Here is a 45,994-nt window from a genome sequence, read left to right on the forward strand (position 1 = left end):
GTTCCTCAAACTCGGTTGCTGCCTGATCTGCTGGAATACCCTCCGGCGCACTGAGCTGTCTTTATGAAACCGTCTCTAAGTGGCAAGATCCGCGGGTAATCCCCCCGTTTTCCACGGGGTTCAGAAGTAGAAACTAAGCGGCCATGGCCAACCGCTGCTTTGGCGTAAATCCGCCCAGGGCCATGTTCGGGCGGTCATGATTGTAAGTCCACATCCAATCGGTGTAAGCGCGAGACCTGTACCGTCTATGAACGCTCGGTGACGAATGCCATGATGGAAATCGAAGGGCACGAATGACCGGTCGTGTCCACGATAGGAGTTGTGGACAGAGTGACTCAGACAGTCGAGATTCCGCCGAAACGCCAAACTCGCCGACATCCAACGGAGTGGAAGCGGACCATCGTCGCACAGACTTTCGAGCCTGGCGCGTCGGTGGCCCGTGTGGCTCGCGAGAACAATATCAATGCCAATCAGGTGTGGGCGTGGCGCCGCCTCTATGCGCAAGGCTTGTTAACGGACGACGCGAACCCGGAGGCGATGCTGCCGGTGGTCGTCGACGAAGCTACCGCACCGCTCGCTCCATCGCCGATGGCAATTGATACCCCCGTTGCGACTGGCGTGCCGCTTGGCTCGATCCAAATCCAGCACGGCAAGACGTCGATTCGTATCGAAGGCACGCCGGATTCGGCCGTGCTGCGCTCCGTTCTCGATCGCATTCTACGATGATCGGCTTGCCTCAGAACACCCGGATCTGGATCGCGGCCGGTACGACGGACATGCGCTGCGGCTTTAATTCGCTCGCCGCGAAGGTGCAAACCGTGCTGGAGAAGGATCCGTTCTCCGGTCATGTGTTCGTGTTCCGCGGCAAGCGTGGTGACTTGCTGAAGTGTTTGTACTGGAGCGACGGCGGGCTATGCTTGCTGGCGAAACGGCTCGAGAAGGGACGTTTCGCCTGGCCGCGCGCCGATGCCGGCGTGGTCGCGCTGACGACCGCCCAACTCTCGCTCCTGCTCGAGGGATTCGATTGGCGGCAGCCGATCGACGCGGCGCGCCCGCGCAGCGCGTTGTAAACGTTCATTACGCGCGGGGGGCTCGACGGCGACGCCGTGTAAACTCCCCGCATGTCTGCCCCTTCCACCGACCTCCCCGACGATATCGACGCGCTCAAGGCAATGGTCGCCAATTTGCGCGAGCAGCTCTCGTCGCGCGCGATCGAGATCGAGCATCTGAAGCTGACGATCGCCAAGCTGCGACGGATGCAGTTCGGTCGCAAGTCGGAGAAGATCGAACGAGAGATCGAACAGCTCGAGCTTCGGCTCGAGGATCTGCAGGCCGATGAAGGCGCCGCCGGGGTGGCTCAGTCGAAGCCCGAGCGCAAACGCGCCGAAGCGACGGGGCGCAAGCCGCTGCCCGAACATCTGGAGCGCGAAGAGCGCGAGTATCGACCGGAGCACGTGGCCTGTCCCGATTGCGGCGGCGCCCTGAAGGCGCTTGGCGAAGACGTGTCCGAGCAGCTTGAATTCGTGCGCAGCCACTTCCGGGTGATCCGCCATCGTCGTCCGAAGCTGGCCTGCGCGTGCTGCGATTGCATCGTGCAAGCGGCGGCGCCGAGTCGGCCGATCGATCGTGGCCTGCCGGGCCCGGCCCTGCTGGCCCACATCGCGATCTCGAAGTTCGCCGACCACGTACCGCTGTATCGCCAGTCCGTGATCTACGCCCGCGAGGGCGTCGAGCTCGATCACGGCACGATGGCCTACTGGATGGGCTCGATCAGCGCATTGCTCAGCCCGCTGGTCGACGTGCTACGCCAATACGTGCTCGGCGGCGTCAAGGTCCATGGCGACGACACGCCACTGCCCGTGCTTGCGCCGGGTAACGGCCAGACCAAGACCGGGCGTCTCTGGGTCTACGTGCGTGACGATCGGCCCGCAGGCTCGACCGAGTCGCCTGCGGTCTGGTTTGCCTATACGCCGGATCGCCGCGGTGAACATCCGCAGCGGCACCTAGCCGACTTCCAGGGCGTGTTGCAGGCGGATGCCTTCGCCGGCTACGCCGAGCTCTACAAGAGTGGGCGGATCCAGGAAGCGGCCTGCATGGCGCACGCGCGACGTAAGCTGCACGACCTGCATGTTGTGAGGAAGTCGCCGATTACGACTGAAGCGCTCGAGCGCATCGGCGCGCTGTACCAGATCGAGGCGCAGATCCGCGGCAAACCACCTGACGAGCGTCGGCGAATCCGACAGACCCATGCGGTTCCGCTGCTCGACAGCCTGAAGCAGTGGTTCGAAGCGACGCTCCTGACGCTGTCGGGGAAATCCGATACCAGCAAAGCGATTCAATACGCCCTGAACCGCTGGCCCGCGCTCGTCTACTACTGCAGCGACGGCCGAGTGGAGATCGATAACCTGCCGGCCGAACGCGCCCTGCGCGGGGTAGCCATCGGCCGCCGGAACTATCTGTTCGCCGGCGCCGATTCCGGCGGCGAACGCGCGGCCGCGATGTACAGCCTCATCGGCTCCGCACGCCTGAACGGGATCGATCCCGAGGCCTACCTGCATCATGTCATCGACCGCATCGCCGATCACTCGATCAACCGCATCGACGAACTGCTGCCGTGGAACGTCGTGTCGCTGCTGCCGGCCACCGCCCGCACCGCGCCGGTTCACTGAACCGCACATCTCCGTCCGCCAACTCCTGCCGCTACGATACGAGTCGCACGCTTACCAATCGGTCGCGAAGCGCTGCACGTGGTCCAAGTCTTCCCAGTGGTACTGCGACAGCCATTCATACCGCACGGTCCGGTTGAATCGTTCGACATACGCATTCTGCTGCGGCTTGCCCGGCTGGATGTAGTCGAGCCTGATGCCGTACTGTCGGGCCCATTCGATGATCGCTGCGCTCAGGTACTCGGGCCCGTTATCGCACCGAATCGCTTCTGGCCTGCCGCGCCAACCGATGATCTGCCGCAGCGCCCGGATCACGCGTTCGGACGGCAATGAGAAGTCGATCTCGATGCCGAGTGCCTCGCGGTTGAAGTCATCGATCACGTTGAACAGCCGGATGCTGCGTCCGTCGGCCAGTTGGTCGTGCATGAAGTCCATCGACCAGACCTGGTTGACGGCGCACGGCACCGCCAGCGGCTCCGGTACCTGCCTGACCAGCCGCTTGCGCGGCTTGATCCGCAGGTTCAGCTCCAGTTCGCGATAGATCCGGTACACGCGCTTGTGATTCCACCCGAAGCCCTTCACGTTGCGCAGGTACAGGAAGCACAGCCCGAAGCCCCAGTTCCGATGGTTGTCGGTCAGCCGCAGCAGCCAGTTCGCAATCTCGTCGTTCTCGGCGCTGCGCCGACCGACGTACCGATAACAGGCCTGGCTGATCCCAAATGCCTCACATGCCAGCCGGATCGATATGCCCCGGCTGGACACCGCATGCATGGCCATCTCACGCCGGCAAGATGGCCTCACTCTTTTTTTGCGAGCGCCTCCGCCACGATCTCGGCCTTGATCTTTTCCTCGACGTACATCTTGCGCAGCCGGGCATTCTCCGCCTCCAACTCCTTCATCCGTGCGATCAGCGAGACGTCCATGCCGCCGTACTTCGAGCGCCATTTGTAAAACGTCGCCGTGCTGATGCCCAGCTCCCGGCACAGGTCCGGCACCGACAGCCCCGATTCCACGCGCTTGAGCGCGTCCATGATCTGGCTGTCCGTGAATCTCGACTTCTTCATGCTGTAGAACTCCCTCAACGAGAAAATTCTACTTCCGATTACACCGGTTTTTCGGGGGGATTACCCGCGAGGCTGCTTGTTGGGACCATGCGCGGAGAAAATACTACGAGATCCACGCGAGCACACCGACGGCCGAGACCCAGAAACTGCTCGAGATGATCGGCGAGTTCTACGGCATTGAAGTCGACATCCGCGGCAAGCCGCCCGATGAACGGCAGCGCGTGCGGCATGAGAAAAGCAAACCGCTGCTGGACGCCTTCGAAGCGAGAATCCGGGCCTAGCTCGCGACGCTGTCGCGCAAGTCGGAGCTGGCCGGCGCGATCCAGTACTCGCTGAATCACTGGACTGCGCTGACGCTGTTCTGCGAGGATGGGCAAGCCGAGATCAGCAACACGCTGGCAGAAAACGCCCTGCGTTGCGTGAGCCTCGGGAGAAAGAACTTCCTGTTCGCTGGTTCCGACAGCGGGGGTGAGCGGGCCGCCGCGATGTACAGCTTGATTGGGACGTGCAAACTCAATGGCATCAACCCGCGCGCCTATCTGGAATACGTCCTGACCCACATCGCTGATCACGTCATCACCCGCGTCGACGAACTGCTGCCTTGGAATGTGGTCGACAAGCTGACGTTGGTCAGCTCGCATGGCACTGCCTGACTGCTTCATAGATCCAGATAGATCGTGCCCATGATCCACGATCGTGGGCACGATCTCACGTGATCCTCACGGAACTCCCCAAGCTCTCACATCATGCCCCACGCGCGCGCGAATATGGAACTGGTCGCGCCGAGCCGCTTACCGTTCTTCTCCATATAGTCAAAAAGTTATCAAACTTCTTGCTGTACGTGGATTCGAGGCAGGGTCAACCGGCCGCTGCGCGATTTGCTGGCGCAGCGGCCGCCCCAAGCGACAAAATACAAGCCAGTGAGACTGTTATGACTGAACCGGAAACCTCCGATACCACACCGGCTCGGCCAGCACGTACACACCGTCGACTACCGGGCCGTTCGCGTTTCGAAGCGTATCCGTGGGCAAGGGCCTGTCTAATCCGTCGAATACATGTCCTGCGTCGGGCAGCGAGTCGAAGTCCTTGTATTTGATCAGCGTGCGGGGGCTGGCAGTTTGAAATCGCTGCGCCCAGGCAGCCTCCGGCAAGATCAGGGGCGCGTCGAGGGATGGCATGCCTCGATCTGCAAACTGATTCGCAGTCAGATCAAACACATAGGTTTCCCCATTCTTGGTGCCCGTGACGACATAGTGATTTCTGGGAAAGTTGTCACCGGCATTGGACCACATGTACATCCCCCGGTACTGGATATTCTGCATGCCCTTGTCCCGCATGAACTGCGCCACCTTCGGCGCGATCTCTCTGCAGCGCTCTCTCGGATTCGCCATCAAAGGTGCGATCTCGGGATTGGCTCGCAACTCAGTCAGGTAAGAGCTCATCTCTGCCGGCAACGCGGTGGACGGTTGGCCGACAATCACGCGCTGTTGCTCGGAGGCCGGCCGGGTCAGCACCGGCGGCGCCCCCGCACCGATGGAACGGCCGGCGGGAAAGCAGGCCGCAAATAGATCCTCGACGCCTCGTCTAACAATACGACGCGATCCCGGCGCCGCGGCACACGCATCTACCCTTTCGTAGGGAGCATCCTTGCCCGCTCGCCTGACTACAGGTTGCTTGCGGCCAAGTGGTTGAAATAGCGCGCGACTCTCCTCGATCACCTCGCCCGGCGCAAACTGGCTGCCTCGTAACGTGATGGCTTTATTGGGCATCACCGAGACCCGTGTGGCCCCGCCAAGCGCCTCCAACTCGCCTCTCGCGAACTGTCGAGCCGCTGCCTGTCCCCGACGATACTGTCTGATGTATTGGCTGCCACGCATCACGGGCGAAACAAACACCCCTGGGGAGATCGGCGAAGCGGCGTCCACGCCGGCATAGGCCGCATAGGCAAGGCCCTTTAATCCAAGCGAGGCCAACTCGCCGGCATGTTGGCTCAGCGTGGCGAACACGCCCCGCGCGAGCGCCTTGCCGGTCAGTCCCCTATCCAGGTTGGTAAAAATCGCGTTCCTGACGATCGCACTCCCACTCGAGCCGAGTCTGGTGATGCCGCCAATTGCCGGCACGATCGACGCAAGGATGCCGACCACATCCCAGGTAATGCTATTGAGGTTGAGCCGGTGCTCCGGATCTGAAATATGTTGTTCCATCTCACTATAAAGCGGGACCAATTCCAGGACCGTGCTCCAGAAATTTCTGTCCCGATAGCTGGTTTTGAGAAGGTCGACCCATTGATTCAGATTTTCCCTCATCACCTCGTCCACGACCGGAAGCAATTTGCTGCCTCCACGGGGGTGCGAGGTTACTGTTCTAATTTGGCCGTTTCGACCTGACCGCTGAACCGGCGGATTCAATATCGGGAACCCACGCTGGCTTTGAGGTCCGGTGATCAACGCGTTAGCGTCACTTCCAAATAGTGGCCGCAGCACGGTATCCAACAGCACTTTCCCTTCCAGTTGCGGAAAATTGTTTCTAGGGTAAGTATCGTAAGGCAAATGCTCCGAATCCCTGACTTCTCGCAAGGTCCGACTCGACGCAACTGCCGCCTGGTCAAATATTTTGGCAACGATTTTCAAATTCAGACCGGCGATCGCCAAGATTCTGCCATCTTCCAGTGGAATAAATCCTATTGTTCCGGGCATCGACGTGCCATCGCGAAGATTACCGTGAAATATACCGTCGCCGGGGCCGTTTGGCCGTCTGTCGCCCCCAGAATTTAGAAGAGCTTTTATCAAAGGATCCGCATCAAAATAAGTGGTCAGATTGCCGTAGACAATTTTCCTTGGCTTCATTTGACTAATGTCGTAATCGGTCAAGCCGAGCCCAAGCAATGTGCTGTAGGCCATCCTGCGCGCATCGAAATCCCGCGAATTATTTCTATAGTCAACAAATTGGTTATAATATTCCGCCCAGGTTTCGGTTGCATCGCTCTTTCTGAAGGTATCAAGGCCTCGATAGCCGGGCGGCTCGCTTTCATAAAGGCGTTTATAGTATCCAGCATTATTTGACGCGGAATTAAAATTCGCAAACATCACGCTATCCCATCGCCGATACGCGCCAGCATCGCCACCGGTCGTCATCATGAAGAATGCCAGCGACGCGGCCCTCGTCAAATAAAATTTAACCTCATCAGAAACACCTGGATTATTCAATATCTGATAATAGGCAATGATTTTTTCATCGGTTGACAACACCGAAGCGCTGGCATTATTTCCAAATTTTTGTGAAACCAGTTCGGCGGCCACCTTTTTTGCCTCGAAGACCGCTCGGTCTCCGGAATACCTCCCGTGCAATGGGCCATACGCTTTCAGTCTCCTGCAGATGTCGTAATTCTCCATATCATCGACCAGCAGATTGACGAGATGAAATTTTTTCATTCGACGAAATTCGAGGCGCACCTCCCTGCTTGGCGAGGAATCTACCGGGATTGGCTGATTTAACAGCGTCACCATTTCATGCGCCAACGCCTCAACTTCCATTTTAAAGGCATGTACAAATAGATCTGGATAACCATCAAATGCTTGATTTTGGGTTAATTGACCAACCAGATTGAGGAAATCTTCTTCTTCGTCAACGATTGCCTGACGCCACATTTTTTCGGTGTTCGTTAGATCGATCTGATTCAGAAATTGGCTGCGTCTGTCACTTGATGCTGGGAAGTCAAGCCATGCTTGCCGCTGCTGGAAATAGATGTCATCCGAGACATCTCCAATCTCGGACGATCGTTTCAAATTCAAAATGTATTCGGGCGCCGTCAAGGAATCCAGATAGACGCTGGCATCGCTTGTGTGAGATATTTTCTCTTTCACTTGATCTGCCAAAGCAACTGCGGCCATCATCCATCGCTCGTTCGCGCGGTATCTGGCATAATCGCGCTCATCTTGTTGAGCATTGACGCGAGGGCCAAGCAATCGGCTCATTATGTCAGGATTTTCTAAATTTATAGAGTCAATTTCAGAAAACAAAAGCACATGAAATCGAATCAGGTAATAGTCCTTCTTTCCCGCGGCGGAAAGCCCGTCAGGAAGCGGCCGACGAGCGGCGTCATCCCATAGCTGGTTGAACGTCGTAGCCAGTCTGTCGTCGTATGCCGAAAAATCGAGCTCGCGTCTGGCGTCAGCCGCTGCCGGATCCAAAGGTGCAACTGTGGAAGTGGCGCCGGTTTGGGCCGGCGTGGCGGGTCCGTTGCCGGAAGCCACCTCACGCTTCGTTCTGGAGGGTTTGACGGAATCCGCCGCCGAATGGCTGGCACCAAGGAGGGACGATGCCGGACCCAAACGCGACGCGACCGGCCCGATCGTCGATCCCGTCCCGCTCTCCTCGTGTGCGCCGAAGATTCGGCTCTCCCGCTCCAGCAGGCTCTGAACGTCGATAGGCTTAAGCTCAAAACCCGCCCACCAATCCTGTTCGAGCATCGCCTGGCTGGCGGCGCTCGGTTGTGTCGCGTGAGGGGCCGCACGCAACTGCTGTTCTTCCTTCAGGATTTCGTCGATGTACCGCGTGTAGATCGGATTATCGAAATCCAGATCGCGCTCCACCTCGCCTGCCTGTTGCGTCGCGCTGGTCGGTGTCTGCGCAGACGCTGGGGCCGTGCCGTTGCTGGCCCAGCGGTACAGGAACGCCCCGCCGGCCGCCATCGCGCCCACGCCCGCCACGCCCAGCAGCAGCGGCAGCGGCAGCGTCCGATTCAGCGACGACGGCTGGGCAGCGGGTGCGGCTGTGACCGGGTTCGCCGCTGCGGGTGCCAGGAACGCGGCGGTGTCGGTTTGCGGCTGCTCCGTCGTGGGCGGACGCACCAAGATTTCCTGCATTTCGATGTCGTGAGCCGAGGGGGCCGCCTGGCCGCCCTGGCGCCATTGCCACACAGCATAGCCGATCGCGGCCAGACCCAGGGCTTCCAGGCCGATACCGGCACCCAGCTGCCAGTTCGCGACGAGGCCGGACGCCGCCGTGGATCGGGCGGTTGTTCCGCCAGCTGCGATGGTGTCGGGCGGCACGGAGGCCGCCGACGCCCCCGGCAACAGCCCCCACGGTTGCTGAACGGCCGTATCGCACGCCTGCATCACTGCGTCGGCCAGCCAGGTCTCCACCTTGCGGGACAAGTCGTCACGCAGTGCCAGCAGGCTCGGACTCTTGCTCGCGGCCAGCGCCTCCAGCCACTGATCGCCCCAGCCCAGCCACGAATCGGCGGGCGGCTGGGCGCCGATCGTCTTATACGCTTCCCGCAACGCCGGCAGCAGCGGAATCAGGTCGATCAGCTTCTCCAGCTGCGGATAGCTTTTCACCGCCTGGTAGTCTTTCAGCTGTCGCGCCAGTTGTCGCAGCTTGTCTTCGGTCTGGTTCGAGTCGCGGCTGTTCAACGCCTGATACACCTGCCACACCAGCATGGCGTTCAGATACTGGCTGTAGGCGTATTGCAGCGTCTTGTCCTGGCTCGTATCGTGGGCCACGAACCAGCACAGCGTCTCTTCCCAGCTGGTGTGCTTTTGAATCGCCTCGGCGTATTCCACGGTGGCGGCGGCCAACGGGTCGCTCATCAGTGTGCCGATCACATAGGGTTTGGCAACGGTCAAGAGGCTGCGGGCCATGCGTCCGGCCATGCCAGCCCAGCTCTCGGTGGCACTGCTTTCCTGATAGAACTTCTCCAGCTCCCGCGCCATCGCCGTCGGCAGGGAGTGGTTGGCAGCCTGGCTAAGCGCCAGTTCTCCGAGCGAAGGCGCGACGGCCCTGGAAAGGTCCCGCATCAAGGACAGCCGGGACTCCTGGCTCCGATTCAGCGTCAGCAGCCGATTCACCAGCGAGAGCGTGACCGGGTCAGCGCCTAATGCCGATTGGAATGATTGGATCCATGCCAACGCCGGGGTGTCGCCGATATTCGGGTTCAGCATGGACAACAGCCAGAGCGCCTGCCCGCCGAGCGAGCTGTCCACGGGGAAGTGCCGCAACTGGTCGACCAACTGGAAGATCGCAAACAGTTGATCTGCCTGCGGCTTGCCACCTAGCAGCATTTCCAGGTGCGGCTGCAGGCGTTCGCGCAACGCCGGGCTGGATAGCGTGCCGGCCAGCCAGGCGAGTTTCGCGGAGAGCGGCCCGTCGCTCGGATACGGTGAAGCCCTTTGCACTTGCGCCAATGCCTGCCCGAGTTTCAGCGCGGATTCATCCAGGACCTTCTTGACCAACGGGTTCTCGGCCACAATGCCCAGGTAGTCATCCAGGCGGGCATCGCCGGGCAGCGCCTGCCAGAGTTGAACCTGCGCCAGGGTTTGCCGGATCGCGCTTACCCCCTCGACGAGACCCGACAACGTGTCGGGGGCCACCGCCTTTGCCAGTTGCTGGCTGGACAACATGGTCCCAGTGAGTTGCAGCACGCCTTGCACCTGGCCCAGCATCGACTCGGTATTGCGCACCGCCTCGATGCCCAATTCCACCGTCATCCATTGGGCGCTAAGCTCTTTCAGCCAGGGCGTGACGACGTCCAGATAGCCCTTCAGGGCATGAAACCCTTGCCAGCTCTGGCGGCCGCGCGCAGTCAGCTTGCGCCCGAGGCGTTCCAGCGCCCCGCTCAATTCCTCCAGTTTTCTCTGCGGGGTAAAGTTGCCCGTGTAGATGCTGCGCAGTTCCTCGGAGACGTCCTTGAATGCCTTGAGTTCGGCAATGGGAAGTGCTTCAAGAATGAGCTTTTCCGTCACCTTGCTGATCACGTTCCACGCCATGTTCGACAGCACGCGGGTCGTGGCTCCCTGAGGGTCTCGCGCCTTGGCAGGCGCACTCTCCGCACGGGACGCGACGCCGGACAGCAAGGCTTGATAGTCGTTCGGCTGGCGCTCCAGTTCGGCGGCGACTGTCCGGGCAAATTGCCGCAAGTCCGCCGGCGCGTCGCGGAGCGCGTGTTGCCAATCGAACGCGCTCAGTTGCTCGAGAAGGCGGTCGTTATCGCTCTCGGCAGAAAGCGCGACGCCTTCGGAGTGCCATTTCCCGGCCACCATCTTGAGCAGCACGCTGGTCGTGTTGTCCCAGTCCTGCAGATATCGCAAGTTTTCCACTTGCCGTCGAAGCGCTGGACAGTCGACCGGCAGTGTCTTGTCAAGAGAGGTTGCAGCACCGGATTTTGCAAAGGCATTGTTCCGGGAATCTTCTTCGAAGCACGCGTCCCATGGAGCCGGTGCGTCCTGTCCGCGCTCGAAAAACGCCTGCGTCTCATGGCCGTTGTCATTCTGGGCGCGCTCGCCGAACCGCTTCGACGGTTTGTCGCGATCCATCGCGCGATCGGCTTCCGCTGGCCCGTTCTGCCCGTTCTGCCCGTTGCGCGATTCGCTTCGCGCCCCGCCTCGAAGACGCGTGCTAATCAGTTCTCTTTCCAGACCCATGTGCGTGCCGTCGAAACCCGGCATCGTCCCCATCCAACGGGATGCGGCCATCATGGCACTCGCATCGGGCGTGGCCGGGTTCCTGCCGACCTCGCTATGCGCCTGCCGGGCCGTACTTGACTTCGTAGAAAACTGGATTTGATCAGCCGGAGACCACATGTCCGTCGCACCGGGCCGACTGCCGAGATGATCCGCGATCGTCGCGGTGCGATGAGCCGATGCACCTGGTTGGTTCGACGCGTGCTCGCCCGCCTGGCGTGGCGGCCCTCCCGGCACCGCGTCTCCGCTTTGCCTGATTCCCGATATCGCTTCGTGCATCGCCATGCGCGGCGAGGCTGAAGGGCCGACATTGCTGATCAGAAACGGGTGTTGCGCCGTGGTGGTGTGCGTCGAAGAGCGGATAGGCATGAGTTTGAGAAGTACGAGTTTGGGTTCTGTCGCAGTAAGGCGGCCTGGTAAGCTTGCGAGATCGGAATGGAGGCGAAGTGAGCGATGCGGCAACGCATGATGCGATCCTGAAGCGCGGGTGTTCCAGCGACTGCACTACCCGTTCGATGTGATCCTGCTGTGCGTGCGCTGGTATGTTGCGTACCTCCTGAGCCTGCGCCACCTCGAGGAAATGATAGCTGCACGGGGCGTGTCGGTGGACCATTCGACGGTGCATCGATGGGCCATCAAGTTGCTGCCAGTGCTGGAAAAGGCGTTCCGCCAGCGCAAGCGGTCGGTCGGAAAAAGCTGGCGGATGGACGAGACGTATATCAAGGTCAACGGCGCCTGGAAATACCTCTATCGGGCCGTCGACAAGGCGGGCAACACCATCGATTTTCTGCTGCGGGCCCGCCGGGACAAGGCTGCCGCCCGTCGGTATTTCGAAAAATCGATCGCGCAGAACGGTGCACCCGAGACCGTGACGATCGACAAAAGCGGGGCAAACCTGGCGGCGCTCAAGGACCTCAACGCGACCCGCGAACAGCCGATCAAGATTCGTCGGCCAAAATATCTGAACAACATCGTCGAGCAGGATCACCGCGCCATCAAGCGCCGAATCCGACCGATGATGGGCTTCAAGGATTTTCACTGCGCCCGCATCCTGCTCGGCGGCATCGAAGTCACGCACATGATCGCCAAAGCGCAAACGAAGGCAGTTCGCAAGAGCCAGACGGCCGCCGAGCAGTTCTACTCGCTGGCTGCGGAAGGATTCCTATACATTCCAGAGCTCATGCGCCTGGACGCCATTATTGCGACAAAACCAAGGCATGGGGCATGCGTGCCCAGAAACCGGTCCGGCGTGCGTACGAGCGAAACGATGCGGCGATCGCGCGCTGGCTGAACGAAGACTATCCGCGGATCGCGAAAGAGGCAAAGCGGGAGCAGGCAACGATCTACTGGGGCGACGCAATGGGATTGCGCAGTGATCACATCAGCAGTACGAGCTTTGCCCTCAAAGGGCAAACGCCGATCGAGCGAGCCACCGGGAAACGCTTCAGTTGCAACATGATTTCGGCCATCACCAACCGTGGAAAGTTGAGCTTCATGGTATTCGAGGGTACGTTCAGGAACGCGACCTTCATCGAGTTCCTGAAGCGCCTGCCCAAGCAGGCTGCCCGGAAGATCTACCTGATCGTCGATGGGCATCCGGTCCACCGCTCCGTAGCGATCGAGCAGTTCGTCGCCGCGCACGCCGATCGCCTGCGCCTGATCCGGCTGCCAGTCTACTGTCCCGAGCTGAACCCGGACGAGTTGCTGAATCGGGGCGTGAAAACCAATGCGCTCGGCAAGAGCCGCCCGACCACCAAAGCGGAAATGATCCGGAATGTCCGCAGCCATCTGCATCGCCGGCAGAAGGAACCTCACGTGATTCGCAACTTGTTTAACGAGAAACATGTCCGTTACGCCGCTCGAAAAATTACGCACTATTTAATGAACTCGTCAGTAACAGCCGACGAGCAGATCCTTGCCTCGATCGCGCAGCAATCCGGCGGCGAGATTCATCGCCGCGCACCAGTCGACGTGCCCGCTCGCGCTCGGCGATGCGAACTTCGTAAGTTCCACGTGCAACGCCTCGAGCCGCGCGTTGGCGTGCACGTCGGTCCCCGCGGGCGCGGCGGGATCGATGTCCGTGCGCCCCAGGGCGGCAAGTGCGTCGAAATCCACGGGCGTACGCACCCGGCGGCGCTCCGTCCGGCTGACGCCGTTCGCTCATTCCCATACCGTCTCCACGTCTGTCGCCGCGAAGTAGTATCCGACGCCCCGCTCGGTTCGAATCAGTTCGGGATGCTTTGGATTCTTCTCGATCTTCTTGCGCAGCCGCCAGATCTGCACGTCGATCGCGCGGTCGAACACGTCGTCGAACGCGCGCGTGCACTCGAGCAATTGCATGCGCGTGACGACGCGCGACGGCGAGCCGAGGAAGAACGTCAGCAGATTGAATTCGCCGACCGTCAGCGGAATGTCCCGCGCGTCGGGCGTCGACAGCCGGCGCGTGTTCATGCTCAGCGTGTAGCCGTCGAAACGGTATGCGCGCGGATGCTTGCCGCGCCGCACGGGCATCGTCGACGGCTCGGTGCGCCGCCACAGAGCGCGCATCCGCGCGAGCACCTCACGCAGCGAGTACGGCTTCACGACGTAGTCGTCCGCGCCGAATTCGAGGCCCATGATACGATCGGCCTCCTCGCAACGGCCCGTCACGCAGATGAGCGGGAAGCGCTGCGAATCGCGCCAGCGCAGCAGCACGTCGATGCCGTCTCCATCCGGCAGGCCGAGATCGAGCAGCACCATTTCGTATTCGCGCCGCTCGACCGATTCGGCGGCCGCGGCTGCCGTCCCAACGCCGTCCACGGCCATGCCGTGGCCCGACAGGTAATTGCACAGCACGCGCCGCAACGGTTCGTCGTCCTCGACGACGAGCACCACCGGCGACCTTATCGCGTTCATCGTTTCCTCTCCTGTACTGCGCGGCGCGCGTCGCCGACCGCTTCTCCCGACGCGCCCGTCCCATGCGCCGCCGGCAACGTGAGCCTAAAGCGGGAGCCATAGGCCCGATCTGTCGCGACGGCGATCTGTCCGCGATGCGCGATCGCCGCGCCCGCGACAATCGCCAGGCCGAGCCCCGTGCTCTGCACATCGGGCCGGTTCGAATAGAACGGCTCGAAGATGCGGTCGAGCGGCTCGACTTCGATGCCGTCGCCGTCGTCGCTCACCTCCATCCACACGCCGCCCGGCATCGACGGCTCGCCGATCGTGACGTCGAACGCGTCGGCGGCGGGCGCGCCGTCGCCGTTCGCTCCATCGGTCGCGCCGACGCGCACGACGACCGCCTCGCGCGCTGCACGCACCGCGTTGCCGACGAGATTCATCACCGCGCGCGCGAGCTGGCTGCGATCGGCGAATACGACGTGACGCGCGTCGCCGCGCACGCCATCGCCGCACCGGACGATCTCGATGCCGCGCAAGGCGGCCGCTCGCGTCGCGGCGATCGCTTCGTCGACGACCTCGTCGACGCTCACCCTCGTCAACACGGGCTCGCCGCGGCGCGCGGCGAGCAGGATCTGCGTCGTCAGATCGCGCCCCCGCTCGACCGCGCGATGAATTTCGTCGATCGACTCGTCCGTGCGCGCGCCCCCCGCGAGCCGCTCGGATGCGTATTCGGCATGACAACCGATTACCGTCAGCACGTTGTTGAAATCGTGAACGATCCCGCCCGCGAAGAAGCCGAGCGACTCAAAGCGCCTCGATCGCTCGATCTGCCGCTCTAGCCGCCGTCGCTCGCCGGTCGCGATCGCAATGCACATCGGCAGGAGCGCGACGCCGATCAGATCGACCTGCAGCGCCCAAACGCCGTGACCGCCGAATTGCACCGCATACGGACCTCGCCCGCCAAGCGTCAGCGCGATCAGGGCGATCGCCACGAGCGCGTTGAGATGGGACGCGAGCACGAGGCCGCCCTCGAGCGCCGCCCAGCTCAGCGACAGCGCGAGCAACGCGCGCGCGACCTCGGCCTGGTCGCTCCATATCGACGCGAAGCACAGCGAGCCGAACGTCGCGAGCGCCGCCAGCAGATTGCGACTGCGCGACCACGCAGCGCGGCAGGCGCGTGCGTTCCACGTGAGGAGCGCCGGAAGCAACGCGACCAGCGCGAGCGCGTTCGCCGCATACGCGCGCGACCATTCGCTCACCCATACGCGATCGTTCATCCACACCGACAGAATCGCCGCCGCGAGCGTCGCGTGCATCGCCGCCATGCCGAGCGGCAACAGCAGCACGAACGTCGCGAAGCCGCGCAGCGTGTCCACTCCGCCGCCCGATGTCAGATAGCGTCGCGCGAGCCATGCGCCCGCGATCGCCGCGACAACGTTGACGGCCGCGAACAGCGCGTCGATGTGCCACGGCACCCAGTCGAGCGAGCCCGCGGCGAGCAACGTGCCGAACAGCGAAGCCGCGCCAATCCACCACGCGAGCGGCCGCCGGCAGTGCAGCAGCAACGCAATGCCGAGCACCGGCGCCGGCCACACGACGGCCGACAGCGTTTGATTGAGCGATGTGCACGTGCCTGGCCGCGACAGCAGATGATTCGCGTAGAACAGCAGCAGCAACAGCGCCGCGGCGTTCAGCGCGCCGCCCGGCGAGAATGCGCGATCGTCGCGGCGCGGCGCGCGGTGCGCCGCCTGTGTGATGCGTGCGGGCCGGGCGCGCGCAGGTGGTCCGGCATCGATGGAATTTCCGTGCATAAGTCTCAGTGGTCGGCAAATACTAACGGCCAGCGAATACTAAACGGTCGTTGTTTCGGATATCAAGCGATCTTATCGACGCGTCACCCGGTTCTTTTCATCTGCAACGAAGGCGGCACCCAGCGACCAAGAAATGGAACCCAGCGGCTAACGCCGCTTCCGACTTTCCTTCGATACTGCCCCGCCGATATAGCTTTCGAGCGGTTCATGAAAGACCTCGTGCGCATCCGCGCACGACCGTCGCCGGCAAGCGAAACGAAGAGGAGAATCGAACACATGACAACGAACGGATCCGTCGCGCCCAAAGAGCGGGTCAACATCGTCTATCGCCCGGCGACGGGCGACGCACAGGCGGAGGTCGAGCTACCGCTCAAGGTGCTCGTGCTCGGCGAGTTCTCGACGGCCGCCGACAAGCCGCCGCTCGAGGAGCTCACGCCCGTGAACGTCGACAAGGACGACTTCAACGACGTGATGAGGGCGCAGAACCTCCAGCTCGCGCTCAGCGTGCCGAATCTGCTGGATGATCAGGCCGGCGAGGACAACCGGCTGTCCGTCACGCTCGGCTTCGATTCGATTCGCGATTTCTCGCCCGACGCGATCGTCGAGAAAGTTCCCGAGCTGAAGCAGTTGATCGCGCTGCGAGATGCGTTGAAAGCGCTGAAGAGCCCGCTCGGAAATATTCCGGTCTTTCGCAGGCGCATCCAGGAAATCGTCGCCGACAAGGGCACGCGCAAGCAGTTACTCGACGAACTCGGCCTCGACGACCAATGAACCGCGACACGGAACAGACGACCATGGAAGGCGAACACATGCAATCCCCGAAGCACGACGACGCGCCGGACGCGACGCCGCCCGAATCCCCCGCATCGCTGCTCGACGAGCTGATCGAGGCCGCACGCGTGAAGCGCGACGAAGACGCGTACCTGATCACGCGCCACGGCATCCAGGCATTCGTCGCTCATCTGGCTAAACCGAAGCGCCCTATCGAGACCGTCAGCCAGGCGACGATCGACGACATGATCGCCGAGATAGACCGCAAGCTGTGCCGGCAGGTCGACGCGATCCTCCACGACCCGGACTTTCAGCAACTCGAATCGACCTGGCGATCGCTCAAGTTTCTCGTCGATCGGACCGACTTTCGCGAGAACGTGAAGATCCAGATTCTCGCTGTCGGCAAAACGGCGCTGCTCGACGACTTCGAGGATTCGCCCGACATCACGAAATCCGCGCTGTACCAGAAAGTCTATACGGCCGAGTACGGCCAGTTCGGCGGCCAGCCGATCGGCGCGGTCATCGCGAACTACACGTTCGGGCCCGGCGCGCAGGACGTCAAGCTGCTGCAATACGTCGCGAGCACGTCGGCGATGGCGCATACGCCGTTCATCGCGGCGGCCGGCCCCGCGTTCTTCGGCATCGATTCGTTCGGCACGCTGCCGAACGTGAAGGATCTGTCCTCGCTGTTCGAGGGGCCGCAGTACGCGAAATGGAATGCGTTTCGCGAAAGCGAAGACGCGCGCTACATCGGCCTCGCGCTGCCGCGCTTCCTGCTGCGGCTGCCTTACGGCGCAAACACGACACCCGTCAAGCGCTTCAACTATGCAGAGCGCGTCGAAGGCAGCGACGCGAATTTTCTGTGGGGCAATGCGGCGTTCGCGTTCGCGACGCGGCTCACCGCAAGCTTCGCCGACTATCGCTGGTGCGCGAACGTGATCGGGCCGCAAGGTGGCGGAACAGTGACCGATCTGCCGCTCTATGCGTACGAATCGATGGGCGAGATCCAGAACAAGATCCCGACCGACGTGCTGATTTCCGAGCGCCGAGAGTTCGAGCTCGCCGAACAGGGCTTCATTGCGCTGACTATGCGCAAAAACAGCGACAACGCCGCCTTTTTCTCCGCCAACTCCACGCAAAAGCCGAAGTTCTTCGGCATCAGCAAGGAGGGCAAGGAGGCCGAGCTCAACTATCGGCTCAGCACGCAACTGCCGTACATCTTCGTCGTCAACCGGCTCGCCCATTACATCAAGGTGATCCAGCGGGAGAACATCGGCTCGTGGAAGGAGCGCGGCGATCTCGAGCAGGAGCTCAACCAATGGATCCGCCAGTACGTCGTCGACATGGACAACCCCTCGCAGAGCATACGCAGCCGCCGCCCGCTGCGGCAGGCGAAAATCGCAGTGTCGGACGTCGAGGGCGAACCCGGCTGGTATCGCGTGGATATGAAGGTTCGGCCGCACTTCAAGTACATGGGCGCCTTCTTCACGCTGTCGCTCGTCGGTAAGCTCGAAAAGCGCTAGGCAGGCGGGCTGCGCGGATTTTATCGGAAACATTCGCCCGGCCCGGCGAAACGGAAATCAAACGTGCCCACTCGATAATCGATTCACGCCGACGGCTTCGGATGCGTGACGAACTGTCGCCGGCATCGCATGCTCGACGCCGGCGACGTCGGGTCGAGCCCGAAGGCGTCTACGTCAATTCGGCGCACTGCGCCGACAAGCAAAAAAGGAAACCGCCATGCTGGCCGGAATGTACCTCAAGGTCAAAGGAAAGACTCAGGGAGAAATCAAAGGCTCCGTCGTTCAGGAGAATCACGACGGAAAAATTCACGTCTACGCCTTCAAGCACGACTACGACATGCCAGCCAAGATGCAGGATGGCTTGACGCCCGGTGCGTCCGCTCGCGGCGTGCTGACGTTGACGAAGGAAATGGACAGGTCGTCGCCGCAATTCCTGCAGGCGCTCGGTAAGCGCGAGAAGCTGACCGACTTCGAGCTTGAGATCTACCGTCCGAAGCTGGACGGCTCGGGAACGACCGAACTCGAGTTCACGCTCAAGCTCAAGGACGTTCTGGTCGTCCACATCGACGAATACTCGCGCAAGCCGCACGAAGGCGGCGGCGACGGCATCAAGGATGGCGTGCTCGGCCATATGGAAGACATCTCGTTCACGTATCAGGGATTCTCGATGGAGCACAAGGAATCGGGCGTCTCGGGCGAAGCAAGCTGGCTGAATGGCTGATCGCGAATCGGCGTTGGCCGGCGTGCCACGCACGCTCGAGTGCCGGCTGCTCGAGCGGATGGCGAACCGCGAAGCGGGCGAGCACGACCGCTTGCCGCCCGCCGACGTGCTCGCGCGCTCGATCATCGATCATCTGCGCCGCATCCTGAACACGCGGCAGGGCCACGTGCCGATCGATCCGGCCTTCGGCGTGCCGGACTTCACGAATCTCGCGGGCGGCTTCTCACAGGGGTCCGCTCGCGAGATCGAAGCGCAGATCGAGCGCGTGATCACCTGCTACGAGCCGCGGCTGAAAACGCCGCGCGTCTCGCTCGCCGAGCGCGGGCCCGATACGGCGACGCTGCGCTTCAGCCTCGACGCACGGCTCATGATCGGCGCGTTCGACGTGCCGGCGCGCTTCCTGACGACCGTGAGCGGCAACGGAAAGATCGATATCCAAACGATTTCCTGAAGCGCAGCGATTTCGCCGCGCGTTCATCATGGCCACAACCACACTCAATCGCTATTACGAGGACGAACTCGTCCGCCTGCGCGAGCTCTCTGCCGAATTCGGCAGAGAGTACCCGCTGCTTGCACCAATGCTCGGCGCGCCGTCGGGCGACCCGGACGTCGAGCGGCTGCTCGAAGGCGTCGCGTTCCTGACGGGGCTCGCGCGGCAGAAGCTCGATGACGGCCTGCCGGAGCTCGTGCAGGCGCTCGCGGACCTGCTGTTTCCACACTCACTGCGCCCGGTGCCGGCTGCCACGCTGATCGCGTTCGAACCGCGCGGCGCGCTGCGCGAGCGCGCGGTGATCGCGGCCGGCACCGAGATCGAATCGGGTCCCGTCGACGGCACGGCCTGCCGGTTCCGCACGTGCGGCGAGCTCGACATCGAACCGATCTCGCTCGCCGGCTGCCGGTTCGTGCCGCCCGCGCACGGGGGGCCCGCGCTCCGGCTCGACTTCGAGATGCTCGGCATCGACGCGAGCGAATGGGACGCGACGCGCATTCGCCTGTTCATCGGCGGCGAGCGGCTGCACGCGAGCCGTCTGTTCGCACTGCTGATGCAGCACGTCGTATCGGTCGAGATCGCGTGTGGCCCGCCGGACCTGCCGGGCCCGCGTTGCGCACTCGGCGCCCGCGCGCTGCGGCCGGCGGGCTTCGATGATGCTCTACTGCCCTGCCCCGAACGCGCGTTCCCGGGCTTCCGGCTGCTGCACGAATATTTCGCGTTCGCCGAGAAATTCCTGTTCGTCGAGCTGAGCTGCCTCGAGCGCTGGAGCGCCGCGCGCGCGGGGGCGCAGTTCAGCGTATGGCTCACGCTCGACAGTGCGCCCGACTGGCTTCCCGGCATCGATCGCGACAGCTTCCGGTTGAACGTCGCCAGCGCGCTGAACCTGTTCGCGCACGAGGCGGTGCCGATCCAGCACGAGCATCGCGCGACCGATTACAGGCTGCAGCCCGAAGGCGACGCACAGGGCCACTGCCAGGTCTATTCGGTCGACCGCGTGATCGGCTATCGCCCCGGCCATTCGGTCGACCGGCATTACGTGCCGTTCGGCGTCGCGGGCGGCGACGCGAACGCCGCGAGCTACCGGCTGATTCGCCGCGCCGCGCTCGACGGTCGCGGGCATGATCTCCATCTGGCGCTCGCTTATCCGCCCGGCGAGGCGCTCGCCACGGAAACGCTGTCGATCGGCCTGTCGTGCACGAACGGCGCGCTGCCCGCGCGCTTGAAGGTCGGCGACGTGTGCCGCGCGACCGACAGCTCGCCCGAGCGCTTCACTTTCGCCAACATCGCGCCCGTGAGCCCAGCGCTCGATCCGCCGCTCGGCGAGCCACTGCTGTGGCGCACCATCGGACATCTCGCGCTGAATTTCCTGTCGATCGGAAACGTCGACCATCTCAAGCAGATGCTCGCGCTCCACGCGTTCGGCGAACGCGGCGCCGACTCGCGCGCGCAAGCCGACCGCCGCCGCATCGACGGCATCGAATCGGTCGACGTGCGTGCCGAGACGCGGATCGTCGGCGAGCGGATGCTCAGCGGCCAGCACGTAGCGCTGCGCTGCGACGCACACGCGTTCGGCGGCAAGGGCGAGCTGTATCTGTTCGGCTGCGTGCTCGAGCGCTTTCTGGCCGAATACGCCGCGATCAATACCTACACTTGCGTCGAGATCGACGCATCGCCCGACGGCGAGCGCTTCGCGTGGCCGCCTCGGATGGGAGCGCAATGCCTGCTCTAGAACCCGTGCTGCTCGGCGAGGCGAAGCACTTCGCGTATTTCCAGGCGATCCGACTGCTGCGGCGCATCGTGCGCGAACGGCGCGACGATACGGCGGGCGCGCCCGTCGCGCCGATGCCGATCCATACGCGGCCGAATCTCGCGCTGTCGTTTCCTGACACCGACGTCGAGCGCATCGACAAGGCAGACGACGGCAGCTATCGCGTCGTCGCGAACTTTTTCGGGTTGTACGGCGTGGCGTCGCCGCTGCCAACGTTCTACACCGAAGACCTGATCGACGAAGCGCTCAGGGGCCGCCACGCAGCGCGCGGCTTTCTCGATGTGCTGCACCGCGCGCTCTATCCGCTGCTGTTCGACGCATGGTTAAAGCATCAACTGGCGCTGCGGATCGTCGAGGAACGCGACGAGCACGCGCTGCGCCCGCTCTACGCGCTCGCGGGCGTCGACGCGCGCACCGCGCGCGACGAGGGCCTGCACGAGCACGCGCTGCTGCGCTACGTCGGGCTGCTGAGCCAGCGGCCGCGCTCCGCGGCCGGGCTGCGCGCGCTGCTCGCCGACGCGTTCGCTCCCGCGACGGTGGACATCGAGCCGTGCGTGACGCAATGGCTGCCGATTCCGGACGACCAGCGCACCCGCGTCGGCGCGCGCGCGCATCGGCTCGGCGCCGACGCGCGGGTCGGCGCGCGCATGCGCGACGACGGCACCCGGCTGCGGATCGTGCTCGGCGACGTGCCCGGCCCGCTGTTCCGCGCGCTGATGCCGGGCGGCGACGCGTTTCGCCGGCTGCGCTTCCTCGTGCGCCTCTATCTGACTCAGCCGTTTGCCGTCGACGTTGTGCTCCGCGTGCGCACGCGCGACGCGGGCCCCGCACGCTGCGGCGGCCAGGCATGGTCGCGCGTCGGTCTCGATGCGTGGCTAGGCAGCCCTAGCGCCGAACGCACGGCGTCGCCCGAATTCCGTCTTCCGACTTCCCTCTTTGATCAAGCGAGACCTCACCATGCTGCTGGTTGACCTGAAACCGTTGATCGAACAGCTCAACCCCTATTGCCGGAGCGCGCTCGAAAACGCCGTCGGCACCTGCGTCGCGCGCCAGCACGACGACGTCGCCGTCGAGCACCTGCTCGCGCGGCTGTGCGATGAACCGTCGGCCGACGCCGCACTGCTGCTGCGCGCGTGCGGCGCGGACGCGGCGCGCCTGCGCCGACAAGCCGACGCCGCGCTCGACGCGCGCCCGGCGGGCGACGGTGGCCGCCCCGTGTTCGCACCGTCGCTGCTCGCGCTGTTGCAGGACGCGTGGCTGATCACGTCGCTCGAACTCGGCGACACGCACATCCGCTCAGCGGCCGTGCTCGCCGCCGCGGTCGCCCGCGCTGCGCGGCAGCCGTCGCCTGGCGGCGACGACGTGCTGCAGTCGTTGCGCAAGGATGCGCTCGTCGCGCGCTTTTCGAGCGGCGCGTGCGCACGATCGATCGAATCGCGCCCGTCGGACGCGCTCGACGCCGCGCCGGGGGATGCGAACGACACGCGCGACGCATCGAGCGCGATCGCACGCTATTGCGAGGACTTCACCGCGAAAGCGCGCGCCGGCCGGATCGATCCGGTCTTCGGTCGCGACGCGGAAATCCGCCAGATCGTCGACATCCTGGCGCGGCGGCGCAAAAACAATCCAGTGTGCGTCGGCGAGCCGGGCGTCGGCAAGACGGCCGTCGTCGAAGGGCTTGCGCTGCGGATCACCGAAGGCGACGTGCCAGCGACGCTGCGCAACGCGACGCTGCTCGGCCTCGACCTCGGCATGCTGCAAGCGGGCGCGAGCGTCAAGGGCGAATTCGAGCAGCGGCTCAAGCGCGTGATCGCCGAGATCCGCGCGTCGCAGACGCCCGTCGTGCTGTTCGTCGACGAGGCGCACACGCTGATCGGCGCGGGCGGCGCGGCGGGCGCGTCCGACGCGGCGAACCTGCTGAAGCCCGCGCTCGCGCGCGGCGAGCTGCGCACGATCGCGGCCACCACATGGAGCGAATACAAGAAGTACTTCGAGAAGGACGCGGCGCTCGCGCGGCGCTTCCAGCCGGTGAAGCTCGACAGCCCGGACGTCGCGACGTCGGTGATGATCCTGCGCGGGCTGAAGGACCGCTATCAGGACGCGCACGGCGTGACGATCCGCGACGACGCGCTCGTCGCGGCGGCCGAGCTGTCGGCGCGCTACATCACCGGCCGGCAGATGCCGGACAAGGCGATCGACCTGCTCGACACCGCGTGCGCACGCGTGAAGGTGCGCCAGCAGACGAAGCCCGCCGCGCTCGAGGACACCGAGCGCGCGATCCAGGCGCTCGAGCGCGAGCGGCGCGCGCTGCGGCAGGATCTGGCCGAGCGATGCGCGCCGGACACGCCGCGCATCGCGGAAATCGATCGCGAGCTGGCCGCGCTGTCCGCGCGCGCCGACGCACTGCGCGACGCATGGGCGGCGCAGCGCGACGCTGCACAAGCGCTCGCCGCCGCGCGCTGCGCGTGCCGGGCGATCGCGGACTCCGCCGAGGCCGTCGGCGCGGGCGAGATCGACGGCAGTAGCGCCGATGCCGCCGACGCGCGCGAGCGCGCCGCGCTCGCGCTCGCCGAGGCGACCCGCCGTTTCGAGCACGCGCAGCGCGAAGCGCCGCTCATACGAATCAATGTCGATCCGGACGCGATCGCCGATGTGGTAGCCGACTGGACCGGTATCGCGGCCGGCAAGCTGCGCCGGGACCGCGCGAACGTGATGCTGCGGCTCGCCGATACGCTCAAGCGCCGCATTCGCGGCCAGGATGACGCGATCGAGCAGATCGCGCAGGCCGTGAAGTCGGGCGCGGCCGGCGTGCACGATCCGCGCAGGCCGCTCGGCGTGTTCCTGCTCGCGGGGCCGTCGGGCACCGGCAAGACGGAAACCGCGCTCGCCGTCGCCGACGCGCTGTTCGGCGATGAGCGCTCGATAGTCGTCGTCAACATGAGCGAGTTCCAGGAGCGGCACGACGTCAGCCGCCTGATCGGCTCGCCGCCCGGCTACGTCGGCTACGGCGAAGGCGGCATGCTGACCGAGGCTGTGCGCCAGCGGCCCTACTCGGTCGTGCTGCTTGACGAAGTCGAGAAGGCCCACCCGGACGCGCTGAACCTGTTCTATCAGGTGTTCGACAAAGGCTGGCTGTCTGACGGCGAGGGCAAGGAAGTCGACTTCGCGAACACGGTGATCTTCCTGACGTCGAACCTCGGCGCCGATGCCGTCGCCGATCTCGGGGCGCGCGGCGCGCGCCCCGATCCGGACGCGATGCGCGCGGCGATCCGGCCGGCGCTGTTGCGCCATTTCAAGCAGGCGCTGCTCGCGCGGATGACCGAAATTCCGTATACGACGCTCGCGCCCAACACGCTCGCCGACATCGCGCGGCTGAAGCTCGAGCGCATCGCGACGCGCGTCGCCGCGCAGCATGCGACGCGCGTCGTCTACGACGACGCCGTCGTCGCGCACGTCGTCGCACGCTGCACCGAAGTCGAATCGGGCGCGCGCAACGTCGACTTCGTCCTGCAGCGGCACGTACTTCCCGTACTCGCCGAGCACGTGCTCGTGTGCGCGGGCGACGCGGCGCAGGCGGCCGCGATCCGCGTCGCGGTCGACGCCGACGGGCGCTTCGTCGTGTCGACCGACGCACCTGCCGGGGGCGATGCGCGGGGTGCATCCGATGTGCTCGATGCGTCTGATGAGCCCAACTCGCCCTGATCCCCCCGCTGCCCAGGAGTTCCCGATGTTGCCATCCCACCAACACAATGCCGACGCGCCGCGCGCGAATGCGCGGCGCTTCACGTTCGCGAGCAAAGCGTGCGACGACGCCACGTTCGAAGTCGTCGACCTGAGCGGACGGGACGCGATCTCGCAGCCGTACCGGTTCGAGCTCACGCTCGTGAGCAAACAGCCGCGGATCGATTTCGCGAAGATGCTGAGCCGCGCGGCGACGCTCACGATCCTGCCTCCGTATGGCGAAGGCGGCACAACCCGCTATACCGGCGTGCTCGCCGAGTTCGAGCAACGGAACGACTTTCGCGGCCTCACCGTCTATCGCGCAACGCTCGTGCCGCGCCTCTGGCGGCTGTCGCTGTACAAGGCGTCCGACGTCTATCTGAACGAGCAAACGATTCCCGACATCGTGAAGCAGGTGCTGCGCGCCGGGTCGTTCGCCAGCCGCGACTACCGCCTGCGACACGGCAGCGGCTACCGCAAGCGCAGCTTCGTCTGCCAGTACGACGAGAGCCACCTGGATTTCGTATCGCGCTGGATGGAGAAGGAAGGCCTTTACTACTACTTCGAGCACGACGGCAAGCACGAGACGCTCGCGATCATCGACGATCGCCGCCATCAGCGGGGCCTCGCCGACGATCTCGCGCTGCGCTACCTGCCCTCGACCGACTTCGACACGGGCGTCGAATCGAACCGCGTGCAGGCGTTCGCGTGCCGCGCAACGCCGCTTCCGCGCGAAGTCGTGCTGCGCGACTTCAATCACCGGAAGGCGGAGCTGTCGCTCGAAGTACGCGAATGCGTGTCGCGCGACGGCATCGGCGAGCGGGTGTCGAGCGACGAGCATTTCCATACGAAGGACGAAGGTCGGCGCTACGCGAAGCTGCGCGCCGAGGCGCTCATCTGCGAAGGCCGCCGGTTCGCCGGTGAGGCGACTGCGGCCGGCCTGCGCGCCGGCCGCTTCATCATGCTCGAGGGCCACTACCGCGCGGATTTCGACGGCCGCTACCTGGTGACGGCGGTCACGCATCGCGGCTCGCAGGCGAGCCAGCTGTTTCCCGATCTCGACACGCCGTTCGGCGCGACGCCGGGCCAGCCCGTCTATCGTGCCGAATTCGACGCGCTCCCCGCCGACGTCCAGTACCGGCCGCCGCGCACGACGCCCAAGCCGCGCGCGGTGGGCGTCGTCAGCGCGATCGTCGACGGCGAGGGCGGCGGCAAGCTCGCCGAGCTCGACGAATACGGACAGTACAAGGTGCGCTTTCCGTTCGCGCACACCACGCATCCGACGAACAAGGGCTCCGCGCGGATCCGGATGGCCACGCCCTACGCGGGCGCGGACCGCGGCATGCACCTGCCTCTGCTCAAGCGCACCGAAGTGAAGATCGCATTCGATGGCGGCGACCCGGACCGCCCCGTGATCGTCGGCGCGGTGCCCAACTCGTCGCACCACAGCGTCGTCACGCGCCGCAACCCTGCCGCCCACCGGATCCTGACCGAGCACAACCAGCTCTACATGAAAGACGGCAGCGGCGCCGCGACGTGGCTGCACGCGCCAAACAACCACATCGGCCTCGGCTCGGTCGGGCCGGGCGAAGGCCTCGCGCTTCTCACGTCCGGCAACAAGTTCGATTTCTCGCTCGGCAATGCGTACAGCTTCTCGGGCGGGCTCAAGTGCTCGGTGTCGATGGGCGGCAACACCGACGTCTACGTCGGCGTGCGCAACAGCCTAGACGTCAGCGCGAACTTCCTGACGACGCTGCAGGGCAACCTGCGCTGGATGCTGCCCGGCAGCCGGACCTTTGAGATCAACGACAGCGCGTCGACGCTGCTGCAGACCCTGCACAAGCAGTCCGCGACCGGCGCGATCCGGCTGTCCGCCGGGCAGGACGCATCCGCATTGCTGCAAAAGCAGATCGACAAGCTCAAGGGCACGGTGCGCAATTTCATGATCGTGTCGGGCTTGGCGAACGCCGGGTCCGCTGCCGCCGCCGCCGGGCTCATCAAGGGCGGCGGCGCAGTCGCCGATCTGCCGTGGACGGGCTTCGGCATATCCGCTGCGCAGTTCGCCGTCGCGACCGGCGTCAGCGCGGCGCTGATGGCGACGTCGCGCACGCTGCTCGCGAACGTCGCGAAGCTACAGGAGTCGTTGCCGCTCGTCGCCGATCTGTCGCTCGGCAAGCACGGCATCGCGCTCGCCGCGAAGAACCTCACGCACGCGACGCGGATGTCGCTCACGGTCGATGGGCTCACATGGTCGACGCACGCGAAGGGGCCGGGCGCGGCGGGCGTCGCGATGAGCGCCGGCAACGGCCACTGGAGCGTGGAATCGGCGAAGCACGCGTATGTGCACGCGAACGACATGCTGCTGTTCGCGGTGCCGGCCGATCCGGCCGCCAAGCTCGACCTCAAGGACCTGATCGGGCTGCGCCGCGATCTCGACGCCTGCATGAAGGACATTGCCGATCTCGAAGCCGACATTTCGGAAAACGAAGTGCTATCGAATCGTCAGAACGCCTTTGGCGTCAGCGCGCTCGTGCCCACACCGCCTTCGCCCGCCGATGCGGTAGAGGCGGTCGCGATCAAGGCGAAGGAAGCGAAGCTCGTCGGACTGAACGCGAAGCGCAAGGTCGTCACCTTGAAGATCGACAACCTCCAGCAAAAACTCGCGAAGCAGGTGAAGAACCTGAGCGCCGCGCGGATAAGCGCCTCCGACGCGGAACTCGGCTTCAAGGGCAACCGGCTCGTCGCGACGGCCCAAGGCGTCACGCTCGCGCATGCGCAGGGCAAGGCGAAGCTCGACGTGCGCGAGGCGAAGATCGGCGTCGAGGCGGGCAAATCGAGCCTCCAACTCGACGAAGGCAAGATCTCGGCCGGCTGCGGCTCCGCATCGCTCAAGCTCGGCAGCGACGGCGCAATCGAAGTGCGCGCGACCAATGTCAAGCTGAACGGCAGCGCGTCGCTGAAGTTCGACGGTCAGTTGATCCAGCTCGGTTAACCCGGGCATTCGTTCGAATTCCATCATGAAAATCGTCAAACCCGAGTCGCTCGCGCTGTTGTGCCGAACGCTGCGCTTCGACGGAATCGACCGGCTATCGATCGGCGCGCTCGCCTGCTTTGCGCTGCGTGCGAACGCGCCCGTTGGCCCCGGCGAGCTCGCGACCGAGGCCGAGCTCTGGCAAGTCGCGCAGCAGTGGCTCGACCCGCAGGCCCCGCTCGACGAGGGCTTGCCGAAGCCCGCGGGCGAATTCCTCGTCTATGGCGATGCGTATGCGCCGTCGGTACGCGACCGCGCGGGCGCGCCGGTCGCGGTGCGCGCGCGCATCGGCGCGGCGTGCAAGGAGCGGCTTGTCGACGCGCGAGCCGTCGCGCAGCTCGCCGAGTTTCGCGCGCTGCCACCGTCGGCGCCCGAGCGAGCGCGCGATCTTGGGCCGTTCGACGAACGCTGGCTGGCTTCGCGCTGGCCCCACCTGCCCGTCGGCACGCGCGCCGAATATTTCCACACCGCGCCACGCGACCAGCGGATCGCCGGATTCTGGCGCTGCGACGAGGATATCGAGCTCGTCAACCTGCATGCGGACCGGCCGGTCATCACCGGCGCGCTACCGCGCGTGCGGGCGCGCTGCTTCGTCGAGCGCTCGGTCGCTGGCGTCACGCGCATCGACGCGTGCCCGATGCGCGCGGAAACTGTCTGGCTGTTCCCGGGCGCGGCGTGCGGCATCGTCCTGTATCGCGCGCTCGTCGCGATCGACGATGAAGACGGCGACGACGTCGTGCGCGTGATCGTCGGCTGGGAAGACGCCGAGGCGCCGCCATTGCCCGACGCCGCGTATATCGGCCAGCCAGCGTCCGAAGACGTCCGATCCTGCGCGGCGCTCGCTTCCGCCGCCGACGACGAGGCGCGCGCCGATGCCGGCCTCGCCGCAGATGGCTCGCCGTCGGCTTCACATGTGCAACTGCCAGCGGCCCCGGACTCGCCCGCGGAGCCTCCCACGCCGGATCTGTCCGCGCTCGAACGGGACGCGGCGGCGCTCGCCGCGCAAACCGACGCGCTGCTCGCCGAATTCGGCGTTACCGAAGCAGACATCGCGCGCCTGCTGCCGGCGCGCGATGCGCCCGCAGACATGAACCTGGACGAGCTCGCCGCGCTCGCGGCCAAACTCGACGCGCAGACCGCGCAATGGCAAGCGCAGTACGCGCCAGCCGCGGCTGGCGAGCAACGCGATGCTTCGCCGTCCGCTTCGCCGAGTTCACCGGCATCGGACGACGCGTCGCCACTCGCTGACCTGCTTCGGCAAGCCGACACGCAGATCCGCGCGCTCGTCGAGCAATACGGCCTGTCGCGCGCGCAGATGGAGGCGGGCGCGCGGAACCGGCCGGAGTTCGCCGCTCTTGCGGACGCGCTCGACGCGCTCGACGCGCCGCTCGACGTCGTCGCACTGACAGCAGGGCTCGGCGCGCCCGCCCCCTGGGCGTCGACCGACGAATCGGCGACGTCCGCCGAGCCCGACCCGCTCCCGCCCACCGAACGGCTCGCCGACGACGCCCCCGTGCTCGCGGCGACGCGCCGCACCGCGCCGCCGGCAAGCGATGCGCCGCTCACGGAACCACTCACGCGCGAGCAGGTGATCGAGCGCCACGCGCGCGGCCTCGGCTTCGCCGGCCTCGACTTGAGCGGTCTGGACCTGTCGTTGGCCGTGCTCGAGCACGCGGACTTCCGCGACGCGCGCATCGAACGCACCTGCTTCGCCGGCTGCCGGCTGGCTGGCGCGTCGTTCGAGCGCGCGCTGCTGTCGCTCGCCGATTTTTCGAACGCGGACCTGCGCGACGCGAGCTTCGCCGACGCGTCCGCCCCCGGCGCATCGTTTCGCGGCGCCGAGCTTGATCGCGCTCACCTTGATCACGCCGATTTCACCGGCGGTGACTTCTCGCGCGCGTCGCTCTCCGACAGCCGTTGCCCGCGCGCGCAATTCGACGCGAGCGCGATGACCGGGCTCGCCGCCGCGCGGCTCGACGGCGCACACGCGAGCTTCGCTGGCTGCGCGCTCGACGCCGCCGACTTCACGTCGGCGCACGTGCCGCGCGCGAACTTCCAGCACGCGACGCTGGCGGATGCCACTTTCGCGGCCGCGCAGTGCGAGGGCGCCGAATGGTACGGCGCGCAGGCGCCGCGCGCGCAGCTTCGCTCGGCGTCGCTGCGCGGCTCGCGCGCCGACGCGTCGACGTCGTTCCGCCAAGCCGTCCTGAGCGGCGCGGCGCTCGACGACGCGAGCTGGGACGGCGTCGATTTGCGCTATGCGAATCTGCACAAGGCAACGCTCGATCGCGCGAGCCTCGTACGCGCGATCGCGAGCGGCGCGCAACTGACGCTTTCCCGCGCGCGGCACGCGGATCTGACGAAAGCCGATCTGACGCAGACGGACGCGCGCTTTTCTGACTTGCTCGGCGCGTCGCTGCGCCGCGCGCGGCTCGACGGCGCGCAACTGCAATCGAGCAACCTGTACGGCGCCGACTGCTACGGCGCCGCGCTTGGCCAATCGCAAATCGATGGCGCGAACGTCGAGCGAACGCCCTTCGCTGTGCCGGGCCGTCCCGAACTCGCACCCTGCCGCTGATACATTCGATGCCCACCCTGTCCGCTCCCGTTCACGCGGCGCTCGCCGCTCTTGCCGACACCCGGACGCTATCCGGCGTCGATCTTTCGGATGCCGACCTTTCCGGCCGCGACCTGTCCGGCTGCATGTTTGACCGCGTGATCCTGCGCGGCGCGAACCTGTCTGCCGCGCAGCTCGACGCAACGCGCTGGCAGCAGTGCGATCTGACGGCCGCGCGCATCGAGGGCGCGACGCTCGCCGATTCGAGCTGGCACGCTGTCGCGCTACGCGACGCAAGCCTGCGCGCGACGACGGGCGACGCCTTCGAGATGACGGACACCGATCTCGCCGGCGCGACGCTAACCGACGCGCTGTGGGCGCGTGCGACATTCGAGCGCAGCGATTTCTCCGCCGCGCGATGCACGCGCGCAAAGCTGCTGCGTTGTGAAGCTATCGATTGCCGCTTCGAGCGCACCGATTTCGCTAGCGCAGAGCTAGAGCGTTTCGCAGCGATGCGCGCCGATCTGTCGAGCGCGCGCTTCCACGCCACGCGCCTAAAGAATGCGCTCTTCGCCGAAGCGAATCTGCGCGGTCAACGCTTCGACCGCTGCGATCTGACCATGACGCATTTCGGCGGCGCGGCGCTCGCCGGCAGCGATTTTAGCGGCACATCGCTCGTGCAGACCATGTTTTTTGACGCCGATCTCGAACACGCGACGCTCGCGGACGCGCGCGGGCGCCATGCGCGTTTCGCGGGCGCGACGCTGGCGGGCGCGAACCTCGTCGGCGCTGCGTTCGACGAATCCGATTTCGCGCGCGCACGGATGCCGTCGGCGAACGCGCGCGGGCTGCGCGCGCGGATGTCTCTCTTCGCGCACGCCGATTGTGCGGGCGCGACGCTCGCGGGCGGCAGCTTCGTCTACTGCGATTTCTCGCACGCGACGCTGTCGCGCGCCGATTGCGCGGACGCCGATTTCTCGCACACGAACCTGCACGGCGTCAACGACCTCGCGGCCCGCTGGGAGGGCGCGCGCACGACGGGCGCGCGTGCGACCGACCCCGCGCTCGCGCGCGCCGAACAATGGAACTCGCCCGAACGATGACACACGACTCCCGCGCCTCGATGACACCCATGCCTTCCCCCTGCGCCTCCACTTGCGCCCCCGCGCCATTGCCGTCCATTGGCGCTCCGTGCGCGCCCCAGGCCGATGCGCTGCTGCGCGCGTCGTGCGTGACCGGCCGCGTCGGTGACTGGCTGTCGCTCGACGATCCAGTCGGCCGTGCGCGGCGCGCCGACGGCTGCCTGCTCGCGCCCGACCTCGGCGACCACGTGCTGATCTGGGCGCCTGCCCCCGCGTACCCTGGCGACGCGTCGCCCGCGTACGTGCTCGCCGTGCTCGCGCGCGCAGGCGCGCCGCGAGCGGTGCTCGCATTGCCCGGCGGCGTCGCGCTCGAAGCCGGCGTCGACGGGCTGCGCATCGACGCGTCGCGCATCACGCTCGCGGCGCGCGACCGGATCGACGCGGGCGCGCCGCGTGTTGACGTGCACACGCATTGCGCGAGCGTGCGCGCCGCGCGTCTCGACGCGCGTGCGCAGTCGATCGCCGCCGCCGCGCACGACGTGCACGTCGTCGCGCGCCGCTTCACCGCAACGATCGGCCGCGTATTCCACACGCTCGGCGATTGCTTTCGCCGCGTGCGCGGCGTCGACGACTTGCGCGCGACGCGCGCGCGCTGGCGGGTCGACGAGCGCGCGCACCTGCACGCGCGCGACGTCGCGTTGTTCGCGGACCGCCATGTCGGTATCGATGGCGAGCGCATCGATCTCGGCTGAATTTCCCCTTTCGATTCGGAGTTCCAACATGTTTGTCGTCACTACCGCGTCCGGTCTCTGCATGAGCCCCGCCGACGTCTGCAAGACACCGACGCCGGGCGGTCCGGTGCCCGTCCCGTATCCGAACACCGGCCTGCCGATGATGGCCGCGTCGATCACGACGAAAGTGCTCGTCTGCGGGATGCCAGCGCTCACGAAAAAATCGTCAATTCCGATGACCAACGGCGACCAGCCGGGCACCGCTGGCGGTGCGATGTCCGGAAAGATCATGGGCAAGGTCGAATTCGCCGCCGGCAGCGCGAAGGTGAAGTTCGAAGGCAACCCGGCCGTGCGGCTGACGACGCCGACGAAACACAACGACGGCAATGCGACGGGCGCCGTGCTGCAGCCGAGCCAGCAGAAAGTTATGGTGATGAACTGAGGAGAAGGCATGAGGGAACCACACATTTCGATGCCTGCGGCCGCGCACACGCGTCGGCCAGTTCGCCCGACGCGGTTTCGCCGGTCATCGCGGCGCTGGCGCTCCTGCGCCGCCGCGCTGGCCGCGCTGGCCGCGCTCGCCGCGCTGGCCGGCTGTGCGAACGGCGTCACCGAGGAACAGGCGCGCGCCGACGTGCGATGGGACTACGCGCCCGACGCGCTGCGCATCGACGTCGACGCATCACCGCGGCTGAACGAATACCTGAACGCGCCGCACACGTTGCTGCTCGCGGTATTCCAAAGCGCCGACGCGCAGACCTTCCGCCAGCTCGCCGACGATCCGGACCGGCTGCGCATGACGCTCGCGGCGGGTGACTCTGCGGCGCGCTTCATTCAGACGACGCGCTACGTCGTCGCGCCCGGCGAGCACGTCGCGCTGTCGATCGATCGCGCGCAGCAGGCGCGCTACGTCGGCATCGTCGCCGGCTATTACGACGCCGACGGCCCACGCGCGGCCCGCCTATTCGACGTGCCGCTGCACGTCGACAAGCGCGGCTGGTTCTCGTCCACTTATCGCGCCGCGCCGCGGACGCTCGGGCTGGAGCTGCGCCTTGGGGCGCAAAGCATCACCGACGCGCACGAAGCGACGCTAAACCTGCCGCCGCCCGGCGCGCGCGCGTGGATGACGCTCGACAGCGGCGCGAAAACACTGACTCTGACCCCGCCGAGCACCTATGCAAACGCGAACTCAAACGACAGCGGCGACCGCAACAGCAACGGAAACAGCGACGCCGCCGCCCGCGCGCCGCGCAAGCGATGACGCGCGATAGACCACGAATCGAAACGAACGACATGGACAACGTCTATTGGCATCAGGGGATGCTGCTGCAACCCCAGCATTTTCAGTTAGCCGAACTACATCAGCAGTTCCGCATCGAACCGTGGATCGCATCCGGCCCACCGCATTTCTGGGGTGTCGGTGAGCTGACGCTCGCGCACGCCGCGATTGATCGCCGCGCGATCGAGATCCGCTCGGCGCGATTGCTCTTTGCCGACCGCAGCTACGTCGACTATCCGGGCAACGCGGTGGTCGCCGCGCGCGCGTTCGATCCCGCCTGGCTCGACGAAGGCCGCGCGCTCGTCGCGCACGTCGCGCTCAAGCGGCTCGTGCGCGGCGCGAACAACGTGACAGTCGCTGCCGCGCCCGACGCGCTGCCCGACGCCGCGACGCGCTTTGCGACGCTGCCGTCGGCGGACGAGATCGGCGACCTTTATTCGGACCATCCGGGCGCGCCGGTGCGCACGCTCAAGCACGTGCTGAAGATCGTGTTCGATCACGAGCTCGACGCGCTCGCCGGGTACGAGACGATCCCGATCGCGCGGATCGTGCGCGACGGCGAGCGTCTGCGGCTCGACGACGATTTCGCGCCGCCGTGCTACGCGCTGTCGGGCTCGCACGCCTTGCTTGACCGGGTTCGCGGCATCCGCGATGTGCTCGCGGGCCGCGCACGACAGCTTCAGCAGTACAAGAGTCCACATGAGATGCAGCGCGCCGAGTTCGACGCGAGCTACGCGGCGTTCCTGTTCGCGCTGCGCTCGCTGAACCGCTTCAGCCCGCTGCTGTTCCATCTCACCGAACACGACGGGCAACATCCTTGGACGGTCTACGGTGTGCTGCGGCAACTAGTCGGCGAGTTGAGCGTATTCTCCGAGCGCTTCGACATGCTTGGCGAAACGCACGACGCGCGCGGTGGTCTGGCACCGTACGACCACCACGACCTCGGCGGCTGCTTCTCACGCGCGCACGCGCTGATCTGCCATCTGCTCGATGAAATCGCGGTCGGCCCCGACTGCGTCGCGACGTTCGATCCCGACGGCGAGCAGCAGCCCACGCAACGATCTGCGCAACTGCCTCCAGACGTGTTCGTGGATCGCCATCTGATTTACGTCGCGATCCGCAGCGCACACGATCCGGACACGCTCGCGCAACGCTTCCTGCTCGGCGGCCGGATCTCCGCGACCGACGAGATGGCGCAGCTCACCGCGCTCGCGCTGCCGGGCATCGAGCTGACCAGGCTGCCCGGTGCGCCGCCGCGCCTGCCGCGCCGCGGCGACACTCGGTACTTCCGGATCGAGCAGACCGGCCGCCCGTGGGACGCGATCCGGCGCGACGGCCGCGTCTCACTGCGATGGGCCGACGCACCGGACGATCTGCACGCGGAACTCATCGTTGTGAGGCACGCATGATGAGGCTGTCCCATTCGATGATGCCGCTCGTCGCGTATGCAGGGCAGCTCGCGCAATCACCGCGCGGCGACGCCGCCGAAGTCGCGCTGCGGCTCGACATCCTGATCGAACGCGCGCGCGATCACGCGGCCTGCACGGGCGCGCGCCAAGCCGACGTCGACGACGCGCTGTTCGCAGTATGCGCGTGGATCGACGAGGCGCTGCTGAACAGCGGCTGGCACGACGCCGACCGCTGGACCCTGCGGCTGCTGCAGAAGCGCTACTTCGACACGTCGCACGCGGGCGTCGCGTTCTTCGAGCGCCTCGACGCGTTCGAGGGCGCGCGGGCGAACGTGCTCGAAGTCTATCTGCTGTGCCTGCAACTCGGCTTTCGGGGCCGCTACGGCTACGACGGCGGCAGCCAGGCGCTCGACGCGATTCGGCTGCGCGCGCTCGACGCGCTGTCGGCGCACGCTCCGCCGTGCGCACCGGGCGACCCGCCGTTTCCCGCCGCGTATCCGCAGCCAGATCCGCGCACCGTCGCGGCGAAGGCGCGCGCGCGCCGCCGCATTGCGCTCGCCGGCCTGAAGTTCGGGCTGCCGTTCGCGATCCTGTTGTCGCTCTATCTGATCTATCACGTCGTCATCGTGCGGATGGTCGATTCGGTATTCCCGAGGCTGCAATGAAGAAGCTCTGCATGATGCTCGCGCGGCTCGTCGTGCTCGCCGCGCTCAGTTGGGCGACCGCGCTCTATTTCGATTGGCCGCTGTGGCACGCGCCCGTCTTGTTCTGCGCGGGGCTCGCCGGATGGCTGCTGTTCGGGCGCGCGCGCCGTGCGCTGCGCGCCGCTCGCGCGCGCAGGCAGCTCGCGCGGCTCGACGCGTCCGAGCCCCTGCCAGGCGATCGCGACGCGCCGCTGCGGCGCGTCGTCGCGCGCTGGCGCGCGTCGCTCGACGCGCTCAAACGCGCCGCGCCCTCACCGGGCTTGCGCGGCCGACCGCGCGACGCGCTGCCGTGGTATCTCGTGATCGGCCGCGCGGGCACGGGCAAGACGACGGCGCTCGCTCGCGCGCGCATCGCGTCGCCGCTGCGGCACGCGCGCCACGACGCGAACATTGCGCCGACCGAGGACTGCGACTGGTGGTGCTTCGACGACGCGGTCGTGCTCGACTTGGCGGGCTGCTTCGCCGAGCCCGACGCGACCGAGGACGGCCGCCGCGCATGGAACGCGCTCGTCGGGCAACTCCGCCGCGCACGAGCGCGCCGCGGCGTCAACGGCGTCGTCGTCGCGATCGACGCGCCGCGTCTCGTCGAAGCGAATCGCGACGCGCTTACGATCGACGGCTGCGCGGTCCGCGAGCGGCTCGAACAACTGATCCGCCTGTTCGAGCGACGCTTTCCAGTGTACGTGCTCGTCACGCAATGCGACCGGCTCTACGGCTTCGACGAATGGGCCGCTCAGCTTGCGCCGGAGCAATGCGAGCGCGCGTTCGGGTACCTCGGCGACCACGATGCGGATGCGTTCGTCGCATACGCGCTCGACAGCGTCGACGCGCGGCTCGTGGCGCTGCGCGTCGCGCTGGCGGCCCGCGGCGAGCCGCCGTCGCTGCGCGCGCTGATGCTGCAGCACGAACTCGCGCGCCTGCGGCCCGCGCTCGACACTTTCGTGCGCGCGGCGTTCGGCCCGAACGTCTATCAGGAGACGCCGTATCTGCGCGGGCTGCTGTTCGCGAGCGGCCGTCAGAGGGGCGGCGCGCCGTCGCTGACGCTGCCCGACTGGCTCGACGCCGCGCCGGGGCGCGCGCCAAGCGACGCGGGCTTGTTTCTGCACGACGTGTTCGCGCGCGTGCTGCCGGGCGATCGCGACGCGTCGCTGCCCGTCGAACGGCCGAGCCGATCGCGGCTGACTCTGTGGCGCGCCGCGCTCGCCGCGTGGCTCTTCGCGTGCGCCGCGGCCGGGCTGCTGATGAGCGCGTTGTTCGTCAGCGACATACGGACCGTAGAGCTGATCCGCCGCGACTACCCTGCCCATCCGCGCTTCACCGGCGAGCTCGCGCGCGATGCGGCGACGCTTGAGCGGATCGGCCGCGTGATCGCCGACGTCGAGCGGCTTGACGAGCAGCGGCTCGTGCGGCGACTCATCCCCCGGATCGCCGACGCGACACCCGTTGGCCGGCTCGAAGCGGAACTCAAGCGCCGCTACGTCGCGCACTATCGGCGCTCGATCGAGCCCGCCGCCGACCGGCTGCTCTTCGGCGAGCCGGACGAGGCGAGCGACGCGCGCGCGGCGGACGACAGTGACACCGCGTCGCGCATCCGCAATCTGGTCCGCTACGTGAACCTGATGCAGGCGCACCTGCGCGGCGCGGACCGCGAGACGCTTGCGCGGATGCCCGCGCCGGTGCTCACGCGCGCGCTGGAACGCGACGGCGCGCCCCCCGCGGACGAAGCAGGTAGCATGAACGACGCAAGCGCCGCACGCGACCGCGGCAACGAGCCGCCGCCAAGCATCGGCGCGCTCACCGTCAAACGGATCGCGTGGAGCGCCCCCGACGACGGCGCGCTCCACGCGCGGATCGCGAGCCTGCAGGCGCAGCTCGAACGGCTCGCGTACGGCAATCCGGACAGCGCGTGGCTGCTCGCGCTGCCCAACGCATCGTCGCCGCGCGACGTGACGCTCGCCGACTTCTGGCCGCCCGCTGCGGCGGACGCGCAGCCGCCCGCGCTGCGCGACGTGCGTGTTCCCGCCGCGCTGACGGCCGCGCACCGGCCGGCGATCGATGCGTTCCTCGACGAGATGGCGCAGGCGGTCGCGAACCAGCCGAAGTTCGCGTTCCATCGCGACGCGTTCGACGCGTGGTATCGCGCGCGTCGCATCGACGCCTGGCGCGACTTCGTCGCGCGTTTCCCGCAAGGCGAGCAAGGGCTGACGACGCAAGGGCAATGGCGCGCGGTGATCGACCGGATTCCCGATCGGGGTGATCCGTTTGCGGCGTTGCTCGCGCGCGTCGAGCGCGAATTCGAATCCGTTCGCGACGACGCGCTGCCGCCGTGGCTGCGGTTCGCCCGGACTGCGTCGCAGATGCTCGCGCCGGCGCGGATACCTGCGGCGAACGGCGGCAGCCTCGGCGCTGCGCTCGACTCGCTCTCGCGCAGCGGCGGCCGCGCGCTGCGCGAGGCGCTCCACGGCGCGCCCGCGCAGGGCCGGCTCACGCTCGAGCGCGACGCCGCACTGTGCGACGCGCTCGTCGACTACGAGCAGCGCGTCGCCGCGCTCGCCGCCAATGCGCTCGCGGGCCCCGGCGCCGCCTACCGGCTCGCGGCCGACTTTCACGGCTTCGGCGTCGATCCGTCAGTGGAAGCGTCCGCGATGCGCGCGGCCGACGACGCGCTGCGCGCCGTCAAGCGGCTCGCGGGCGATCGCGACGTCGGCGGCGACATCGTCTGGAGCCTCGTCGGCGGCCCGCTTCATGCGGTGATCGCGTATGTCGAGCGGCAAGCGTCGTGCGCGCTGCAAGACGACTGGGAGCGCGACGTGCTGTGGCCGCTCGGGCGCGCAGCGACGCACGACGACGCAAACGACTGGCTGTACGGCCCGCAAGGCGCGATCTGGGCGTTCGTCGACGGCCCGGCGAAACCGTTCGTGCGCGTCGGCGCGACGCGCGCCTCGGCGGTCGACACGCTCGGCTACCGATTGCCGTTCACCGCTGCGTTCCTGCCACTCATCGACGACGCGGCCGCCCGGCGCGTCGCGCAGGCGCGGCGCGACGCCGAGCGGCGCGCCCAGCAGCAGGCGGCGGCCGAGCTCGACGAGCGGATCGCGTCGCTCGGCAAGCAGATCGACGCACTGCGCGCGCAGACGATGCGCATCGGGATCGTCGCGCAGCCGACCGACGTGAACCACGAGGCACAGGCGAGGCCGTTCGAGACCGTGCTGACGCTGCAATGCGCGCCGCAGGCGCGCACTCTGGCGAACTACAACTTGCGCGTGTCCGAGCAGATCGACTGGCGGCCCGATCAATGCGGCGACGCAACGCTGCGCATCGCGCTCGGCGGCGTCACGCTCGTGCGCGGGTACGCGGGGCCGCTCGGCGTCGCACGCTTCGTCCAGGACTTCCGATACGGCGTGCGCCGCTTCACGCCCCGCGATTTTCCAAACGCGCGAGCGCAGCTCGAACGTCTCGGTGTGCGTCACGTCGACGTGCGCTACGACTTCTCGGGGCACGACGCGCTGCTCGCGCACGTCGAGCGGCTCGACGCGCTCGAACGCGCCCGCCGCGACGACATCGCGCGGCAGCGCGCCGCGAGCCGGCTGGACGACGGCGCGGGCAGCGGCGGCGCGGCGAATGTTGCGAGCGCTGCGGGCACGTCGGATGCCGCGCTGCCCCGCCGCATCGGCGCGTGCTGGGGCGATCCGCCGCGCGACGGGCCCGGCGGCGACGGTGCGCGCGGTCGTTTTCCGGATGCGGAAACGCGGCTCAAACGCTCGACGCGCGCGGCGAGTGGTTCGTGAAAGTCCCCCGCCGACGCCCGCCGGATAATGAACGCACGTCCGCGCGGTTCCGCCGTGAACGTCGCGCCGCGCGACAGGCCCGGCGGCGCGCGCCCGCAATCCGCTCGGCGCTCGAGCCGGCGGCGGCGCATGCAGCCGTCACGCCGAGTCGTCGAATCCATCGAAGTTCACCTTCTGTCTTGCCATGCTGAAACACACGTCAGACCACCCCGACCATCCCGACGCGCCGCGTCCAGCGCGACACGCATCGCCTGACGCGACCCGCGATTCATCCCGCCTCGTCCCCGGCATACGCTCGCCCCAACGCGTCGGCATGGCGGTCGCGCTGGCAGTCGCCTCGCTCACCGGATGCCCCGGCGGCGATTCGAGCGAATCCGCTCCGCATGCGTTCGCGCCGCCGACCGTCCAGCTCGCCTATCCGGCGCAGCCGGAGGCAGCCGCGCCGAATGCGCCCACCGCGCATGTACCCGCAACTTCGCCGGACATCGTATCCGCCGGGGTCGCCCCGACGCACGCGGCGTTGCGCCGCCCGACGATCGCGCTCAAATTCGATCGCGCGATCGAGTCGCATTCAGTCGCACACATCACGCTGCGCGCCGACGATGGCGCGAGCGTCCCGGTCGGCGCATTGTCGTGGCTGAGCGACCACCTGATCGCGTTCGCGCCGCGCAAGCCGCTCAAGTCGAACAGCCGCTACGAGATCACGGTGCCAGCCGGCATCAAGAGCGCGACGGGCGAACGGTCGAACAATCCGCTGACGGCCAGCTTCGACACCGTGCCCTCCACGCTGCCGCGCGGCCTGCGCAACCTCGACGGCTCGTGCTTCATCAATACGGCTCTGCAGTTGGCCGTTCACTCGTCGGCGCTCGACGACATCCTGTCAAACAACGGCGTCCCATCCGCCGTCCGCATGCTGCTCGAAAACTATGACGCCGAATCGACCGAAGTGCTCGATGTGCAGTTGCAGGCCGCGGTCACCGCGCTGCGCGAGATGCCGAGCATTCCGGACAGTGGGCCGGGACACACGGTGAACGTGCTGCAGGAACTGCAGATGCCGCTGTATCCGGCATTCGACGCGGATACCATACGCAACGCGCCGCCAGACACCAAGGCGTTCGAGCTGATCGGCCATCCGCTCGCCTATTCCGATCTGCCGAACCGCGACCGGCTCGTCGCGTTCGACTACAGTTCGGGCGGTCACTATCTCGCTTATGTGAAGCGGGACGGAATCTGGTATCGGGTCGACGATGCTCAGGTGAGCGCCGTCACAGAACAGGATTTGCTTGCCCTGCCGGCGTTCAACCCCGATAGCGGCAACGTGGCGATCGAAATCGCGATCTATCGATGAAGTGCTAGGTTCTGTTCACATTCTCGCCAGCGGCCCAAAGGCGCACGCAAGCGCTGCGAAGGCGAGATAGTTGCCCGCGAGCTTGTCGTATCGAGTGGCGACGTCGAAAATGTTTGATGCGATTGAAGAGGCGTTCGACGATGTTTCGAGTTCGGTGCAGCACGCGGCTGTACCGACGCTCGGTCTTTCGATTCGACCGGGACGGAACGACAACCTTGGCATGCGCAGCGCGGATAGTGATCGCAAATGCATCCGAGTCGTAGCCTTTGTCGGCAATCACCGCCCCCGTGAGCAGATGCTCCACCAATTCGTGCGCGCACGAAATATCGGCAACCTGTCCCTCGGTGATGATCATTCGCAGAGGACGTCCGGCTTCATCGCCGCGCGAAGGCGCCGACACCTTGCGGGCCACATCATTTCGAGCGCCGGCCGAATGCCGGTGCGCACGCACGATGGTCGAGTCGATCAGCACGCGTTTGATCTCCGTTTCGTCGGACACTGCGTGTGCCACGCGCTCCCAAATGCCTTTGCGACACCACCGAGAGAAGCGCTGTGCGCCGTATGCCATCGGCCTAACCCCCGTGGAAAATCGCGCCACGGGCAGCCCGTTCGGCCGACCCAGAGAGCAGCTTCGACAACCAACGACTGGCGGCTGCCGTTCGCCCTGGATCGCCTTCCTTGCCCGGAAAAACCGATTCGATCTGTGCCCACACCTCGTCGCTCAGTAACGTTCGAATAACCTTGGCCCGCTTGCGGGCCGCGCTTTGCGCGATTGAATCGACGAGGAAGCGGCCGCGTCCGAACGCGACGCGCGATGCCCGCCGGCGCGCCGCCGCGCGCATGAACGAACGAAACAGGTCTGAAATCTTCCGGTGACGTATGCACGCTAATTTCAAGGACATGCGCGGGCGCGGCGGGGGGCTGCGCTTGGCTCGGACGACGCGTCGCGCGGGCTGGCGGACGCGAAGGACAGGATACATCGGAGCAACAAGAAAATCGATTATGGTCGTAGAGAGAAAGTGTGAAAGCGTGCTTGTCGTGGACAGCCATCCGATCGTGCGCGAGGGCATCGAGGTCGTGCTCGCCAAGGCGTATGCGGGAATCGACGTGGGCGGCGCGGCCGACATGGCCGAGGCGAGCGATCGGTGCGGCCGCGACCGCCCGGATCTCGTGCTGATGGACGTGATGCTGCCGGGCGACGATCCGTTGCCGGCGATGGGCGAGATCCTGCGTACGTATCCCGACGTGCGGTTCGTCATCTTCACCGCACTCAGCTCGGAGGCGCGCGCGGCGGATGCGATCCGCTTCGGCGCGGCCGGCTATCTTCTGAAGTGGTGCAGCCCGGACGGCATCTTGCAGGCGGTCCGGCGCGTGATGGCGGGGCGCGTTCACATCGACCCGTCGCTCGACGAGGCGAGAGTGGCGTCCGCGGCCGGCGGTGGCACGCTTGTGTCGCCCGTCGACGAACTCACGCGGCGCGAGAAGCAGGTGCTGAAGCTGATCGCCGACGGGATGCGCAATCGCGAAATCGCGTCGCTGCTGAACATCAGTCCGAAGACGGTCGATTGTCATCGGCAACGGCTGATGCAGAAGCTCGGCGCGCGCAACGTCGCAAGCGTGATCCACTGGGCGTATCAATACGGATATGCGAAGGCGTGCGCGCCGGCGATGTAGCGCACGGCGAGCGCACTCGCATCCGATTGCGCGCCGAGCGGTTCGTGAAAGTATCGCGCCGAAGCGTGCCGGAGAATGAGCGCTCGCCAATGTTCACGACACGAAAGACATCATGACGAAGCTGAATGAAATGACCGCCGCGCAATGGAACCGTCGGCATGACGCGATCAAACGGCATGCGCGGCTCGATGGCGACGACTGGCGCGCGCACGGCGCAGTGAGCGAGCGAACGCGATGGTCGGACAATGAAAAGCGAGATTAAGGCGATCCGGATGGCCGTGCTCATGGAGATCCGCTTCAATAGCATGGTCAGCACGCCGGTGCTACTCGCGAAGCCGAACCGGATCGCCGCGCGCCGCGAAAACTCGACCCGCTAGTCGTTCGACACATCGGCGATCGGCCCGAGGATCGCAAGTTCAAGGTCTTGCCTACGCGGGCTCAGCGGCCGGCGCAGCACATTCGGCGCACGCGGCACGAACCGGCCGCCGATGCGCTGCGCTCACGGCATCGCCGACGTTTGCCCGGGGCGTTGCGCGCCGCATGCAGCGCACGCGTGAGTCGGGCATCGCGCGCTGGGCATTGCACCTCGCTTGCCGCACGCTAGTCGCTTCAGCTCGCGACGCCTCGCTCATGCTCGATTCGGCTGCCTTATGGCGCATGGCTCGTGACGCGTTGCACGACATGCGCGATGCGTCCCGCACGGATTCTCGGCAGACGCACTTTTCGTCGCACAATTCACCGGCCCTCACTATGGCGAATATGCACGCGCCCCGCAGCGCCACGCTGCTGCAGTTCTTTTCGACCGATGACATGCCGCTCGCGCGCGCGGCGGCGTTCTGGAGCGCGCATGTGTTCCAGTGCGAGGACGTGCGCGCGGCGGCGCGCGCGTTTCACGGGCACGGCTTTCACTGCCGGTGCGAGCGCGGACGGTTCGTTCGTTTCCGCGGCGCGTCGCTCGATGCGCAGATCAGCGAGGCTTGGCTGAGCGCCGCGACGGCCGACGCACACGTGACGATCTGCGCCCTGCATGCGGGCGAGTGCACGGTCGAAGCGCCCGGCTTGCCGGATGCGCGCTTTCGCGCGAACGACCTGTTCTTACTTGACGGCGGCCAGCCGATGCGCGTGCGCTGGAATGAGCCGTTTTTCAGCGCGCTCAGGCTGCCGCGCGCATCGGTGGGGCGCACGCTCGGCCAGGCCGCGATGGACGCGGTGCCGGGCGCGGCTTCGCTGCAGGCGGCGCGGCTCGCGCCGTTTCTCGCTGCCGAGCTCGCGCTGATCGGCGATCGCGGCCCGGCGCTGTCGTCTGACGAGCTCGATTACGTGCTCGCGCGCGCGGCCGAACTCGGCCGCGCGCTGCTTCAGGCGGCGCTGTCGTCGCGTATGCGGCTCGGCGCGCCCGCGCGCGCCGACCGGCTGCAGGCAGCGTACCGCTACATCGATCAGCATCTGCACCTGCCGACGCTCACGCCTGAGCGGATCGCCGACGCGGTCCACTGCTCACGCACGCAACTCTATCGCCTGTTTCGCAGCGATTCGCAAACGGTGAAGGCGGCGCTGCGTGACGCGCGGCTGAACCGCAGCCTCGGCTACCTCGAGCGGCCCGAACTCGCGCTCAGCATCGGCGAAATTGCGCATGCGTGCGGCTTTCCCGATCAGTCGACGTTCGGCAAGCTGTTTCGCCGACGCTTCGGCAAAACGCCCGGCGAAGTGCAGCGCGCCGCGCGGAAGGTCGGCCGGGATTCGTGAATATGCGAAGCTTCGCATGTTCGCGATTATGCTCAGTTCCGGATATCGATTTCCGCCGGATGTGAACAGCTACGCGGTGGGTTCTGTCGCGATAAGGAAGTCAAGGCGCATCGATTCTAGAATGTATAGGAATCCTTATGTAGCCAGCGCGTAGAATTGCTCGGCGGCTGTCTGGTTCTTGCGAACTGCTTTCATTTGCCCTTTGGCAATCATGCGCATCACTTCGATACCACCGAGCAGGATGCAAGCGCAGTGAAAATCTTTGAAGCCCATCATCGGCCGGGTTCGGCGCTTGATGGCGCGGTGATCCTGCTCGACGATATTGTTCAGATATTTTTGCTGACGAATCTTGATCGGCTGCTCACGGGTGGCGTTGATGTCCTTGAGCGCCGCCAGGTTCGCCCCGCTTTTGTCGATCGTCACGGTCTCGGGCGCACCGTTCTGCGCGATCGATTTTTCGAAATACCGACGGGCGGCAGCCTTGTCCCGGCGAGCCCGCAGCAGGAAATCGATGGTGTTTCCCGCCTTGTCGACGGCCCGATAGAGGTATTTCCAGGCGCCGTTGACCTTGATATACGTCTCGTCCATCCGCCAGCTTTTTCCGACCTGCCGCTTGCGCTGGCGGAACGCCTTTTCCAGCGCCGGAAGGAGCTTGATGGCCCATCGATGTACCGTCGAGTGATCGACCGACACGCCCCGTTCGGCCATCATTTCCTCGAGGTCGCGCAGGCTCAGGGGGTACGCAACATACCAGCGCACGCACAGCAGAATCACGTCGAACGGGTAATACAGTCGCTGGAACACCCGCTTTCGGATCGCATTCATGCCTTGCTGCATCGCTCACTTCGCCTACATTTCGATCACGCAAGCTTACCAGACCGTCTTACTGCAACAGAGCTGGCGGCGGCGTTGACGTGCGCGATTCAACTCGCGACGAGGTCGCGCTGCGCCCAGCTCGAAGCAGTCGCCTGAATTTCGCATGTCCGACTAGATACATCCGTATCCGAACGCTCTTAATGCGACAAAACCTGACAGTACTACGGTCACAAAGAATCACTATTCAAAGACGGCCGGCAAGATTACTTTGCTGTTTGTGTCGCGCGTGAACGCGGCTCGGTTGATTGAGAGAATGGTTACCATGACGACCGTTTCGGATGCGACGACCGCGCTTCGTTGCCAGGGCACGCCGACTATCGCCGTGGTCGACAATCGCGGTCTGACGGTGCGTACCGTCCAGTACAACCGCGCCTCCGGCGAGGATCCGGTCGACGCACTCGTCACGCGCCAGACCTGGTCCGTGCGCGGCCAGTTGGTCTCCAGCATCGACCCGCGCCTGTTCGACGCGCAGCAGATCGACCCGGCCATGCCGCCCAACTTCCGCTACGTCCGCTCGCTCACCGATCAGCCGCTCGCAATCCACAGCCAGGACGCCGGTGCGCGCACCGTGCTGTTCGATGTCGAGGGCGGCATCGTCTGGCAGCACGACAGCCGGAGTCAGCAGTTGCGCCGCGTCTACGACCAGTTGCACCGCGTAGTCTCGGTCACCGAGCAGGTCGGCCGAAACGCGCCGCGCGTCAGCGAGCGCCGCGCGTACGGCGACGCCGACGCCGCCCCCGACACCAATCTGCGCGGCCGGCTGTGGCAAAGCTGGTCGCCCGCCGGCCTCGCGGTCACGCCCGCCTATGACCTCGCCAGCCAGCCGCTGACCACCCGCCAGCAGTTCCTGCGCGACGACGTGCTCGACAGCGACTGGGCCGGCGACGATCCGGCC

Annotated in this window: 26 protein-coding genes and 9 pseudogenes; 27 read left to right on the plus strand and 8 right to left on the minus strand. The window is 66.1% G+C overall.

The window, feature by feature from the left end; genetic code table 11:
• Positions 1 to 133: 133 nt before the first annotated feature.
• Positions 134 to 235: pseudogene (locus tag KVT39_RS38205) on the minus strand (IS3 family transposase); the annotation flags it as partial.
• A gap of 95 nt (positions 236 to 330) precedes the next feature.
• Here KVT39_RS38205 and KVT39_RS34610 point away from each other — a divergent pair.
• The 3 genes from KVT39_RS34610 to KVT39_RS34620 are packed head-to-tail and all read left to right on the plus strand — an operon-like array spanning position 331 to position 2,669.
• Complete coding sequence (locus KVT39_RS34610; protein ID WP_241277420.1) at positions 331 to 726, plus strand: transposase; 396 nt, start codon at positions 331 to 333, stop codon at positions 724 to 726.
• Positions 723 to 1,070: an IS66 family insertion sequence element accessory protein TnpB gene (gene tnpB, locus KVT39_RS34615; RefSeq protein ID WP_017331451.1), complete on the plus strand. Its 348-nt coding sequence runs from the start codon at positions 723 to 725 to the stop codon at positions 1,068 to 1,070. Before KVT39_RS34610 ends, tnpB begins: the two co-directional genes overlap by 4 nt.
• A gap of 51 nt (positions 1,071 to 1,121) precedes the next feature.
• Positions 1,122 to 2,669 carry an IS66 family transposase gene (locus KVT39_RS34620; protein WP_026044514.1) on the plus strand — a complete coding sequence of 516 codons (1,548 nt, stop codon included), beginning with the start codon at positions 1,122 to 1,124 and terminating at the stop codon, positions 2,667 to 2,669.
• Between the two features lie 54 nt (positions 2,670 to 2,723).
• Here KVT39_RS34620 and KVT39_RS34625 read toward each other — a convergent pair.
• A pseudogene (locus tag KVT39_RS34625) lies at positions 2,724 to 3,730 on the minus strand (IS3 family transposase); the annotation flags it as partial.
• A gap of 65 nt (positions 3,731 to 3,795) precedes the next feature.
• Between KVT39_RS34625 and KVT39_RS34630 the strand changes: the two are divergent.
• A pseudogene (locus KVT39_RS34630) lies at positions 3,796 to 4,383 on the plus strand (IS66 family transposase); the annotation flags it as partial.
• Positions 4,384 to 4,659: 276 nt separating this feature from the next.
• Here the strand turns inward: KVT39_RS34630 and KVT39_RS34635 are convergent.
• Positions 4,660 to 11,559 carry a hypothetical protein gene (locus KVT39_RS34635; RefSeq protein ID WP_217591199.1) on the minus strand — a complete coding sequence of 2,300 codons (6,900 nt, stop codon included), beginning with the start codon at positions 11,557 to 11,559 and terminating at the stop codon, positions 4,660 to 4,662.
• 118 nt (positions 11,560 to 11,677) lie between these two features.
• On the opposite strand from KVT39_RS34635, the pseudogene KVT39_RS34640 reads away from it, so the two are divergent.
• A pseudogene (locus KVT39_RS34640) lies at positions 11,678 to 12,340 on the plus strand (IS6 family transposase); the annotation flags it as partial.
• A 74-nt stretch (positions 12,341 to 12,414) separates the two neighbouring features.
• Positions 12,415 to 12,930: pseudogene (locus tag KVT39_RS34645) on the plus strand (IS630 family transposase); the annotation flags it as partial.
• A 153-nt stretch (positions 12,931 to 13,083) separates the two neighbouring features.
• Here KVT39_RS34645 and KVT39_RS34650 read toward each other — a convergent pair.
• From KVT39_RS34650 to KVT39_RS34660, 3 genes and pseudogenes are all read right to left on the minus strand, one after another.
• Positions 13,084 to 13,360, minus strand: a pseudogene (locus KVT39_RS34650) (type VI secretion system ImpA family N-terminal domain-containing protein); the annotation flags it as partial.
• A complete protein-coding gene (locus KVT39_RS34655; RefSeq protein WP_217591200.1) occupies positions 13,351 to 14,085 on the minus strand; it encodes a response regulator transcription factor in 735 nt (244 codons plus the stop codon). The gene KVT39_RS34655 and the pseudogene KVT39_RS34650, both read right to left, overlap by 10 nt.
• Positions 14,082 to 15,878: an ATP-binding protein gene (locus tag KVT39_RS34660; protein WP_217591201.1), complete on the minus strand. Its 1,797-nt coding sequence runs from the start codon at positions 15,876 to 15,878 to the stop codon at positions 14,082 to 14,084. The genes KVT39_RS34655 and KVT39_RS34660 overlap by 4 nt, the downstream gene beginning before the upstream one ends.
• Positions 15,879 to 16,154: 276 nt before the next feature.
• Between KVT39_RS34660 and tssB the strand changes: the two genes are divergently transcribed.
• The 17 genes from tssB (at position 16,155) to KVT39_RS34745 (ending at position 40,803) form a co-directional block, all read left to right on the plus strand.
• On the plus strand, positions 16,155 to 16,649 hold the full coding sequence (gene tssB / locus KVT39_RS34665) for a type VI secretion system contractile sheath small subunit (RefSeq protein WP_217591202.1): 495 nt from the start codon (positions 16,155 to 16,157) through the stop codon (positions 16,647 to 16,649).
• Positions 16,646 to 18,172, plus strand: a complete 1,527-nt coding sequence (gene tssC, locus KVT39_RS34670; RefSeq protein WP_217591203.1) for a type VI secretion system contractile sheath large subunit — start codon at positions 16,646 to 16,648, stop codon at positions 18,170 to 18,172. Before tssB ends, tssC begins: the two co-directional genes overlap by 4 nt.
• A gap of 217 nt (positions 18,173 to 18,389) precedes the next feature.
• A complete protein-coding gene (locus KVT39_RS34675; protein ID WP_217591204.1) occupies positions 18,390 to 18,893 on the plus strand; it encodes an Hcp family type VI secretion system effector in 504 nt (167 codons plus the stop codon).
• Positions 18,886 to 19,344: a type VI secretion system baseplate subunit TssE gene (tssE, locus tag KVT39_RS34680; RefSeq protein ID WP_217591205.1), complete on the plus strand. Its 459-nt coding sequence runs from the start codon at positions 18,886 to 18,888 to the stop codon at positions 19,342 to 19,344. The genes KVT39_RS34675 and tssE overlap by 8 nt, the downstream gene beginning before the upstream one ends.
• 28 nt (positions 19,345 to 19,372) lie before the next feature.
• Positions 19,373 to 21,115 (plus strand): type VI secretion system baseplate subunit TssF, encoded by a 1,743-nt coding sequence (gene tssF, locus KVT39_RS34685; RefSeq protein ID WP_217591206.1) that lies wholly within the window; start codon positions 19,373 to 19,375, stop codon positions 21,113 to 21,115.
• A complete protein-coding gene (gene tssG, locus KVT39_RS34690) occupies positions 21,103 to 22,125 on the plus strand; it encodes a type VI secretion system baseplate subunit TssG (protein ID WP_217591207.1) in 1,023 nt (340 codons plus the stop codon). The genes tssF and tssG overlap by 13 nt, the downstream gene beginning before the upstream one ends.
• A complete protein-coding gene (gene tssH, locus KVT39_RS34695) occupies positions 22,112 to 24,856 on the plus strand; it encodes a type VI secretion system ATPase TssH (RefSeq protein ID WP_217591208.1) in 2,745 nt (914 codons plus the stop codon). Before tssG ends, tssH begins: the two co-directional genes overlap by 14 nt.
• Positions 24,857 to 24,881: 25 nt before the next feature.
• Positions 24,882 to 27,866 (plus strand): type VI secretion system Vgr family protein, encoded by a 2,985-nt coding sequence (locus KVT39_RS34700; protein ID WP_217591209.1) that lies wholly within the window; start codon positions 24,882 to 24,884, stop codon positions 27,864 to 27,866.
• Positions 27,867 to 27,891: 25 nt separating this feature from the next.
• The gene (locus KVT39_RS34705) at positions 27,892 to 30,483 is read left to right on the plus strand and encodes a type VI secretion system accessory protein TagAB-5 (RefSeq protein WP_217591210.1); all 2,592 of its coding nucleotides are present in this window, start codon (positions 27,892 to 27,894) and stop codon (positions 30,481 to 30,483) included.
• Between the two features lie 17 nt (positions 30,484 to 30,500).
• Positions 30,501 to 31,565 carry a type VI secretion system accessory protein TagB-5 gene (tagB-5, locus tag KVT39_RS34710; RefSeq protein WP_217591219.1) on the plus strand — a complete coding sequence of 355 codons (1,065 nt, stop codon included), beginning with the start codon at positions 30,501 to 30,503 and terminating at the stop codon, positions 31,563 to 31,565.
• Positions 31,562 to 32,296, plus strand: a complete 735-nt coding sequence (locus KVT39_RS34715; protein WP_217591211.1) for a DUF3540 domain-containing protein — start codon at positions 31,562 to 31,564, stop codon at positions 32,294 to 32,296. Before tagB-5 ends, KVT39_RS34715 begins: the two co-directional genes overlap by 4 nt.
• Positions 32,297 to 32,324: 28 nt before the next feature.
• Positions 32,325 to 32,717, plus strand: coding sequence for a DUF4150 domain-containing protein (locus KVT39_RS34720; protein ID WP_217591212.1), 393 nt, complete (start codon positions 32,325 to 32,327; stop codon positions 32,715 to 32,717).
• 9 nt (positions 32,718 to 32,726) lie between these two features.
• Positions 32,727 to 33,536, plus strand: a complete 810-nt coding sequence (tssJ, locus tag KVT39_RS34725) for a type VI secretion system lipoprotein TssJ (RefSeq protein WP_217591213.1) — start codon at positions 32,727 to 32,729, stop codon at positions 33,534 to 33,536.
• 32 nt (positions 33,537 to 33,568) lie between these two features.
• Entirely contained in the window at positions 33,569 to 34,963 is a 1,395-nt protein-coding gene (gene tssK, locus KVT39_RS34730; RefSeq protein WP_217591214.1) for a type VI secretion system baseplate subunit TssK, read from the plus strand.
• Entirely contained in the window at positions 34,960 to 35,628 is a 669-nt protein-coding gene (locus KVT39_RS34735) for a DotU family type IV/VI secretion system protein (RefSeq protein ID WP_306795612.1), read from the plus strand. Before tssK ends, KVT39_RS34735 begins: the two co-directional genes overlap by 4 nt.
• A gap of 11 nt (positions 35,629 to 35,639) precedes the next feature.
• Complete coding sequence (locus KVT39_RS34740; RefSeq protein ID WP_306795614.1) at positions 35,640 to 39,455, plus strand: type VI secretion system protein; 3,816 nt, start codon at positions 35,640 to 35,642, stop codon at positions 39,453 to 39,455.
• 313 nt (positions 39,456 to 39,768) lie between these two features.
• Entirely contained in the window at positions 39,769 to 40,803 is a 1,035-nt protein-coding gene (locus KVT39_RS34745; RefSeq protein WP_306795613.1) for an Ig-like domain-containing protein, read from the plus strand.
• A 15-nt stretch (positions 40,804 to 40,818) separates the two neighbouring features.
• Here the strand turns inward: KVT39_RS34745 and KVT39_RS34750 are convergent.
• Positions 40,819 to 41,576, minus strand: a pseudogene (locus KVT39_RS34750) (IS5 family transposase).
• Between the two features lie 229 nt (positions 41,577 to 41,805).
• On the opposite strand from KVT39_RS34750, the gene KVT39_RS34755 reads away from it, so the two are divergent.
• From KVT39_RS34755 to KVT39_RS34765, 3 genes and pseudogenes are all read left to right on the plus strand, one after another.
• Positions 41,806 to 42,477, plus strand: a complete 672-nt coding sequence (locus KVT39_RS34755) for a response regulator transcription factor (RefSeq protein ID WP_217591217.1) — start codon at positions 41,806 to 41,808, stop codon at positions 42,475 to 42,477.
• Positions 42,478 to 42,589: 112 nt separating this feature from the next.
• A pseudogene (locus tag KVT39_RS34760) lies at positions 42,590 to 42,928 on the plus strand (hypothetical protein); the annotation flags it as partial.
• 230 nt (positions 42,929 to 43,158) lie between these two features.
• Positions 43,159 to 44,223, plus strand: coding sequence for an AraC family transcriptional regulator (locus KVT39_RS34765; protein WP_217591218.1), 1,065 nt, complete (start codon positions 43,159 to 43,161; stop codon positions 44,221 to 44,223).
• 135 nt (positions 44,224 to 44,358) lie between these two features.
• On the opposite strand, the gene KVT39_RS34770 is transcribed toward KVT39_RS34765, so the two are convergent.
• Positions 44,359 to 45,048 (minus strand): IS6 family transposase, encoded by a 690-nt coding sequence (locus KVT39_RS34770; RefSeq protein ID WP_217591221.1) that lies wholly within the window; start codon positions 45,046 to 45,048, stop codon positions 44,359 to 44,361.
• A 313-nt stretch (positions 45,049 to 45,361) separates the two neighbouring features.
• Here KVT39_RS34770 and KVT39_RS34775 point away from each other — a divergent pair.
• Positions 45,362 to 45,994, plus strand: a pseudogene (locus KVT39_RS34775) (RHS repeat protein); the annotation flags it as partial.

Origin of the sequence: Burkholderia sp. GbtcB21 (assembly GCF_019091065.1) — a bacterium.
GTDB lineage: Bacteria > Pseudomonadota > Gammaproteobacteria > Burkholderiales > Burkholderiaceae > Burkholderia > Burkholderia pyrrocinia_C.

Coding starts and splice junctions, on each gene's coding strand:
- KVT39_RS34745 (WP_306795613.1), top strand. CDS start 39,769: ATGGCGGTCGCGCTGGCAGTCGCCTCGCTCACCGGATGCCCCGGCGGC.
- KVT39_RS34755 (WP_217591217.1), top strand. CDS start 41,806: ATGGTCGTAGAGAGAAAGTGTGAAAGCGTGCTTGTCGTGGACAGCCAT.
- KVT39_RS34740 (WP_306795614.1), top strand. CDS start 35,640: ATGATGCTCGCGCGGCTCGTCGTGCTCGCCGCGCTCAGTTGGGCGACC.
- KVT39_RS34735 (WP_306795612.1), top strand. CDS start 34,960: ATGATGAGGCTGTCCCATTCGATGATGCCGCTCGTCGCGTATGCAGGG.
- KVT39_RS34700 (WP_217591209.1), top strand. CDS start 24,882: ATGTTGCCATCCCACCAACACAATGCCGACGCGCCGCGCGCGAATGCG.
- tssE (WP_217591205.1), top strand. CDS start 18,886: ATGGCTGATCGCGAATCGGCGTTGGCCGGCGTGCCACGCACGCTCGAG.
- KVT39_RS34655 (WP_217591200.1), bottom strand. CDS start 14,085: ATGAACGCGATAAGGTCGCCGGTGGTGCTCGTCGTCGAGGACGACGAA.
- KVT39_RS34620 (WP_026044514.1), top strand. CDS start 1,122: ATGTCTGCCCCTTCCACCGACCTCCCCGACGATATCGACGCGCTCAAG.
- KVT39_RS34635 (WP_217591199.1), bottom strand. CDS start 11,559: ATGCCTATCCGCTCTTCGACGCACACCACCACGGCGCAACACCCGTTT.
- tssK (WP_217591214.1), top strand. CDS start 33,569: ATGGACAACGTCTATTGGCATCAGGGGATGCTGCTGCAACCCCAGCAT.
- KVT39_RS34720 (WP_217591212.1), top strand. CDS start 32,325: ATGTTTGTCGTCACTACCGCGTCCGGTCTCTGCATGAGCCCCGCCGAC.
- KVT39_RS34715 (WP_217591211.1), top strand. CDS start 31,562: ATGACACACGACTCCCGCGCCTCGATGACACCCATGCCTTCCCCCTGC.
- tssB (WP_217591202.1), top strand. CDS start 16,155: ATGACAACGAACGGATCCGTCGCGCCCAAAGAGCGGGTCAACATCGTC.
- tnpB (WP_017331451.1), top strand. CDS start 723: ATGATCGGCTTGCCTCAGAACACCCGGATCTGGATCGCGGCCGGTACG.
- tssG (WP_217591207.1), top strand. CDS start 21,103: ATGCCTGCTCTAGAACCCGTGCTGCTCGGCGAGGCGAAGCACTTCGCG.
- KVT39_RS34675 (WP_217591204.1), top strand. CDS start 18,390: ATGCTGGCCGGAATGTACCTCAAGGTCAAAGGAAAGACTCAGGGAGAA.
- KVT39_RS34705 (WP_217591210.1), top strand. CDS start 27,892: ATGAAAATCGTCAAACCCGAGTCGCTCGCGCTGTTGTGCCGAACGCTG.
- tssF (WP_217591206.1), top strand. CDS start 19,373: ATGGCCACAACCACACTCAATCGCTATTACGAGGACGAACTCGTCCGC.
- tssC (WP_217591203.1), top strand. CDS start 16,646: ATGAACCGCGACACGGAACAGACGACCATGGAAGGCGAACACATGCAA.
- KVT39_RS34660 (WP_217591201.1), bottom strand. CDS start 15,878: ATGCACGGAAATTCCATCGATGCCGGACCACCTGCGCGCGCCCGGCCC.
- tssH (WP_217591208.1), top strand. CDS start 22,112: ATGCTGCTGGTTGACCTGAAACCGTTGATCGAACAGCTCAACCCCTAT.
- tssJ (WP_217591213.1), top strand. CDS start 32,727: ATGAGGGAACCACACATTTCGATGCCTGCGGCCGCGCACACGCGTCGG.
- KVT39_RS34765 (WP_217591218.1), top strand. CDS start 43,159: ATGCGCGATGCGTCCCGCACGGATTCTCGGCAGACGCACTTTTCGTCG.
- KVT39_RS34770 (WP_217591221.1), bottom strand. CDS start 45,048: ATGAATGCGATCCGAAAGCGGGTGTTCCAGCGACTGTATTACCCGTTC.